Below are 57,201 nucleotides of genomic sequence, written 5' to 3'. Positions count from 1 at the left end.
AGGACCGGGGCTGGGCGTCGAGCACCGTCCGGCCCTCGCGCAGCACGGTGATCTCGTCGCACAGGTTCATGACCTCTTCGAGGATGTGCGACACGAACACCACCGCCACCTGCCGGTCGCGCAGCACGCGCAGGATGTCCAGCAGCCGCTCGGAGCTGTCCGGGTCCAGCGCGGACGTCGGCTCGTCCAGGATCAGCACCTTCGGCTCGACGACCAGCGCCTTGGCGATCTCCACCAGCTGCCGCTGCGCCAGCGACAGGCTGCCCACCCGCGCCCGCGGGTCCACGTCCAGCCCCAGTTGGCGCAGCACCGGCCGCGCCCGCTCCAGCATCGCCCGCCGGTCCAGCAGGGGGCCGCGCGTCGGCTCCCGCATCGGGTACAGGTTGGCCAGGACGTCCAGGTCCGGGAACAGGTTCAGCTCCTGCGACACCACGGCCACGCCGTGCGCGGCGGCGTGGGCGGTGCTGGCGAACGCCACCTCGGCGTCCGCCAGCCGCAGGCTGCCCGAGTCGGGCGCGACCGCCCCGGTGATCACCTTGATCAGCGTGGACTTGCCCGCGCCGTTCTCGCCGAGCAGGGCGTGCACCGAGCCGGGGCGCAGGGTCAGGTCCGCCCCGGCCAGCGCCGTGACGCCGCCGTAGGCCTTGGTGATCCCGCGAGCGGTCAACGCGTGCATCAGTTGGCCTCCCCGAGGGGGCGCAGGTGGGCGTTGGGGTCGGCGAGCTGCTTCTCGGTCTCGGCCTTGAACGCGGCCTTGCGGCTGTCCTCGTCCTTCTGCCGCGCCATGACCTGGTCGATGTTGGCCGCGTTGACCACCAGCGACCCGGTGTTCCACCAGCCCTTGGGCATCGGCTTGCCGCGCTTGTGGTCGATCAGCAACCGCAGCGCCACGTACCCCTTGAGCCAGTGCTCCGGCGAGGCCAGCGCGAACACGTACCCGTCCTTCACCGCTTGCAGCGCGGCGGCGTCCGGGTCGCACGACCCCGCGAGGAACCGGCGGCCGGTGTTCTTCTGGATCAACGCCAGCGACACCGCGTCCTGCGCGCCGACGCCGAGGTAGGCGATCGCGTTCGGGTTGGCCTTGACCAGGTCGTTCCACTTGGTGAAGTTCGACGTCGGCTCCGAGCCGGAGTCGAACGGGCCGAGCACCTTCAGCCCCGGCCGCTTGGCCTGGATGACCGACTTCATGCCGTCCAGGCGCTGCTGGAGCAGGGTCAGGCCGGGGATGGCGTTGCCCAGCACGACGTCACCGGTCGCGTTCTCCGGGACCTGCTTGACGAACTCCTCGCCCAGCGCCTTGCCCAGCTCGGTGTTGCTGTTGCCGATGTAGAGCTCGACCTTGGTGCCCGCGGGCGGCACGGTGTCCACCGCGACCACGGGAACGCCCAGGTCGGCGGCCTGGTTGAGCGGGCGCACGAACAGGTCCGGGGTCAGCGTCTCCAGCGCGACGCCGTCCTTGGAGTTGCGGATCGCCGACTGGAACAGCGCCACCTCCTGCGGACCGTCCACACCGGACGGCGCGCTGAGCGCCAGGTCCACGTTGCCGGCGTCGCCCGCGGCGGCCTTCGCGCCGTACGCCATCTCCTGGAACGGGTTCTGCGTCGACGTGGCGTAGACGAACGCCATCTTCAGCGGCGCGTTGGGGGACGACGCCGCGCCGCAGCCGGCCAGCAGACCGGCGGCGGCCAGCGCCGCGACGTACCGAGGGGCACGCATCTTGGACCTCATCTCCTCACTACAGCCCGAGCATCGATTCGCGCGCCCGCTGCCTGGAGCGCAGCGCGCTGTCCACCCCGACCGCCAGCAGGACGACGAGTCCGGTGGCGAAGGAACTCCAGTTCGCGGGGATGCTGAAGTACACGAGCCCGCTGGACACCACGCCCAGGAGGATCGCGCCGAACACCGCCCCCACCACGGTGGCCACCCCGCCCCGCAGCGGGGTCCCGCCGATCACCGCCGCCGCGATGGCCTGCAACTCGAACCCGATGCCGATGTTCGGGTCACCGGAGGTGAAGAACGCCAGCCCCAGCACGCCCGCCAGCCCCGCGACCGCCCCGACCAGCACCAGCACGTACAGGCGGGTGCGCGGGATCGAGATCCCGGAGAACGCGGCGGCGTCCGGGTTCGACCCGATCGAGCGAACCCGGTACCCGAACGGCGTCCACCGCAGCACCACGGTCAACCCGGCCGTGACCACGACCAGGATCCACACGCTGACCGGCAGCCCGAGCAGGTCCCCGCCCAGCACCGAGAAGAACGAGTGCTCCAGCGGCAGCCCGGTCACCTGCTGCCCGTCGCCCAAGGCGACCGCCAGCCCCCGGTAGAGCTGCATGGTGGCCAGCGTCGCGACGAACGCCGGGATCGCGATGTGCTGCACCACCAACGCGTTCGCCAGCCCGAGGACCGCCCCGAGCGCGATGCCCGCCAGGCACGCCAGCCACGGGTCGAACCCGTCGCGCATGAGCAGCGCCGAGGTGATCAGCGACAGGCCGAACATCGCCCCCACCGACAGGTCGATCTCGCGCATCGCGAGCAGGAACGCCATCCCGGCGGCGAGCAGCGCCACGTAGACGGAGTTGTTCAGCACGTCCTTGAGCTGCCCGACGGTCAGGAACGCGGGCCGCAGCACGCCGATCAGCAGCACCAGCACGATCGTCGCCACCAGCACGCTGCTCGACTCCGCCCGCAGCACCCTGGCGCCCCTGGGCACCACCCGCCGGTCCACCTCGGTCATGCCCGCCTCCGTCCGCCGGTCCCGCTGTGCGCACCAGGGTGCTTTCCGGGCGGTGGGAGCCGCTTGCCCCGAGGTGAACACCGGTTGACTGCCGGCGCACCGGCTGTGTCCGGGGCCACAGCGCGGCGGCGCGGTCCGCCTACCGTCTGCGGACATGGGCAACATCGAGGGCATGGTGGCGCTGGTGACCGGCGCGGGTTCGGGCATCGGCGAGGCGGTCGCGCGCCGCCTGGACGCGGAGGGCGCGCGGGTCGCGGTGCTGGACGTCGACTCGACCGGCGCGGAGATCACCGCGGGCCTGCTGACGCGGGGCATGGCGGTGGTCGCGGACGTCTCCGACTCGGGCCAGGTGGACGACGCCGTGCGGGCGGTCGTGGAGACCTACGGGCGGTTGGACATCCTGGTCAACAACGCGGGCATCCGCGGCGGGGTCGAGGCGGACGAGGCGTTCGCGCGGTTGACCTCACGGGTGGAGGAGTCGACGGCCGGCGAGGCCACCACGGTGCTGGACGCCACGGTGAACATCGACGACGAGGCGTGGCACCGGATGCTCGGGGTGCACTTGGACGGGACGTTCTACTGCACGCGTGCCGCGTTGCGGCACATGGGGCGTGGCGCTTCGATCGTGAACATCTCGTCGGTGTGCGGGTTGGCCGGGTGCGCGCACTTGCCGCACTACTCGGCGGCGAAGGGCGGGATCGAGGGGTTGACCAAGGCGGTGGCCCGCGATGTCGCGCCGTTGGGGATCCGGGTGAACTGCGTGGCGCCGGGGTATGTGGAGACGCCGTTGGGGGACGTGATCGCTCCGGTGTTGCGGCGGGACCTGGAGCGGCAGATCGCGTTGGGGCGGTTCGGGTTGCCGGCGGAGATCGCCTCGACGGTGGCGTTCCTGGTGGGGCCGGACGGGACGTACCTGACGGGGCAGACGCTGAGCCCGAACGGCGGTTCACTGATCAGCTAGCGGACGAGGCGCGGGTGGGGGGGAAACCCGACGCGACGAAGCCCGTGGAGGAAGGGCCCCGCGCCACCACCGGCACGGGGCCCTTCCTCACCTCAGGCGATCTCCATCGCGAACACGTGGATACCGGCCGTGGCCAACGGCCCGCCCACATCGGGCAACGTCACCGACGCCACCGTCTTGCCCGGGTCCAACGCCACCGACGTGGACCACAACCGCACGTCCTGCTCGTCCCGCCCCGTAGCGGCGTTGTTGTAAGTGGTGGGCGGCTTGTTGTGGTAGGTCATGAACGCGGCCTGGGTGTTCCCGGGGATCGCCGTGGCCGCCCAGAAGTCGCCGAACGACAACGTGAACCCGGACGAAGTCCCGTCCGTGTAGGTCACCACCCCGGTCCCGGTCTGCGTCCCGAACGTCGCCGCCCCCAGGAAGGCCAGCTTCGACCCGGACCCCGACACGGTGATCTTCTGCCCGGCGGCCTTCACGTTGTCCGGGAACCCGTAGTACCGCTGCGGCCAGTCGAAGACCACCCCGCCGACGGTCACGCCCGGGTACTTGACCCCCGCCGCCTCCAACGCCTGCCCGGAGAAGCTCCGGCCGCTCTTCGAGATACCACCGGCCTTCGGGTTCAGGTCGTTGCTGATCCCGACGTTGTTGAACGCCTCCCGCAGCGACCCGTAGACCTTCGCCGCGACCCCGGACCCGTTGTCCGCCCCGATGTTCACCTTGCCGTCGGCCCGGGGCACCACCGCGCCGAAGTAGTCCCGGCCACCGGCCTCGGCGGCCACGACCCCGGCCCCCAGCGCGGGCGACCCCGAAGTCAGCTTGTACCCGGCCACGCTGTTGAACCCGGCCCCGCTGCCACCGGCGTGGTTCAGCTTCGGATCGGCCGTCACGGCCCCCGGGTCACCCGAGGGCGCGGCGAACCCGCCCCAGTACAGGTTCGACTGGTAGCCCACCCCGGTCCCCACCGGCAGCGACCCGTGCTGCGACACGAAGATGTTGTTGGCGAACAACGAAGTGGCGGTCGCCCCGATCGGCACCTTCACGTCGAACGGCCGCGCCATGCAGTAGAACGTGTTGTTGTAGTACACCGAGTGCGAGTACTTGTCGCCGTCCGCCGCGATCCGGCAGTCGTCCTGCGACACGTTGTACCGGATCACCTGCTTGGCCTTGTAGTTCGGGTACTCGGTGCAGTGCTGGCACCCCAGGAAGAAGCCGCCGGCGTTGTTGCTGGAGAAGTTGTACTGGTACGTGCAGGTCCCGACGATGCCGCCGTCGCAGTCCCACGCCGTCGAGTCGTAGATCGACGGGTAGCTGCGGGTCACCTCGTTGAACTGGAACACCGGGTCGCGGGAGTTGATCGGCCACATGCCCGCGAAGTTCCCGGCGACGAACGGGTACGCGCCGCCACCGAGGTTGTCCGCCCGGTTGTGCTCGACCAGCGGGGCGTCGGAGCCGTGGACCACGATGCCGTCACCGCCGACGCTGATGATCTGGTTGCGCGCGATGTGCACGTTGGTGTGGTACTGCGCCGGCTTGATGGACAGCTTGATCCCGCCGCCGCCGGTGTCGTGGACGTGGTTGTCGGTGATGGAGATCCCGGCGATCGCGCCGGCCGTCGGCGTGCCGAGCACCGAGATGCCCGCGGACCGGGCGAACCAGCCCGCGTTGGTCCCGGTCTTGTCGCCCCACCCGGCGACGTTGTCCACCTCCAGCCCGGTGATGGTGATGCCGGCCTTCGCGGCGGCGGTCGTGGTCTGCACGCGCACGCCGGTCCGCTCCGCCCGCGACCCCGGGTTGGTGACCCGGAGGTCGCGCACGGTCCAGTGGCTGACGTCCTTGAGCAGCACGGCGTCCATCACCGCGCCGCCGCCGTTGACGACCGGGCGGGCGCCCGTCCCGTACGCGCCCAGCGTGATCGGGGACCCGGCCGCGCCCGACCCCGAGGCCACGAACTGGCCGGTGCACGACGTGCCGCGCTTGAGCAGCACCGAGTCACCCGCGCCGAACGTGCGCGCGTTCACCTGCGACAACGCGTTGAACGGCGCGGTCTGGGTGCCCAGCGGCGACCCGGTGAACGAGCAGTCGACGTAGTACGCGGTGGCGGCCGACGCGGCGGGGGCGACGGCGACCGCCCCTCCCGCCACGGCTATCGAGGTCAGACCGGCTTGCAGGGCGCGGCGCAGACGAGAACTCACGTTGGTCTCCTGTCATGCGGAAGGCGGTCGTGCGGGAAGCGGTCGTGCGGGAAGCGGTCGTGCGGGCGAGCGGTCGTGCGGGGGGAGCGGTCAGGCGGAGCGGTCGAGCACCTCCGGGAGGACCCGGTGGGACAGGGGGAGGCCGCGGCCGAGCCGGTCCAGCTCGTCCAGGGCCTGGGCGGTCATGCGGGTCAGCTCGTTGCCCAGCGAGCCCGCGATGTGCGGCGTGAGCACCAGGTTCGGCGCGGTGAACAGGGGCGAGTCGGCGGGCGGCACGTCCGGGTCGGTCACGTCCAGCACCGCGTGCAGCCGCTCGGCGAACAGTTCCCGCAGCAGCGCGGCGGTGTCCACCAGCGACCCGCGCGAGGTGTTGATCAGGGTCGCGCCGGTCGGCATCAGCGCCAGCCGCCGCGCGTCCATCAGGTGCCGGGTCTCGGGCAGCTCCGGCGCGTGCAGGCTCACCACGTGCGACGTGCGGACCAGGTCGTCCAGGCCGACCAGCGCCACTCCCAGGGACGCCGCCTCGGCCGCGGTCAGGTACGGGTCGGCCACCACCACGTCCAGGTCGAACGGCCGCAGCAGCTCCACCACCCGGCGACCGATCTTGGACGCGCCGACCACGCCCACCCGCCGCCGGTAGTTGCCCAGCCACGGGAACTGCGCCTGCCAGTCCCGCGGCTCGCGCGCCTCCCGGTAACGGGCCGCGATGGCCGGCACCCGCTTGTTGCTCATCAGGATCGCGGCCAGGGTGTACTCGGCGACGGGCAGCGCGTTGGCCGCCGCCGCCGAGGACACCGCGATGCCGCGCCGCCAGCACGCGTCGGTGACGTGGTGCTTGACCGAGCCCGCGGCGTGCACCACGGCCTTCAACCGGGGCGCGTCGCGCAGCACCTGCTCGTCCACCGGCGGGCAGCCCCAGCCCGTGAACAGCACCTCCACCTCCGCCAGCGCCGCCCGGGCCGAGGCGGTCGTGAAGTCCTCCACGACGAGGTCGGGATCGGTGTCGGCGACGGAGACCAGGCGCGCGCGGGCGTCCGCGTCCAGCAGCCACCGCGCCACGTGGCGGTGCATGGCCACCAGCGTCCGGGGACGAACGTGTGTCACGTGCTCTCCTACTTCACGGCGCCGGAGGTCATCCCGGCTTTCCAGTGGCGTTGCAGGGACAGGAAGGCGATCACCACCGGCACGACCGCCAGCAGCGCGCCGGTGATGGTCAGCGGGTAGTACTCCGGCTCGGCGGTCACGACGGTGTGCCACGAGTACAGGCCGAGGCTCAACGGGTACAGCTCGCGGTCGGACAGCATCACCAGGGGCAGGAAGAAGTTGTTCCAGATGCCGGTGAACTGGAACAGGAAGATCGTCACGAACCCGGGCATGAGCATCCGCAGCGAGATCGACCAGAACGTGGTCAGCTCGCCCGCGCCGTCCACCCGCGCGGCCTCCAGCACCTCGCCGGGCACGTAGCCCGCGCTGAAGATCCGCGCCAGGTACACGCCGAACGGGTTGACCAGCACCGGCACGAACACCGCCCAGAACGTGTTCACCACGCCCAGCTCGGAGGCCAGCAGGTACAGCGGCAGCGCCAACGCCGTCGTCGGCACCAGCACGCCCAGCAGCACCACCCCGAACAGCTTCTCCTTGCCCTTGAAGGAGAACTTGTCGAACGCGTACCCGCAGGCCACCGAGCAGAACGCGCCCAGACCCGCGCCGCCGACCGCGTACAACAGGCTGTTGAGGTACCAGCGCAGGTACACGCCGCCGTCCGCCGACGCCAGGTCGCCGAGGTTGTCGAAGAAGTGGAACTCGGTGAGCGTGAAGGCGTTGCCGGACAGGTCGCCCAGGCTCTTGGTCGAGGCCACCAGCAGCCACGTCAGCGGCAGCACGGTGTAGGCGGTGGCCAGCACCAACGCCGTGTTGACCGCGATCTTGGACGCCCACATCGGCTTGCGGCGCGGCGCGCGGGGGAGCGCCGGGGCCGGTCGGGTCGCGGAGGGCTTGGTCATGGTCGTGGTCACGCCGCCCCCTTGCGGTTGCCGACGCGTGTCACGACGAACGACAGCAGCGCCGCCACCGCGGCCAGCAGGATCGAGGCGGCGGCGGCCACCCCGTAGTCGCCGCGGCGGAACGCGGCGTCGTAGGCGTACATGTTGGGCGTCCAGGTGGTGTTGACCGCGGGGTTGGCCCCGTTGAGGATCATCGGCTCGGTGAACAGTTGCAGCGCCCCGATGACGGTGAACAGCACGGTCATCACGACCGCGGCCCGGATCATCGGCAGCTTGATGCTCAACGCGGTGCGCAGCTCGCCCGCGCCGTCGACCGACGCGGCCTCCACGACCTCGCGCGGGATGGCCTGCAAGGCGGCGTAGAAGATGACCACGTTGTAGCCGACCCACTCCCACAGCGAGATGTTGATGACCGAGCTGAGCGCGTGGTCGCTGGACAGGAAGTTCCAGGTCAGCCCGCCCTCGCGCATCGCCTCGACGACGGGGGACAGGCCCGGGGTGTAGAGGTAGAGCCAGATGATCGCGGCGATGATGCCCGGCACCGCGTGCGGCAGGTACAGCGTGAGCTGGAAGAACCGCTTGGCGCGGGCCAGCGTGGAGTCCAGGAGCAGCGCCAGCAGCAGCGCGCCGCCGACCATCACCGGGATGTAGCCCAGCACGTAGCCCGCGATCACGGCGAAGCCGTCGCGGAAGGCCGGGTCGCCCAGCGCGTGCAGGTAGTTGCCCAGGCCGGTGAACAGCGTCTCGGTGCCGCCGAACCCGAGCCCGGAGGACCGCTCGGTGAACAGGCTGAGGTAGGCCGCGTACCCGATCGGCACCACCAGGGTGCCCAGGAACAGGGCGAAGAACGGGGCCATCAGCAGCGTCGCCGCGCCGCGGTGGGACTTCTTGGCTGACATCGCCTTCTCGCTCGTGTCAGGGGTGCGGCCCCGGCCGGTGGCCGGCCGGGGCGCCGCGGTGGTCAGGAGACGTTCAGGCCGCGCTTCTTCAGCTCGTCCACAGTGGACTTCTGGGCCTTGCCCAGGGCGTCGGTGAGCGTGCCGCCGCTGGTGACGGTGCCGAAGTTGTCCTTGAGCGTGCCGTTCGTGGCGAACATGCTCGGGCCCCACGTCCAGCCGTTCTTGATCGTGCCGGCCGCGTCCTTGTAGACGCTGTAGGCGTCCTGGCCGCCGAAGAAGCTGTTGTCGAAGCTCTTGGCCGCCACCGGCACCATGTCGGCCGCCGCCGGGTACATCGTGGACTTGGCGATGCCGATGCGGGTGGTGATGGCCTGCTCGTTGGTGGTCATCCAGCCGATGAACTTCACCGCGGCCTCGACCTTCTTGCTGTCCTTGGTCACCGCGAACGTGCTGCCGCCGTACATGCCGCTGGCCGGCGTGCCCCAGTGCGGGATCGGCGCGACGGCCCACTTGCCGGCCTGGTCGGGCTGGTTGGCGCGCAGCGCGCTGCCCGCGCCCCACGACGCGCCGACGTAGGAGACGGTCTCACCGGCCTTGACGCTGGCGTTCCACTCCTGGGAGAACGCGGACTGCACGCGGACCAGGTCGTCGGAGACCAGGCCCTGCCAGTACTCGGCGACCTCCTTGGACTTCGGGTCGTCGATGGAGACGTTCCACGAGTCGCCGCTGGTGCCGAACCACTTGCCGCCCGCCTGCCAGGCCAGCGAGGCGAAGTGGCCGGGGTCGTCGGGGAAGAACGTGCCGATGCGGGCCTTCGGGTCGGCCTGCTTGACCTTCGCGGCGGCGGCCTTGTACTCGTCCCACGTCTTCGGCGGGGTGATGCCGTTGGCGTCGAAGAAGTCCTTGCGGTAGTACAGGACCATCGGGGAGGCGTCCAGCGGCACCGCCCACGTCTTGCCGCCCAGCTCGGTCAGCGCCCGGATCTGGTCGGGGAACTTCGCCTTCAGCTCACCCACGTGCGGGGTGAGGTCGGCGAGGCTGCCCTGGCTGACGTAGTCGGGCAGCACCGGGTACTCGATGTTGAGCACGTCCGGCGCGTTGCCCGCCTTGATGGCGTTGGTCATCTTGGTGTAGCCGCCCGCCGCGCCCGACGGGATCTGCTCGAACTTCACGGTCACGTCGGTGTGCAGCGCGTTGAACGCGTCGACCACCTCGGCGGAACCCTTGGTCCACGTCCAGAAGGTGATCTCGGTCGGACCGCTGCTCTGGGCGGCGCCCCCCGACGCGCCACCGCCTCCGCAGGCCGCCACCAGACCCAGGGCGGCCAGTGCCCCGATCGCGCCCAGTCTGGTTCGAATCTTGTGCCGCATCTCACGCTCCAGGGGGTCGTCTCGCAGTGGCGGCAAGTTTTCGTGGCACCCCCGGGCAAGTCAAGGTGAGTCCGATCAAACGAACACAACTGATCGTCACTCACCGTTTCACCTGTTCACGCTGTTGTGAGTGATCACCATCCGGTGGTGGCGGCGCGCCGGTGTTCGCATTTGACCGAGTTGGCCGATCGGGCTTGCCCCGCTCTGTGCCGCCGCCTACTTTCCCGCGAATGCACCCAGCACTGTCGCTGCCGGCGCCCGACGTCCCGCTCAACCCGCGCACCGGGTGGGGCCGGGCGCACTGGGAAGCGGTCGCCGACCACCTCGTGGCCGGCATCCTGCGCCACCGGTCGCCGGGCGGCGCGTTCCTGCGGCCACCGGGGCGGACGAGCTGGTCCGGGCCCGCGAGCGACGGGCTGGAGGGGTTCGCGCGCAGCTTCCTGCTCGCGTCGTTCCGGCTGGCCGGCGCGGGCGGCGCGGACCCGCACGGGTGGCTGGAGCGGTACGCGGAGGGGTTCGCCGCCGGCACGTCCGGCGAGCCGTGGCCCGCGATCGTGGACCGCGGGCAGCCGCTGGTGGAGGCGGCGTCGCTGGTCATCGGCCTGCGGTTGACCCGTGCGTGGCTGTGGGACCGGTTGGCCGACCCCGTGCGGCAGCGGGTCGTGGACTGGCTGCGGCCCGCGGCGCGCGTCGAGCCGGTGGACAACAACTGGTGGCTGTTCTCCGTGCTCGTGGCCGACTTCCTGGAGTCCGTGGGCGTGGCCGACGGGGTGGGGGTCCGGGAGCGCGGGTTGGCGCGGATCGAGTCGTTCCACGTGGGGCGCGGCTGGTACTCCGACGGCCCGAACCGGTCGTTCGACTACTACAACGGCTGGGCCATCCACTTCTACCTCGGCCTGCGGTCCCACCTGTTCGGGCACGCGTTCGACCCGGCCCGGCTGGTGTCGTTCCTGAACGACCACGTGCACTTCTTCGACCACGACGGCGGCATGGTCCACTTCGGGCGGTCGCTGACCTACCGCGTGGCGTCGGTGGCCCCGCTGTGGCTGGGCGCGCTGCTGGACGTCTCGCCGCTGCCGGCGGGGGAGACCCGGAGCATCGCCAGCGCGACCCTGAAGCACTTCGTGGACCGGGGCGCGATCCGCGACGGCGTGTGGACGGCCGGCTGGTACGGGCCGCACGAGCCGACCTTGCAGGCCTACTCCGGGTCGGCCTCGCCGTACTGGGCGGCCAAGGGGTTCCTCGGGCTGGTGCTGCCGCCGACGCACCCCGTGTGGACCGAGCCGGAGACCTTGACCGTGCACGTGGACCCGGTGCCGCTGCCCGAGCCCGGCTTCCTGCTGCACCGCGCGCCCGGCGAGGGCACCGCGCGGCTGGTCAACCACGGCAGCACCGACCACCCCGGCGACCCCCTCTACGACCGGATCGCCTACTCGTCGCGCACCGGGCCGACCGTCGACCCGGCGGACAACACGTTCGCCGTGCTGGTGGACGGGGTGTGGTGCGGTCGGCCGGCGCTGGAGCCGACCGGGATCGGGCCGGACTGGGCGGCGTCCCGGCACGTCGCCGCGCCCAGCGCCACCACGCCCGGTGCCGCCGCGCCCGGTGGTGCGGCCAGCGCGCCCGGCGTGCCGGTCACCGCGGTCAGCGTGGTGCGCGGGGGCAGCGAGGTGCGCGTGCACCGGACCCCGCCCGGGTCGGTCGTGCGGCACACCGGCTGGCCGCTGGCCGGTGCCGCCGCCACCACCGGCGACCTCGCGGTGCGCACGACGTCGGGCGGCATGTCCAGCGAACTCGTCGGCCTGCTCGGCTACGACTCCGCCGAAGCCCTCGACGCACCCGAGGGCACCGCTTTCGGCAGCCCTGCCGTGGTCCCCGCCCTGCACGGGACCGGCGACGTGTTCGTCTGCCGGGTCGCCCTGGGTGAGACCGCACCGCCGACCGCCACCGCCGAGCGCACCGACCGGGGCGTGCGGATCGCGTGGTCGGACGGCACCACCCACCACGTCGACCTCGACGACCTCTCCGTGAGGAGTGACGCATGACCCTGTCCCGCAGGCACTTCCTGCTCGCGAGCACCGTCACGGCCCTGTCCCTCTCCGGCGTCCCGGCCCTCGCCGAAGACGCCTACTCGACCCTGCGCGCCCGCTGGCGCGACCTGCTCACCGGCGTCGGCTACGACCCGGCCGCCGAACCGTTCGCGTCCGCCCTGCGACGGACCGGGCAGCAGGCGGGGGAGTACCTGGCGGCGATGAGCCCCGGCACGTCCTCGCTGTGGCCGGACCTGCCCATCGGGTCGGTGTCGGCCAACGTGACCACCTCGCACGCCCGGCTGCGCACGATGGCGTTGGCCCACGCCCAACCCGGCACCGGCCACACCGGGTCGGCCACGCTGCTCACCGCCATCACCACCGGCCTGAAGTGGTTGCGGGACAACGCCTACACCGCCGGTCGCGCGACCTACGGCAACTGGTGGGACTGGCAGATCGGCACCCCGCAGCGGCTGCTGGACATCTGCGTGCTCGTCGACGCCCCGCTGCTGGCCGACCACCTCGCCGCCGTGGACCACTACGTGCCCAGTTCGCGGGTCGCCAAGTACAGCGGCACCAGCACCGGCGCGAACCGGGTGGACCTGTGCCACGTCCTGGCGTTGCGCGGCGTGCTCGGCGCGTCCGACGCGAAGCTTTCCACCGCGCGCGACGCGTTGTCCCCGGTGTTCCCGCACGTCCTGACCGGTGACGGCATGTACGCCGACGGCTCGTTCGTGCAGCACACCTACGTCCCGTACGCGGGCAGCTACGGCGCGGTGCTGCTCGGCGGGCTCGGGCGGGTGCTGACGCTGCTGTCCGGCTCGACGTGGGAGGTGGTCGACCCGAACCGGCAGTTCCTGCTGGACGCCGTCACCACCACCTTCGCCCCGTGGATCATGAACGGCCTGGTCATGGACGGCGTGTCCGGGCGGGCGATCAGCCGGGGCGACCAGAACGACCACACGCGCGGGCACGCCATCATGGGCAGCATCCTGGTCGTGGCGTCCTCCGGTCTCGGGTCGGCGGCGGAGGTCGCGCAGTGGCGCGGGCTGGTGAAGGGGTGGATCGAGCGCGGCAAGTACAGCCCGTACTTCTCCGACACCACCGTGGCGGTGCCCGAGCTGGCGCGGGCCAAGGCAGTGGTCGACTCGTCGGTGGCGGCGCTGGCGCACCCGGTGGGGCACCAGCTGTTCGCCGCCATGGACCGGGCCGTGCACCGGCGTCCACAGTGGACGCTCTCCGTGAGCATGTCGTCGGCGCGCACCACGTACTACGAGGTCGGCAACGGCGAGAACCTGCGCGGCTGGCACACCGGCAGCGGCATGACCTACTGGTGGGGCGACACCTACGGCAACGGCCAGTACTCCGACGCGTTCTGGCCCACCGTGGACCCGTACCGGCTGCCCGGCACCACGGTGTCGCGCAAGGCGCTGGCCGACGGCGCGGGCGGTGACTGGAACGCGACCCGGCCGAACAACACGTGGGCGGGCGGCGCGAGCGACGGCACGTACGCCGTACTGGGCCAGGACGTGCGCGGCCTGCAAAGCACGCTGACCGGGCGCAAGTCGTGGTTCTGCCTGGACGACCAGGTGGTGTGCCTGGGCGCGGGCATCACGGCGACCGACGGCGTGGCCGTGGACTCCGTGGTGGACAACCGCAACCTCGGCGCCACCGGCACCCACCCGCTGGTGGTGGACGGCACGACGCAGTCGGCGGCGCTGGGCTGGTCGCAGCGGTTCACCGGCGCGAAGTGGATGGCGGTCGGCGGGTTCGGCGGGTACGTGTTCCCCGGCGGGGCGACCGTGGACGCGGCGCGGACCGCGCGGACCGGCGCGTGGCGCGACATCAACCGCGGCGGCGGCGCGGACCCGATCACCCGCCGCTACCTGACCCTGTGGTTCGACCACGGCACGGACCCGGCCGGCGCGAGCTACAGCTATATCCTGCTGCCCGGCGCGACCGCCACCGCCACGGCCGCCCGCGCCGCGAACCCCACCGCCGTGGTCCTGAAGAACACCGCCGACGTCCAGGGCGTCTCCGCGCCGAACACCCACGCGGCGAACTTCTTCGCGGCCGGCACGTGCGGCCCGATCACGGTGGACGCGCCGTGTTCCGTCTTGGTGCGCCGCACCGGCGGGCAGGTGTCGGTGACGGTCGCCGACCCGACCCGCAAGGCCACCACCGTGCTGGTCACCCTGACCGACAACGGCTTCACCACCGCCACCGGCGACCCCACGGTGACCGTGCTCGGCACGTCCGGCGCCACCAGGCTCCTGGTCGAGGTGGGCGGCTCGCTGGGCCGCAGCCACACCGTCACCCTCGGCACCGGCACGGCCCTGAGCCCCCGGACCGCGCGCACGGTCACCCCGTCCGCCGACGCCTACGTCCGGGACGGTTCGTACGCGGGCACGAGTTACGGCAGCGACCCGACGCTGGTGGTGAAGTCGGCGTCCGGCACCGGCTACACGCGCAACTCTTATCTGAAGTTCGACCTGTCGTCCCTGGCGACCGCGCCGACCCGCGCCGTGCTGTGGGTGCACGGCAAGGTGTCGGACGCGGACGGCACGCACACCACGTTGTCCGCCAACGGGGTCACGGCCGCCTGGTCGGAGTCGGTCACCTGGGACACCCGCCCCGCGCTGGGTTCCGTCGTCGCGACCGGCCAGGTCAGCACGGCAGCCGACTGGATCCCGTTGGACGTCACGGCGTTCGTCCGGTCGCGGTTCGCCGTGGACCGGAACGTGTCGCTGGGCCTGAGCGGCAGCGCGCTCGCCGTCGTCCTGAACAGCCGCGAGAACTCCGTCAACCGCCCGTTCCTGGAAGTACTCACGGATTGAACGTTTCTACGGATATGATCCCGGGACGATCGCTTTGATCGTTCGCTCACCGGAGGTGCGCATGGACGCGAGCCGCAGGCACCACGCGATCCTCATGGCCGTGCGCAGGGACGGCAGCGTCCGCGCCGCCGAACTGGCCGCCCAGCTGGGTGTCTCCGCCATCACCGTGCGCCGCGACCTGGCGGAGCTGGAGGCGCGGGGCGACGTCAGCCGGGTGCACGGCGGCGCGGTGCTGCCCAGCGCCATCCGCGACACCCTGGTCACCCCGTCGGTGCCCAGGGTCGCGGGCCGGCGTCCGACGATCGGCATGGTGATACCGGCCGCGAGCCAGTACTTCCGCGAGATCGTGGAGGGGGCGCGGCGGGCGGCGCAGGCGCGGGACATCAAGCTGGTGCTGGCGGTGTCGGACTACAACCTCGACGACGACCGGTCCCACGTGCAGCGCCTGCTGGAGGCGAAGGTGGACGGCCTGCTGCTGACCCCCAGCGAGCCGTTCTCCCGCCTGGCGCCGGCCCTGGACTGGATCGCCGACCTGCCGATCCCGGTGCTGTTCGTGGAACGCTCCCACGAGCCGACCGCGCACCTGCACCCGGTGGAGTACGTGTCGAGCGACCACCAGCACGGCGCGATCCAGGCCGTGCGCCACCTGGTGGAGCTGGGGCACCGGAACATCGCCCTGGTGACGTGCCAGTCCCCGACCAGCGGCTGGATCACCCGGGGCTACGACGCGGCGGTGGAGGCGATGGGCCTGGCCCCCGACATGCCCCGCCACGAGAACCACACACACGAGGAGATCACCCACGGCCTGGACGACATCCTCGACGGCTTCGAGCGCTCGGGTGTCACGGCGGTGCTCGCGCACCCGGACAGCATCGCCATCCAGGTGCTGCAACGGGCGCGGCAGCGGGGGCTGGTCGTGCCGGACGACCTGTCGGTGATCGCCTACGACGACGAGTTCGCGGGCCTGGCGGACATCCCGTTGACGGCGGTGGCCCCGCCCCGCGAGAACGTGGGCCGGCTCGCGGTCGAGTTCCTGCTCAGGAAGCTGCACAGCGGCCGGTCGGACCGGGCCGAACTGCACATCCACCTCCTGCCCCACGTGGTGGTCCGCGCCTCGACCGCCGCCCCGCGCACGGCGCCGGCCGACCGCTGACGCCGACCGCTGACGCCTTCCGGTGACGCCGACCGCTGACGCCGCGCGGTCAGCCCGCGGCGAGGATGGTGGTGACCAGGTTCGGGAAGCGGGCGTCGAGTTCGGCCAGGCGCAGGGTGTTCATCCGCCTGCGGCCCTCGTCCCACTGGCGGATCAGGCCCGCTTCCCGCAGCGTGCGGAAGTGGTGGCTCAGGGTGGACGCGGCCATCGGCAGGCCGAACGTCCCGCACGCCCGGTCGCCCTCGCTGACCAGCAACCGCACGATCCGGCGCCGCGTCGGGTCGGCCAGGGCCCGCAGCACGTCGTCCACCGTCACCTCGGCGATGTCCGGGTGGCTCAGCGGAGTCCAGCGGCCCAGCATGCTCCAGCAGCCTCTCAGGTCTTTTCGACACCTGCCGAAGACCGTACTCCTGCCGCGGACCATTCGAGAGGTCTCGAAAAGACGCTGGGCCACCGCGTCGCGAACCGGGTGGCCCGCCACGCCGCGATCCCGCCCGCCAGGCTCAGCACGACCACGACGGCGGGCGGGAAGAACTCCAGCAACGGCGGGAACAGCGCGTAGTGCGTCAGGTAGATGTAGAGCGACGCGCTCGCGACCAGGCTCACCACACCGACCAACGGCCTCGGCAGCGGCACCCGGCGCAACGCCAGCAGCAACGCCAGCCCGGCCAGCACGACGCCCTCCCGCGCCGGATCGTCGAACGACCCGGGCACCAGGACCATCGCCACCGACAGCACCGCGCACCGGCGCACGACCGAGTCGGCCCGGAACGCCAGCCATCCCAGGGCGAAGAACCACACCGCGCCCGACGTCGTCATGTTGCGGTCCGCGAAGGAGGCGTCCGCCCCGACCAGCAACCGCGGCAACGACAACAGCGCCAGGGCGGCGAAGGCGAACGCGAACCCCCGCTCGCGTTCCCACTCCCGCGCGCGGGGCACCGCGAACACCACGGCCAGCAGCACCAGCACGTGCACCAGCACCTCGACGAACCAGTACCCGACCGCGCCGGTGCGCGCGAAGTTGTTGACCAGCGCCACGTTCACCCACGTCACGTCGTCGGTGGTGAACACCCGGTAGGTCAGCCACAACGACGTCGGCACGGCCACCAGCGCCGCGCTGCGCAGGATGCGCCGGGGCGCGGCGGGCAGCAGGAACCGGGCGAAGTTCCAGCCGGCGATGACGAGCAGGAGGTGCGCGCCGCCGGTCACGTCGAACACCTTCACGTGCGAGCCGACGACCAGCACGATCGCCAACGCCCGCAGCACGATGTCCGTCTCCACCAGCGGCACCCGGCGCGGCGCGGCCCGCCGCCGCTCCAGCACGGACACCGGCAGCGTCTGCCAGTCCGCCGGCAACCGGCCCAGCAGCCGTTCCAGCTCGACCGACACGCGCACGTAGGTCAGGGAGTCACCGCCCAACGAGACGAACGTCGAGTCGTCGCGGACCTCCTCACCCAACACCGACGCGAACAACTCCCGCACCGACCCGGCCCCACCCGCACCGCCGCCCGCGCCCGCACCGGCACCGGCACCGGCACCGGCGACCGCACCGCTGCCCGCACCGCTGCCCGCACCGCTGCCCGCGCCGCTGCCCGCGCCGCCGCCGGCACCCGCACCGCCGCCCGCGCCCAGTCGTGCGACCGCCCGGTAGTCCACCTTCCCGTTGTCCAGCAAGGGGAACTCGTCCACCCGCACCACCCGGACCACCGCACCCGGCAGCCCGAACCGCGACCGCACCAGCCCGCCGGCCCGCCGCACACCGTTCGCCAACCCCCGGGCGCGCACGGCGACCACCAGCACGTCGTCGTCACCGGCGCACACCGCCGCCACCCCGGACTCGGCGAGCACCCGCTCCACCCGGTCCAGGTCCACCCGCAGCCCGAACGGCTTGACGAACCGGCTCCGCCGACCCACGACCTCGTACAGGCCGTCCGCGGTGCGCCGCCCCAGGTCGCCCGTGCGCAACTCCCAGGTGGTCCGGCCCAGCGCCAGGTCCGCCGGGCCGCACGCGTACCCGAGCATCACGTTCGGCCCGCGGTAAACCAGTTCGCCGTCCACCACGTCGAACGACCCGCCCGGCACCGGCACGCCGATCGCCGACGGGTGCGCGCGCGCCAGCTCCGGCGGCAGGTAGGCCATCCGCGCGGTCGCCTCGGTCTGCCCGTACATGACGAACAACCGCCAGCCGCGCGCCTCGCCCAGCGCCGCGTACGCCGCCACCCGCTCGGGCGCGAGCCGACCGCCGGCCTGGGTGACGTACCGCAGCGACGGCAGGTCCCGGTCCGCGAAACCGGTGCCGTCCAACAGGTCGAACGTGTGCGGCACCCCGTGCAGGCTGGTGACGCCGTTGCGCGCCACCAGGTCCCAGAACCGCGGGTCCACCACCGACCGGTCGGTCAGCACGAGCCCCGCGCCGCGCGACAGGTTGCTGTTGACCACCGAGAGCCCGTAGCAGTAGTGCATCGGCAGCGAGGTGACGGCCCGGTCGGTGGGCCGGATGTCCAGGTACTCCGCGATCGCCTCGGCATTGGCGCGCAGGCCCTCCGCCGACAGCCGCACCAGCTTCGGCGATCCCGTGGTGCCGGAGGTGGACAGCAGCAGCGCCAGTTCGGGGTGCAGGTCGTGGGCGGTGCCGGCGCGGCGTTCGACCAGGTCGCCGTCGACCACGACGTCCGGGTCGTAGGCCCGCGCCAACGCCTCGACCTGGCCGGGCGCGCACAGCAGCACCGGGTGCCCGCCGCGCAACGCCGCCAGGTACGCCACGAGCGAGTCCACGTCGTTGCGGGTGGCCAGCAGCACCAGCCGCCGCGTGGCGCCGAGCCGGTCGGCGGCGTCGGCCACCCGCCGGTCCAGGTCGGCGTAGGAGATCTCGTCGCGACCGCTGATGACGGCCACCCGCGAGCCGTGGGCGGCCAGGCCGGCGGCGAACCCGAGGTCGGCGGTGGCGGTCACCCGGCACCGCCCGGGAAGAACAGCGCCGGACCGGCCACGGCCACCGCGCACTCGTCACCCGGCCGCACCGGCAACGGGCCCTGCACGCGCGACCGCACCACGGCGCCGTCGGCCAGGCGCAGCAGCACGGTCGAGTCGTGGCCGTGGAACAGCACGTCGGCCACGGTCGCGGGCACGCCCTCGCCGCCCAGGTGCAGCTGCTCGGGCCGCACCAGCACGGTCCCGGGCCCCTCGCCCCCGACCGCCAGCCGGCCCAGCGGCGTCTCGGCCACCCCGTCGCGCGCCTCGCCGGCGAACGTCACCGCCTCGCCCACGAACAACGCCACCCCGAGGTCCGCCGGCGACGTGTAGACCTGGTGCGGCGCGCCGAGCTGCGCCACCACGCCGCCGCGCAGCACGGCCACCCGGTCGGCGACGCCCAGCGCCTCCTCCTGGTCGTGCGTCACCAGCAGCGCCGTGGCGCCGAACGCCCGCAGCGCCGCCCGCACGTCGGCCCGCAGCTCGTCGCGCAGCGCCGCGTCCAACGACGAGAACGGCTCGTCCATCAACACCACGCCGGGCCGGGGCGCGAGAGCACGCGCCAACGCCACCCGCTGCCGCTGCCCACCGGAGAGCTGCGCCGGCATCCGCGACTCGAACCCGGACAGCCCCACCAGGTCGAGCAGTTCCGCGACCCGCTCGCGCCGCCGCCCGCGCGCCAGGCCGAAGCCGACGTTGCCCGCGACGGTCAGGTGCGGGAACAACGCGCCCTCCTGCGGCACGATCCCGATGCCCCGGCGCTCCGGCGGCACGTCCACCGAGCCGTCCGCGAGGACCCGGTCACCCAACGAGATCGTGCCCGAGCGCACCGGGTGGAACCCGGCCAGCACGCGCAGCAACGTGGTCTTGCCGCAGCCCGAGGGCCCCAGCACGGCCAGCAGGCCGCCGTCGGGCACGTCGAGGTCCACGCCGCGCAGCACCGGTTCCGGGCCGTACCCGGCGACCAGCCCGTTGATCCGCAACCCGCTCATCGGGCACCTCCGCGCAGGAACCGGTCCAGCACCACCGCCGGGATCGCCGCCACCACCAGCAGCACCGCCGCGTAGGGCGCGGCGGCGGCGTAGGCGGCGACCTCGGTCTTCGTCCACAGCTCGGTGGCCAGGGTGTCCACGCCGGTCGGCCGCAGCAGCAGCGTGGCGGGCAACTCCTTGGCACAGGTCAGGAACACCAGGGCGGCGCCGGCGAGGATGCCCGGCGCGGCCAGCGGCACGGTCACCCGCAGCCGGGTCTCCGCGCGGCCCTTGCCCAACGACCGCGCCACGTCCTCCAGCACCGGCGGGGCGTGCGCGACGGCCGTGCGCACCGCGCCCACCGCCAGCGGCAGGAACAGCACCGCGTAGGCGAACGCCAGCATCGGCGTCGTCTGGTAGAGGCCGGGCGCGAACCGGATGCCGAAGAACACCAGCGCCAACCCGACCGTGATGCCCGGCAACGCGTGCCCGGCGAAGCTCGCCAGCTCCACCCCGCGCACCAGCGGCCCCCGGTGCCGCGCCGCCAGGACCCCCACCGGCAGCGCCAGGACGATCGTCAGCAGCGCGCCCAGCGCGGACACCGAGATCGTGTTCACCGTCGTGGCGGCCAGGTCACCGCTGAACACCGACCGCCCCGCCGCGAGCCACCACCCGAGGCTGAACACCGGCGTCCCCAACGACACCGCGACCAGCCCCAGCAGGCCCACGAACGCCGGAACCTCCAACCGCCCAAGCGGGACCGTGATCGCCGCGCGGTGCTCCCGCGTGGCCACCGCGCCCCGCGCCCGGCGTTCGCCGAGGGTCAGCGCGATCGCCAGCACCACCAGCACGCACCCCAGCACGGCGGCCGGCGTGCGGTCGAACGTGGCGCGGTAGCTGGTGTAGATGCCCAGCGTGAACGCCTCGTACCGCATCAGCGACACCGCCCCGAAGTCGCTGAGCACGTACAGCGCCACCAGCAGCCCGCCGGCCGTCGCGGCGGGCCGGACCTGGCGCAGCGTCACCGACAGGAACGTCCGCACCCGGCCGCGCCCCAACGACCGCGCGACCTCCTCCACGCCCGGGTCGGCCGTCCGCAACGCCGCCGCCACCGACAGGAAGACGTACGGGTAGGACACCAGCGTCAGCACCAGGAACGCGCCCGCGAACCCGGTGAGCCCGGGGAGCAACGCGATCCACGTGAACCCGGCGACGTAGGACGGCACGGCCAGCGGCAGCACCAGCAGCACGCCGAACACGCGGCGTCCGGGCAGGTCCGACCGCACCACCAGCCACGCGCCCAGCACGCCCAGCACCAGGCACGCGGCCGTCACCGCGCCGGCGAGGGCGAGGCTGCGCACCGCGAGGTCGAGGGTGCGGGTCCGCCACAGCACGCGCCACACCACCCCCGCGCCGTGGTCGAACGAGCGGACGGCGAGGTAGCCGAGGGGGGTCAGGGCGGCCCCGGCGACGACCAGGGCGAGTGCGGTGTTCGTCGGCGCGGCCCGCAGGGGGCCGTTCAGGACAGCCCCGCTTCTTGGAGCAGCGCGAGCGTCTGCTGGAGGGAGGAGAGCTTGGAGAGGTCGATGTCCGGGCCGTGCAGGTCGGTCAGCGGCGGCAGCTGGTGCTTGCCGGACTTCACGGTCGGGTTGGCGGGGTATTCGGCGGTCTCGTCGGCGAAGTACCGCTGCGCCTGCTCGGACAGCAGGAACCGGACCGCCTTCTGCGCGGCGTCGGCCTTGTCCGATCCGGCGATCACGCCCGCGCCGGCCACGTTGACCAGGCCCAGCGGGTCGCCGCCGGAGACGTGGTGCAGCTTGACCTTCACCGCGTCCGCGCCGTTCTCGGCGACCTTGGCGTACCAGTAGTAGTGGTTGATCAGGCCGATGGGGAGCTGGCCGTCGTTGAGGGCGTTGAGGATGGCGATGTTGTTGTCGTAGCGCTTCGGGTCGTTGGCGGCGAACTTCTTCAGCCAGTCCTTGGCGTACTCCTCGCCCTTGAGCACGCGCACGGAGGTGACGAAGGCCTGCCAGGACGCGTTGGTGGGCGCGTAGCCGACCTTGCCCTTCCACTTCGGGTCCACGACCTGGTCGAGGCTGTTCGGCACGTCCGCCTCGGCCACCACCCGCGGGTCGAACGCCACCACGCGCGCCCGGGCCGACGTCCCGACCCACCGCTTGTCGTCGGCCCGGTACGCGGCGGGCACGAGGTCGAGGACGTCGGCGGGCAGCTCGGCGAGCCGCCCCTGCTCGGCGACGGCCCCCAACGCGCCGGCGTCCTGCGAGAAGAACACGTCCGCCTGGGTCCGCTCGCCCTCTTCGAGCAGCTGGGCGGCCATCTCGCCGCTGCTGCCGTACCGGACCTCGACCTTGACCCCGGTGGCCTGCTGGAGCTGGTCGAGCACCCCGCCGACCAGCTCCTTGTTGCGGCCGGAGTAGATGACGAGGGCGTCCTCGCCACCACCCTCCGAGCCGCACCCGGCAACGGGGGCGACCAGCATTGCGAGCACCACGGCTGCGGTGCGTGCGCGACGGATCACTGCGCGTCCTCCTCGGACTCACCCCCCAGGCGGTCGAAGCGCAGCAAAGGTAAAGCTAGCCTAAGAAAGAGGCAAGGAGCCGTGGCCGTTACGTGATGCGGCGTCCACCACATCACCCGTTGGCGGTGCCCCGCGCAGGCCGCCCGCCTCGGCCCGGTCGCGGCCCCGGCCGCTGGCGCCGCGCCGGTGGCCGGGGCCGTCTGGCAGGTCGCCGGCGCGGCCGGGAAGCCGCCGGTTAACCGGGTCGGCACCCCGGTGTTCGAGTGCTCGACCGGGCTCGCGTCAGGGGATGAACACCTGCCCGGTCAGCGGGCCCTCGACCGAACGGACGTACGCCTGCGCCACCGCGGCCAGGTCGACCGGCGGCATGCCGGGGAAGAAGTCGCCGTAGGCGTCCAACGCCTCGGTGACCACTGTCGGGCTCACGGCGTTGACCCGGAGCGGCGCGATCTCGACCGCCGCCGCCCGCACGAACGCCTCCACCGCGCCGTTGGCCAGCGACGCCACCGAGCCCGAGACGATCGGCTCGCGCGCCAGCACGCCCGTGATCAGCGTGAACGAGCCCTTCACGTGCGCCAACCCCTGCCGCACCAGTTCGACCTGGCTGAGCACCTTGCCCGCGAACCCGGCGCGGAAGTCGTCGGCGGTCAGGTCGGCCAGCGGCTTGAACGGCACGTCGCCCGCCGCGCTGACGACCGCGTCCACCGGGCCCGCCGCCGCGTACAGCGCGCCGACCCGCTCGGGGTCGGTCACGTCGAACCGCAGCTCGCCCGACGAGCGGCCGACGGTCAGCACGTCGTGCCCGCGGTCGGTGAGGGTCTTGTGCACGGCCGCGCCGATCAGGCCGGCAGCGCCGATGAGGAGGATCTTCATACCGGGAACGCTAGGGACGCCGAGCTTCGGTGTGAAATGCTTCCCGCGGCGCATTTATGCTCCACAGTCATGAATGTCGAGCTGAGGCACCTGCGGGCGCTCGCCGCGATCGGTGACGAGGGCACCATCACCGACGCCGCCGCCGCGCTGCACGTCAGCCAGCCCGCGCTGTCGCGCACGCTCGACCAGCTCGAACAGCGCCTGGGCACCCGCCTGGTCGAGCGCACCACCCGCAGCCTCGCCCTCACCGACGCCGGGCGGCGGCTGTGGGAGCACGCCCACCGCATCCTCGCCCAGCTCGACGACGCCCTCGCCGAGGCCGCCGCCGGGCCGCGCCCGCTGCGCGTCGGCTTCGGCTGGGCGGCGCTGGGCCGGCACACCCTGCCGCTGCTGCGCGGCTGGCGCGCGGCCCGTCCCGATACGCCCGTGCGGGTGCGGCGGTGCGACGACCCCGAGCACTCCCTGCGCAAGGGCGAGGTGGACATCGCGTTCATGCGCGCGAAGCCGTCCGACACCGGCCTGGTGTCCAGACTGCTGTACCGGGAACGCCGGATCGCCGCGGTCCCGCACGGCAACCCGTTGGCGGACAAGGAAGTGCTGCACCTGGCCGACCTCGCCGGCGAGCCGGTGGCGCTGTGCTCGACGGCCGCGACCACGAGCGCTGACCTGTGGCCGGAGGGCCTGCGGCCGGACACGTTCGAGGTGCCCGGCGTGGACGAGTGGCTGACCACCATCGCGCTCGGCGAGGCCGTCGGCGTGACCACGGAGGCGACCGGGCACAGCCACCCGCACCCGGACATCCGCTACCTGCCGCTGGCCGACGCCACCACCGTGACCGTGCGCCTGGTGTGGCCGCGCCGGGCGACCCACGGCGCGACGGCGGCGTTCCGGGAGCACGCCGTTACCGCGTTGAGGTGACGTGCGTTGCGCTGACCGCGACCCGCCCGGTACTGCTCAGGCGTGAACCCCGACCTGCTGCGCAACCACCTGGCCCGCCGTGACCTGCTCAAGCTGGCCGGCGCCGCCGGCCTCGCCGCCACCGTCGTCCCGACCGCCTCCGCCACCGCCGCCCCGGACACCCCGACCGCGGGCAGGCTCGACGACACGCCGTTCGACTACGCCGACCCGGCCAACCTGGCCGACTGGGCGCCCAGCCGCTACGGCCCCGACGACCAGCGCGGCGCGCTCAACGAGGTCACGCCCGCCAAGACCGCCGCCGCGCTGGCCGTGCTCAAGTCGCGCCGCGAGGTCAAGACCTACAACCTCGGCGAGCTGATGTGGAACGGCTTCCCCGCCTTCCGCACCGACCCGCGCCGCACCTACGAGCAGCGGCTGACCATCTGGGGCTACCCGCCGCCGCCGGGGTTCGTGGAGCAGGGCGGCATCCTGGTCGCGCTGGAACCGCTGGGCGTCAACAAGATCAGCGTGCACGAGGAGCGGTTCGAGGCGGAGTTCTCGCCCAAGCACGCCAAGCCGCTGGCCGCGACCTACCAGATCGGCTCGCAGACCGACAACCTCAACCACGTCGGCGCGGCGGAGTTCTTCTACAACGGCCGGCGCGGCCCGGACATCGCCCGCCCGCACGGCACCACCGCGCTGGGCGCGGAGAACATGGGCCCGGTCGTGACGCGCGGCGTGCTGCTGGACGTGCTGGGCGTGAAGCTCGCCCGCGACCGCGTGGCGGACCTGGCGGAGCCCGCGAGCAACGGCAAGCCGTTGCTGCGCGAGAACTACCGCATCACCGTGGAGGACATCAAGGACGCCATGGAGTTCGGCGGGATCGACCGCATCGAACCCGGCGACGTGGTCCTGTTCCACACCGGCTGGAACCAGCTGCTGGCCCGCCGCGACCCGGCCGACATCGCCCGCTGGGAGGGCGCGCGCGGGCTGCCCGGCATCTACCTGCGCGAGGCGCGCTGGCTGGCCCGGTCGCGGCCGGCGATCGTCGGCGGCGACACGTGGGCGCTGGAGGTGCTGGGCAACCCGGTCAACGAGGACGGGACGGCGTTCCCGGTGCACCAGGAGTTCCTGATGCGGCACGGCATCCGCATCGGCGAGTCGTACGTCGTGGACGAGCTGGCGGCGGACCGGGTGCACGAGTTCGTGTTCATCGTGACGCCGCAGTACGCGGAGGGCGCGACGGCCGGCAACACCCCGCCGGCGGCGCTGGGCCAGCCCCGGCGGCGCTGAGAGTCACTCGTCGTCGTCGTCCTTCTTGCCGCCGCCGATCCGTTCGGAGGAGACGACCTCGATGCCGGTGACCCTGCCGTCGACCACGGTGACCCGGTGGGTGTCGCGGTGCTTGCCCTTGCGCTCGTACTCGATGCCGATGACGACGGTGGTGGGGCTGTCGGCCTTGGGCTGGGTGGTGATCTCGACCTTGTCCGCGTCCCGCCAGGACCTGTTGTTCTTCGGCAGGTCCTTGTAGTACTCGGCGACGGTGCGTTCGAGCGCGCGGCTGTCGACGGTCGGGGTTGTGGTCGTGGGCTTGGGCTTGGCGGAGGTCGTCGTCGTGGTGGGGGACGCGGCGGGGGACTCGTCGCCCCGGCTCGCCAGCACGGCCACCACGACGACGACCGCGACGGCCAGTGCCGCGCCGGCCAGCAGCAACGTGCGGTTGGTGCGCGGCGGGGCGGCGGGGTGCGGTTCGAGGCGGGTCCCGGCCGGGGGCGCGCCGAGGTCCATCCGGGTCGGCGGGGGAGCGGCAGGGCGGGCGCTCGGCTGCCCCGCCGGCAGCGCGCCGGGCAGGGCTGCGCCCGCTCCGGCCGGCGGCGTGGGGTGTGGCTGCGCGGCCGGCGCTGCGCCCACCGCCGCCTGGGCCTGCCCGGCTTGCGGCAGGCCCGTGGCCGCTCGGAGGCGGTCGGCGGCTTCGGCCATCGTGGGGCGGGTGGCGGGGTCCGTGCGCATCAGGTCCAGCAGCACCGGGGCCAGGGCTCCCGCCCGGGTCGGCGGTGGGAAGTGGCCCGCCGCGACCGCGTGCAGCAGGGCGATGGCGTTGTCGCCGTCCCCGAACGGCGGGCGGCCCTCCACCAGCGCGTACAGCGTCGCCCCGAGCGCGAAGACGTCCGAGGCCGTGCCCGGGGACCCGCCGCGCGCCACCTCCGGGGCCAGGAACGCGGGCGTGCCGGCCAGCACGCCGGTCCGCGTCACGGTCACGTCCCCGAACGCCCGCGCGATCCCGAAGTCGGTGATCTTCGCCGTCCCGTCCCCGGTCAGCAGGACGTTGCCCGGCTTGACGTCCCGGTGCACGACCCCGGCCGCGTGCGCTGCGGCCAGCGCCGACGCCACCTGCGCGCCGACCCGGGCCGCGTCGGCCACCGGCAGCACCACACCGGACAGCGACCGCCCCGCCACGTGCTCCATCACCAGCACGGGCACGCCGCCGTCGGTCACCACGTCGTGCACGGTCACCGCGTTCGGGTGGTGCAGGCGGGCGGCGATGCGGGCCTCGCGGGCGGCCCGGGCCACGGCCTCCCCGGCGTCCGCGCCCGGCGGCACGACGAGCAGCTTCACCGCCACCTCGCGGTGCAGCCGCTCGTCGAAGGCGCGCCACACGACGCCCATCGCGCCCGCGCCGAGCCGTTCCACCAGCCGGTAGCGCCCGGCGACGACCTCGGTCACAGCGTGCTACCCGCGCCCGGCTCGACGATCTCCAGGTCGATCTCGGGACCCGCCCACGCCGGTCGTCGCATCCCCGTCCTTCCCTCCGCACGGAACGCGCGACACGCTATCGCGGCGCGGTGTCGGCCGGCGCGGGGTCCTCCGGTCCCTTCAGCACCCACGTCCCGCGCCGCCGCACGACCAGCGCGTAGTACAGCGCCGCCACCACGCCGATGCCCGCGGTGATCGCCAGGCTGGGCCGCCCCACCACCGGGTCGAGGAAGTTCGTCCACACCACGTACGCCAGCGCGCCCAGCGCCAGCACCGGCGCGACGGGGAACCACGGCATCCGGTACGCGGCGTGCGCGGTGGTGCCGTTGCGGCGGCCCGCGAGCACCGCCAGGCACAGCGCCGCGTACACCGCGACGATGGACGTGGCCGTGACGACGAGCAGGAAGTCCTTGTCCGCGAAGCACAACGCGGTCGCGAACACGCCTGTCGCGACGGTCGCGACCCACGGCGTCCCGGTGCCGGGGTGGATCGCCGCCAGCGCCCGGCTGACCGTGCCCGGCCACGCGGTGTCCCGCCCGGTGCTGAACACCATCCGCGACGTGATCAGGATGATCGCCAGCACCGCGTTGAGGATCGCCAGCGCCACGGCCAGGCTCACCACCGTGTTGACCGCCGACCCGGCCCGCCCGGCGACGAAGTGGGACATCATGTTGTCGGCCGCGAACAGCTCCGGCAGCGACGGCGCGCCCAGCAGCACCGCCGTCACCGGGACCAGCTCGGCGCACACCGTGATCGCCAGCGCCCACAGGATCGCCCGCGCGATGCCGCGGTGCGCGTCGGTGGTCTCCTCGCCGAAGTAGACCGCCGAGCCGTAGCCGTTGTAGGAGAAGATCGCGACCGCCGCCGCGGCCGTGATCACGCCGAAGGACACCGGGCCGGCGGCGTTGACCGGTTCGGTCAGCAGCTCGCCCAGCGGCCGGGCCGGGTCGAGCAGGCCCAGCGCGCTGACCACCGCCAGCGCGGCCAGCTCGATCACCAGGAAGATCCCGGTGATCCACGCGTTGAGCTTGATGTCGAACACCGCGAGCACGGTCGCGCCCGCCGTCGCCACGGCCGCGACGACCGGCCCGTTCAGGCCCGGGAACAGCACTTCCAGGTAGGTGCCGACGCCCAGCGCGATGACGGCGATGATCAGCAGCTGGGTCACCAGCAGCAGGCCGAGGGTGACGAACCCGGGCAGCCGGCCCAGCGTGCGCGCGACGATGGCGTACTCGCCGCCGCTGAGCGGGTAGGCCGAGGCCAGCTCGGCGTAGACGAACGCCATGAACACGCCGACCACCGCGGCGACCACGAAGCTCCAGAACGCGCCGCTGCCCGCCTGCCCCACCACGCCCGGCGCGATGATGAACACCGAGGACGCGGGCGAGATGGCGGACAGCGTGATGAGCAGCGTGCCGAGCACCTTCAACCCGCGCCGCAGCGCGGGGGCCGACCGCTGGGACGACGGGGACGACTGGGACGACGACCGGTCCGGCATGGCGGTCTCCTTCGCCGAGTTCTTTGACTGGACATCAAAGAACTCGGCCGGACGTTCGTCAATAGTCGAGGCGAGATCGACTTGCGTTCTTTGAAGATCACTTGAAGAATCGGCCGCATGCCGAGACCGAGCCGCGCCCACGAGAAGCGCGAGGAGCTGGTGGCCGCCGCCCGGCGGGCCGTGCTGGAGCGGGGCGTGCTGGACCTGCGCCTGCGCGACGTCGCGGACCGGGCCGAGATGTCCACCGGGTCGGTCCTGTACTACTTCCCGAACCTGGGCGACCTGCTGTTCGAGGTGCAGCGCGAGGCGATCGACCGCTTCTGCGTCGCCCGCGAGCAGGCCGCCCGCCGCGAGCCGGACCCGCGCCGGCGACTGCTCACCACGATCCGCGCGGGCCTGCCGACCGGCCGCGACGACGAGCTGTGCGTGTTGATCTACGAACTGGGCGCCTACGCCCGCCGCGACCCGGCCTACGCCGCCCAGCACATCCGGCTGTGCGAGCGGCAGGTCGCGCTGTACGCGGCGATCCTGGAGGCCGGCGCCGCGACCGGCGTGTTCGACCTGACCCGCGACGCCACCACCATCGCGCGCGGCCTGGTCGCCCTGGAGGACGGCCTGGGCCTGCACCTGACCCACGCCGTGCCGACGTTCACCGTCGCGGAGGCCGAGGCGATGCTGGTCGCCCACGCCTGCGACGCCACCCGATGCGACCTGGAGGCTTGATGCGCGCGCGTGACCTCGGACTGCGGCTGCCCGGCCGGACCGGGCCGGACAACGCCATCACCGACGTGCCCGGTGTGCTGGTCGGGTACACGACGCTGGTGGCCGAGGACGTCCGGACGGGCGTCACCGCCGTCCTGCCGCGCGGGCACGACGGGGTGAACGACCCGTGCGCGGCGGGCTGGTTCTCCCTGAACGGCAACGGGGAGATGACCGGCACCGCGTTGCTGTCCGAGACCGGCGCCCTGCGGCTGCCGGTGCTGATCACGAACACGCACGCGGTCGGCCCGTGCCACCGGGGCGTGATCGACTGGATGGCCCGGGAGCACCCCGGTGTCGCCGACCAGTGGTTGCTGCCGGTGGTCGCCGAGACGTGGGACGGGTACCTCAACGACATCAACGGTCCGCACGTCCGGCCGGAGCACGCGGTCGCCGCCATCGAGGCCGCCGCGCCCGGCCCGGTGGCGGAGGGCAGCGTCGGTGGCGGCACCGGCATGAACTGCTACGCCTTCAAGGGCGGCAGCGGCACGTCGTCGCGGTTGGTGGGTTATGGACCGGACACCTACACGGTCGGGGTGTTCGTGCAGGCCAACTTCGGGTCGCGGCGCGAGTTGACCGTGTGCGGGGTGCCGGTGGGGCAGTGGCTGACCGACGACAACCCCATCGAGGACTCGGACTGGAAGTTCCCGCCGGGCGCGGGGTCGGTGATCGTCGTCGTCGCCACGGACGCGCCGCTGCTGCCCGGCCAGTGCACGGCGTTGGCCCGCCGCGTCCCGCTGGGCCTGGCCCGGACGGGAACGACGGGCTCGCACTTCTCCGGCGACATCTTCCTGGCCTTCTCCACCGGCAACGCGGGTTCGCTGACCCCGTCGGCCTTCCCGCAGGGCACGCCCGGGTACGACATGCTCAAGCACGTGCCGTGGAACCGCATGGACGACTTCTTTGCCGCCGTCGTGCACGCGGTGGAGGAGGCGGTGCTCAACGCCCTGGTGGCGGCGGAGACCACGGTTGGCCGGCTGGGTCGGCGTTCCCCCGCGCTGCCCGTCGACCGCTTGGCCGACTTGCTCTCGCCTTGTCGCCACGCCTTCGCGTAGCGGGTCAGGCGAAGGAGGCCAGGGGAGGGTCGATGGGTGCGTCGGTGAGGCGGTTGGCGAAGGTGGACAGGGTGTAGACGCCGATGCCCATCACGACCTCCAGTGCGTTCTGAGCGGTGAAACCCTGTGCCACGAACGCTTCCAGGGCCTCGGGGGACACCGCGCCGGCCGTGTCGAGGACCTCGGTGGTGAACGCCCGGACCGCCTCCAGGCGCTGGTCGTCCAACGGCTTGCCTTCGCGCAGCGCGGTGATGAGGGACCGGTCGGCGTTCAGGCCGGTCAGCTTGGCGGTGTGCATCGCGACGCACAGGTGGCAGCCGTTGCGGGTGGCCACGGTCATGATCAGGACTTCGCGGGCCAGCGGGTCGAGCGTGGTCTGTTCGAACATGGCGCTGGTCTTCAGGAACGCCTCCAGGGCGTGCGGGGAGTTGGCCATGCGGGCGACCGCCGCCGGCAGGTAGCCCAGCTTCGCGGTGGTGGCCTCCAGGAGGCGGCGGGCGGTGGTGGGAGCGGTTTCCGGGGTGTGCTCGGCGAACATGCGCGTCCTTCGCGGGGTAAACTCGACAACGTGGTTGACCAAAACGTAAACCAGGTTGTCGAGTTTGGCAAGGGCGATGCCGACGGGCACGGCTTCGAGCTGCCGTTGCTGCTGTTCGCGGGCTTCCGGACGATCGTGGACCGGCTGCACGCCGAGCTGGCCCGCCAGGGCCACCCGGACGCCCGGCCCGCGCACGGGTTCGCCCTGCAGGCCATCGGGGTGCGCGGCGCGTCGGCCAGCGAGGTCGGGCGGCGGCTGGGCGTGTCCAAGCAGGCGGCGGGCAAGACCGTGGACCGGCTGGAGGCGCTCGGGTACGTCCGGCGCGAGGACGACCCCGCCGACGCCCGCCGCAAGATCGTCCACCTGACGCCGCGCGGCCTGGACGTCCTCAACCGGTCCGCCGCGATCTTCGAGGAGATCCGCGCGGAGTGGGCGGCGGCCCTGGGCCCGCAACGGGTGCGGGACCTGGAGGGCGACCTGCGGACCATGGTCCCGGCGGCGTTCTTCCGGCTCGACGTGGCCGGGTGGTTCGGAGGGTGACCGGGGGGCGGCCCGGTCACCCCGGTTCGTCACAGCCGGACGGTCACGCCCTCCGCCGACGACTTCAGCGCCGCCTCGGCCACGGCCACGCCGCGCGCGCCGGAGTGCAGGTCGTGCGGGAACGGCTCGCCGTCCACCACGTGCCGCACGAAGCGTTCCCACTGCACCTTGAACCCGTTGTCCCACTCGCCGTTGTCGGGCACCTCGGTCCAGTCGTCGGTGAACCGCTCGGTCACCGGCAGGTCCGGGTTCCACACCGGCTTGGGCGTCGCGGACCGGTGCTGCGCCTTGCAGTTGCGCAGGCCGGCGACCGCGCTGCCGTGGGTGCCGTCGACCTGGAACTCCACCAGTTCGGTCCGGTCCACGCGCACGCACCACGACGAGTTGATCTGCGCGATCGTGCCGCCCTCCAGCGTGAACAGGCCGTAGGCGGCGTCGTCGGCCGTGGCGGCGTAAGGCGCGCCGGACTCGTCCCACCGGCGCGGGATGTGCGTGACGGCCTTGGCGGTGACGCTCTCGATGCGCCCGAACAGGTTCTCCAGCACGTACGCCCAGTGCGGGAACATGTCCATGACGATCCCGCCGCCGTCCTCGGCCCGGTAGTTCCACGACGGCCGCTGCGCGCCCTGCCAGTCGCCCTCGAACACCCAGTACCCGAACTCGCCGCGCACGCTGAGCACCCGTCCGAAGAACCCGCTGTCGAGCAGGCGCTTGAGCTTGAGCAGGCCGGGCAGGAACAGCTTGTCCTGCACGACGCCGTGCTTCACGCCCGCCTTGTCGGCCAGTTGCGCCAGCTCGACGGCGTCCGCCTGGGTTTCGGCGGTGGGCTTCTCGGTGTAGATGTGCTTGCCGGCCTCGATCGCGCGCCTGATGGCGTCGGCGCGGGCGGTGGTGACCTGGGCGTCGAAGTAGACGTCGGCGTCGGAGAGCGCGGAGTCCAGGTCGGTGGTCCAGCGCGCGATGCCGTGGCGGGCGGCCAGTTCCGCGAGTTTTTCAGCGCTGCGCCCGACCAGGATCGGCTCGACCTCGACGCGCCCGCCGCCGGTGAGCGGGACGCCGCCCTGGTCGCGGATGGCGAGGATCGACCGGGTGAGGTGCTGGCGGTAGCCCATGCGTCCGGTCACGCCGTTCATCGCTACGCGCAACGTCATCGTGGGTCTCCTTCGAGGATGGGGTGGGGGCTGACGGTGACCGACCGCGGGCTCGCGTCGGGGTGCAGTTCGAGGACGACGATCTCGTTGTCGCCCTGGTGCAGCAGGGGTTCGGGGAGGTAGAGGGTCCTTTGTGGACCGATGTGCCAGTAGCGGCCGAGGCAGGAGCCGTTGACCCAGACGACGCCCTTGGTGAAGCCGGTCATGTCGAGGTAGGCGTCCCGCGGTTCGTTGGTCGTGAGGGTGCCGCCGAGGAACAGCGGCCCGTAGGCGTGGTCGCTAGTGGCTCCGCCGCCAGTGGTTCCGGCGTCGGTGTTGTGGTCGTCGGTGTTCCAGGGGAGGTGGGGGAGTTCGTCCAGTGGGATCGGGGTGGTTTCCCAGCCGTGGAGGTGTTGGCGCTCGTGCAGGACGCCGCCGACGATCCCCTTGTGCTCGCCCAGGAGCGGCCCGTAGTTGATCCGGCCCATGGCTTCCACCAGCAGTTCGACGGTGACCCCGCCCGGGACTTCGGTGGTCTCGACGGCTTGGGGGTCGGCGGCTCGCGAGTAGGTCGCCTGGTGGGTGCCGTCGACGTAGAGCTGGGCGCGGTCGCGGAGGTCGCGCAGGCGGAGGGGGAGGGGCGGGCGTGGGCCGGGGATGGTGGTGCGGTGGAGCAGGAAGCCCTGGTGCTGGCCGACTTGTTCGAACGTGGGAATGTGCGGCGATTGGATCGTGGGATTGTTGAACACGTCGAACAGCCGCACGGACCGGGTGAGGGGGACGGCTTGCGCGGGCAGGGTGGGTGGCGCTGCTTCCGGCGCGGTGGAGGTGGGAGTGGTGGAGGTGGGCGCGGTGGAGGTGGGGGTGGCTGGCGCGGTGGAGGCGGGTGTGGCTGGCGCGGTGGAGGTGGGGGTGGCTGGCGCGGTGGAGGCGGGCGTGGTTGGCGTGGTGGGGGTGGGGGTGGCTGGCGTGGTGGGTGTGGTGGAGGTGGGTGTGGTCGGTGGGGGTGGGAGTGGGGCGTAGCGGCCGATCACCTCGCGGAAGGCCCAGTACTTCGGGGTCGGGTTGCCGGCCTCGTCCATCGGCGCGTCGTAGTCGTAGGACGTGACAGTCGGCCGGTACGCGCCGTCGTGCACCTCGCCACCCGCGTTCGCGCCCGCCCAGAAACCGAAGTTCGTCCCGCCGTGCGCCAGGTAGAGGTTCACCGACGCCCCCGCCGCCAGCACCTCGTCCAGCGCCGCGGCGGCGTCCTCGGGAGCGCGGACCACGTGCCGGTCACCCCAGTGGTCGAACCAGCCGTCCCAGAACTCCATGCAGAACAACGGGTCCCGCGGTCGGTGCCGGCGCAGCTCGCCGAACTGGGCCGCCGCGCCGCTGCCGAAGTTCACCGTCGCCAGCGCCCCGTCGACCGTCCCGCCGGTCAGGAACAGCGCCTCGCCGCCGTCCGACGTGAACAGCGGCACGTCGATCCCGCGTCGCACCAAGCCGTCGCGCAGGTGCGCCAAGTACGCCTGGTCCGAACCGTAGGAGCCGTACTCGTTCTCCACCTGCACCAGCACGACGTTCCCGCCGCGCGTCACCTGCCGCGCCGCCACCTCGGGGATCAGCACGTCGAACCAGGCGTCGACGTCGGCCAGGAAGTCCGGGTGCGCGCACCGCAGCGGCCCCGACAGCCACCACGGCAACCCGCCGTTCTCCCACTCCGCGCAGATGTACGGGCCGGGCCGCACGATCGCGTCCAACCCCTCCGCGGCGGCCAGGTCCAGGAACGCGCCCAGTGCGTCCAGGTCGCGGTGCCGGCCGCGCCGGGGCTCGTGCAGGTTCCACGGCACGTACGTCTCGACCGTGTTCAACCCCATCCCGCGCAACACCGACAGCCGTCGCGGCCACTGCGCCCGGTGGCTGCGGAAGTAGTGCAACGCGCCGGACAGCACGCGGTGCGGCCGTCCGTCGCGCACGAACTGCCCGTCCTCGACGGTGAACGCGGTCATGACCCCTGCCCTTGACAAAATGTGGAAAGCGCTTTCACGATGCGGCGCGTGGAACCCAGGCGCATGGCCCTCAGCACGCTAGGAACCCCCGACCGGTCGCTGGCCGACGCGGCCCGGCTCGCCGCCGACGCCGGCTGTCACGGCCTGGAGATCCGCGTGCACGGCGAGGTGCACCCCGACATGGACCACCGGGCGGCCCGCGCGGCCCTCGCGGACGCCGGGGTGGAGGCCGCCTGCCTCGCCGGCTACGCCAAGGTGTGCGCGCCCGGCCCGGACGAGCCGGTGGTGGCCGAACTGCGCGCCCTCATCGACCTCGCCTCCCGCTTGGGCGCGCCCAACCTCCGCGTCTTCCCCGGCGGCGACGCCCCGGCCGGTCCGCGCATCGCGGCCGTGCTCCCGGACCTGCGCGCGGCGGGCGTGCGACTGCTCGTGGAAACCCACGACACCCACCCGACCGGAACCGGAGCGGTCGGTCTGGTGCGGCCCTTCGAGGACCCCGACCGGGTGGCGGTGCTGTGGGACGCGCTGCACCCGTGGCGGCACGGCGAGACCCCGGCCGACACCCGCGCCGCACTCGGCCCGTACCTGGCGTACTTCCAGGTCAAGGACGCGGTGAGCGCGACCGACACCACCCCCGTGCCACCCGGCGAAGGAGCCGTCCCGCTTCGGGAGTGCGCCGAAGCGCTGGCCGACTGGGCGGGCTGGGTGTCCCTCGAATGGGAAAAGCCCTGGTACCCCGGACTCGGCCCGGTCGACGCGCCGCTGCGCGCGGCCGTCGAGTGGTTCCAGCAGTACGCGCACCGGTCCTCCGCCTGATCTCGACTGGGAGGATCGTTCGTTCGGGCGAAGGTCAAGTCAATCAGGAACCGATCAATCGATCAGAAGAGAACAGCCACGCGCCGGCGGTCCGCAGCCGGGTCGCCGCCCTCGAACCGGGAGCGGCCTGGCCCTGGACCCGTCACGCCGCTGGTCGTCGTCCCACCGGGCGCAGGTGCGGGCGTCGCGGCGGTCCCGAGCGCGCCGGGCCGCCCGGGAGGTCCGGCGCGTCCGGCAGGTCCGGTGAGTGCGGCGGGTCGCCGACGGCGCGTCCGCCGTCCGGGTCGCGCCGGCCCCGGTGCACCACCACCAGCAGCAGCAACCCGAGCAACACGATCGCGTGCGAGGTGACCCGCTCGACCGACACGACGCCACCCGCCAGGTCCCGGACCGAGTAGACGCCCACGACCGCGACGAACCCGGCCACGACCGGCAGCACCCCCGACGTGGCGCGCGGGCGCAGCGCCGTCCACAGCAGACCCAGGCCCAGGGCCAGGTTCCACGCGGTGCTCTCGTTGAACAGGTGTCCCGCGCCGTGCGCGGCGGCCGGGTTCGCGCCGAGCAGTTGCGACAGGCCCAGCGTCACCTGCGCGACGGCGACCCCGGCCAGGCCCAGCCTCGGGTACCAGCCGCGGGTCGTCGGCGCCTGCGCCAGCACGGCGTCGGTCAGGTCGGGCACGGCCACCACCGGGCGCAGCCGCAGCGCCCGGGTCAGCGTGGCGGCGTGCTCCGACCAGGCGCGGCACGCCGGGCAGCCGGACAGGTGCGCGTCGACGGCCGCGGCCTCCACCGGCTCCTCCTCGCCGTCCAGCCGCGCCGACAACGCCTCCCGGCAGGTTCCGCAGTCCACAACCACCTTTGTCGTCCGCGGGGACGCGGAAGTTCCCGGAAGTGGCCGTGGTCTAGCCTCGGTGCCGTGTCGATCAAACGCGACGACGACGCGGTGACGGCCCTGGCGATGGCGGCGGGCGGCGGTGACCGGGACGCGTTGGAGCGGTTCGTCCGGGCCACCCAGCGGGACGTGTGGCGCCTGGTCGCCCACCTGACCGACCCGGGCCGCGCCGACGACCTGACGCAGGAGGTCTACCTGCGGGCGCTGCGCACGCTGCCGGCCTTCGAGGGCCGTTCGTCGGCCCGGACGTGGCTGTTGTCGATCGCCCGCCGAACGGTCGTGGACCACCTGCGCGCGGCCGGCGCCCGACCGGCGATCGCGTGGGCGGTGGATGTGCGCGACGCCTCCGACGCCCGCCGCCCCACCACGGGCTTCGAGGACGTGGTGGAGCTGAACGTGCTGCTCGCGGGGCTGGCCCCGGAACGCCGGGAGGCGCTGCTGCTGACCCAGGTGCTGGGCCTGTCCTACGCGGAGGTCGCGGAGGTCTGCGGCTGCCCGGTCGGGACGATCCGCTCCCGGGTGGCGCGTGCGCGCGAGGACCTGATGCGCGCGGAGAACGCCGAACGCACCGGCTAGCGCCGCACCCGCCACAACACCGCGCGGCCGACCGCGACGCCGAAGTCGTTCAGCCCCACCGGGAAGCCCTCGCCCAGCCACACCACCCGGCCGGCGCGCCACAGGAACGCCCGGGACCCGCTCCACCCCACCACGTCCCCGGAATCGGACACGGCCCCCGCCCCGCCGGTCCAGCGGGTCACCGGTCCAGCCCGTTGCCCCGGACCCGGTCGGGCCACCCGCCGCGCATCAGCCCGGCGGCGGCGCACCCGGGCTTGCGCACGGCCTGGTCCTCGGCCCGTTCGAGGAACTTCTCGGCGAACCCCAGCCGCGGGTAGCGCCCCAGCAGTTCGGCGGTGAACTCGGGCGTGAACAGCTCCAACCGCCGCCCGGACACGTCCGCGCTGACGGCGACCTGCAACAGGTGGCTCTCGGGGTCCCGCTCGGCCGGCACGTCGTCGCGCATGTGCAGGACGATGACCTCGTCGAGCCGCTCCCGCCGCGCCGCGTCCCACCCGGCCCCGGCGGCGAACACCTTGGCCAGCCGCCCGCCGGCCTCCTCGAACGGCATCCGGTGGCTGTCGAAGAACGGCGTGAGGGCGAGGTCGTGCAGGAGCGCGGCGACGTAGAGCAGCTCGTCGTCGTACCCGGCGATCCCGGCGGAGGCCCCGTACGCGACCGCCCACGAGTACGCCCGCAGGGAGTGGTTGCGCAACCACGGCTCGGCGAACTCGGTGCACACCTCGACCGCCGCCTGAGCCGCCCTGGTGTCGGGCCCGGTGAAGAAGTCCACGAGCCGCAGCCTAAGCCGTCCCGATCGGCCGCCCCAGCCGGATCACGTCACGTCAGCCACAAGATCGCGCCGGCCACGAGCAGGAAACCCAGGCCCACCGGCAGCGCGCCGCCCAGGCGGGAGGTCACCTCGCCGCCGTGCGGGGACAGGTCGTGCAGGCGGCGGGCGATGGCGCCCAGTTCGGCCACGTCGCGGCTGCTCGGGGCCAGGGTGAAGCGGGTGCCCGACTCCAGTTCCAGGACCAGCCGGTCGTCCGCGCGGCGGATCGAGGTGATCTCCGACCACGGCACGCGGTAGGTCCGCAGCCAGGACCGGACCTGCGCGTGGTCGTGGTGGAAGACCGCCGACGGCCGGCCGCGCAGCCAGCCCACCACCGCGCACGTCCCCGCCGTCCACAGCACCGTGAGCACCGCCGGACCGTGCAGGAACGCCGCGCCCACCGTGGCCGCGACCGCCGCCAGGAACAGCCACCGCGCGGTCCGGACGTCGTGGTCGGAGGGCGGCACCGGCATCGGCAGCGGCGGCACCTCCAAGGCCACGCCCAGCAGTTCCTCGCCCGGGTCGTCGAAGTTGGGCAGCACCCGGTGGTACGGGCGCAGCGGACGGGTCGGCAGCAGCGCGCCGTCCGGCGTCACCAGCACCACCCACCCGCCGTGGCTCAGGTCGCCCACCGCGAGCATCCGGTCGTCCTCGAACCGCCCCGACACCGGCATCGACCCGAACGGCTTGCCGTCGACCGTGTGCAGGACGGCACGTCCGCGCAGGTCGGCCCGCACCAGCACCTCCACGGCCCGCGCCGGGCCGTGCAGCACCCGCTGCGCCGCCCGGCGCGCCGTCACGTCCCGCATCCGCAGGAAGACCGCCATGCCCAGCGCCACGGCCATCACGGTCAACGGGAAGGTCACGTCCTCCGGCTCGGACACCAGTTCCGCCCACGCCCCGTCGGTGCGCACCGGCACCGACCGGCCCACCCCGTACGCCTCGGGCGTGAGCACCGGGAACGTCCGCTCACCCGACGGCAGCGCCACCTTCACCGCGTAGTCCTCGACCGACAGCACCCGCGCGCGCACCTCGACCGCGGCCGTCTCGTGGTCGGCCAGCGCCGTGGCCACCACCCCGTAGCGCACGAACGCGAGCACCCCGACGACCAGCATCACCCCGGCCACCAGCGACCGCCCGGTGAACCGCGGCGGCAGCGGCCGGGACACCGTCACCACCGAGCTGACCTCGCCGAACACCCGGTGCTGCGCCCGCCGCGCCTCCACCAGCCACAACGCCACCACCGCGCACGCCAGGCCGTGCAGCAGGAACGCCAGCCGGATGCCGTCGTGCTCCTCGAACACCACTTCCAACAGCCCGAACAGCACCCCGGCGCAACACCCGAGCACGGGTTCGCGCCACAGCAGCACGGGCGTCGCCAGCACCAGCGCCACGGCCACCGAGAACCCCGGGTCGGGCAGGCACGGGGAGGCGGGCGTGCAGGTCACCGGGATGGACACGGCGTACCCGAACGCCACGCACCACCCCACGACCAGCACGCCCCGGTACACCCAGACCGGCACGGTGGGCGCCTCCCACCGTCGCAGGTGCTCGGCGGTGAAGGGTCGGCTCATACCCCAAATCCTGCGTCACGACACGACCCCGTCCGCCACCAGCCCCGCGTAGATGGCCTCGCCGACGGTCGTCAACGCCGACAGCGGCCGGATCATCACGGTGAACGTGCCGATCCGGCCGTCGGCGTCGAGCTGGATCAGGTCGATCCCGTCGACCTGCTTGCCGTTGACCACGGTCCGGAACCGCAGCACGTGCCCGTCCGGCCCGCCGTCGTACTGGCCGACGTACTCGAAGTCCTGGAAGGTCCGCTGGAGCACCCCGAACAGGGCGCGGACCACCTCGACGCCCTCGAACGGCCGGAACTTCACCGGGCTGTGGAAGGTGATGTCGTCGGCGAACAACGCGGTGGCCCCCGCGAAGTCGCCGGCCTCGATCGCCCTGCGGAACCGCTCTGCCGCGTTCATCCGGTTCTCCCGTCTCAGATCGTCGCCGCGAGGCGCGTGCCCTGGTCGATGGCGCGCTTGGCGTCCAGCTCGGCGGCGACGTCGGCGCCGCCGATCACGTGCGTCACCACGCCGCGCTCGGCCAGGCCGTCCACCAGGTCGCGCACGGACTCCTGCCCCGCGCACACCACGACCGTGTCGACCTCCAGCACGCGCGGCCGTTCCCGCTTCGGCCCGAACGAGACGTGCAGCGCGCCCGGCTCGATGCGCTCGTAGTTCACGCCGGTCAGCTGCTTCACCCGCTTGGCCTTCAACGCCGCCCGGTGCACCCACCCGGTCGTCTTGCCCAGCCCCTTGCCGATGCCGGACTCCTTGCGCTGCAACAGGTACACCTGCCGCGCCGGCTCGGCGGGCCTGGGCGCGACCACCCCGCCGCGGGTCCGCGCCGGGTCGCCGACACCCCACTCGGCCCGCCACTCGGCCAGGTCCAGCGCGGGGGAGGTGGCGTGGGTGAGGAACTCGCTGACGTCCACCCCGATGCCGCCCGCGCCGATCACGGCCACCCTCGCGCCGACCGGCGCGCCGTCCCGCACCACGTCCACGTACGAAAGGGCGTGCTCGACGCCGGGGATCTCCGGCACCCGCGGCGTGACGCCGGTGGCCACCACGACCTCGTCGAACCCGGTCAGGTCCTCGACGCCGGCCCGGCGACCCAGGTGCAGCTTGACGCCGGTCAGCTCGACGCGGCGGCGGTAGTAGCGGATCGTCTCGGCGAACTCCTCCTTGCCGGGGATGCGGCGCGCGATGGCGAACTGGCCGCCGATGTCGTCCTCGGCCTCGAACAGCTCCACGTCGTGCCCGCGTTCGGCCAGCGCGACGGAGGTCGCGAGCCCCGCCGGCCCCGCGCCGACCACGGCGACCCGCTTCGCGCGGCGGGTGGGCAGGAGCTTGAGCGTGGTCTCGCGGCCGGCGCGCGGGTTGACCATGCAGGAGGCCTTCTTCAGGGAGAACGTGTGGTCCAGGCACGCCTGGTTGCACGCGATGCACGTGTTGATCTCGTCCACGCGGCCGGACTCGGCCTTGCGCACCCACTGCGCGTCGGCGAGGAAGGGGCGCGCCATGGACACCATGTCCGCGTCGCCGCGTTCGAGGATCTCCTCGGCGACCTGCGGCATGTTGATCCGGTTGGAGGTCACGACGGGGATCGACACGTGCGGCTTGAGCCGCGCGGTGACGCCCGCGAACGCCGCGCGCGGCACCGAGGTGACGATGGTCGGGACGCGGGCCTCGTGCCAGCCGATGCCGGTGTTGATGATCGTCGCGCCGGCCCGCTCGACCTCCTGGCCGAGGGCGACGACCTCGTCCCAGGTCTGGCCGTCCTCGACCAGGTCGAGCATGGAGAGCCGGTAGATGATGATGAAGTCGTCGCCGGCGGCCTCGCGGCAGCGGCGGACGATCTCGACGGCGATGCGGCGGCGGTTCTCCGGGGTGCCGCCCCACCGGTCGGTGCGCTTGTTGGTGCGCGGGGCGAGGAACTGGTTGATGAAGTAGCCCTCGGAACCCATGATCTCGATGCCGTCGTAACCGGCTTCACGGGCCAGCGCGGTGCTGCGGGCGAAGGCGTCGATCTGGCTCCGGATGCCCCGTTCGGACAGCGCGCGGGGGCGGAACTTGGAGATCGGCGCCTTGATCGCGGACGCCGAGACCGACAGCGGGTGGTAGGAGTAGCGGCCCGCGTGCAGGAGTTGGACGGCGATCTTGCCGCCGGCCTCGTGCACCTTGTCGGTGATCACCCGGTGGCTGCGCGCTTCCCCGCTCGTGGAGAGCTTGGAGGAGAACGGGTAGAACCAGCCGGCGCGGTTGGGGGAGAAGCCGCCGGTGACCATGAGCCCGACGCCGCCGCGGGCGCGTTCGGCGAAGTACTCGGCCAGGGCGGGGAAGTCCTTGGCGCGGTCCTCCATGCCGGTGTGCATGGAGCCCATCAGGACCCGGTTGGGCAGGGTGGTGAAGCCCAGGTCCAGGGGCCGGAGCAGGTGGGGGTAGTCGGTCATCGGGGGTCGTCCTCTCGCATGGCCGCGAGCACCTCGTCACACCATTCGAGCAGCGCCTCTTCGGCTTTGATGCCGCCGCGCAGGACGAGGTGCTGGTGCAGGCGCCGTCCGTGCAGGGCGGACGGGTCGGGGAAGTCCTTCTTCTCGATGGCGCGGTACACGTCGAGCCGCTCGGCGTGGTGCCGCCGGTGCCGGGCCACTTCCTCGGCGACGGCGCGGGGGTCTCCCAGTGACGCGCCCCGGATCTTGACGGCGAGGTCGTGCCGGACGGTGGCCGGCTCGCCCGTCTCTCGCAGCCACCGCTGGAGTTCTTGGCGGCCCTCGGGGCTGACCCGGTAGACCTTCTTGTCGGGGCGGCCGTCCTGGGCGACTTCTTCGGCGGTGACCCAGCGCAGGTCGTCCATGCGCTTGAGGGTGCGGTAGATCTGCTGGTGGGTGGCGGCCCAGAAGAAGCCGATGGACTTGTCGAACCGGCGGGCCAGCTCGTAGCCGGTGCCGGGCCGTTCGTCCAGGGACACGAGGATCGCGTGCTCCAACGCCATGCTACCGAACGGTAATGTGCAACAGGTCGCTGTGCAACTAGTTGCATAGCCGCCCCGCTCGACCCGACTGTCGAGCCGCGCGCAAGCCGCGCCCGTCCGAGCGGTCAGGCGTCGTCGCTGGGTGGCTGGTCGCGGGAGTCGATCAGCGTGGCCAGGCCGTCGAGGATGCGGGTCAGGCCGAAGGTCCAACCGTTGTCGTTCGGCGTCGTGCCAGGGGAGGTCGCGGCTTCGAACAGGGCCGGGAAGCGGCCGCGGTGGCGGTGCAGGACCTCGCGCAGGGACTTGTCCGTCGTCCACGGTTGGGTGCCGGCCGTCGCGGACGACTGGGTGTTGCGGATGTGGCCGCTGATCAGGAAGACCGCGTCCATCCGCTCCCCGCCGGACAGCGGGGTGTCCGCCAGGGCCGCCACGGCCGACTCGGTCCAGCCCACCTCGCGCGGGCCGGTGGGGCGTTCGCCGGTGGTCGCGGCCGGGAGCCACGGGTGGCGGCGCCACGTCTCGCGCATCAGGTCCGCCCAGCGCACCAGCCTCGGCCGCCAGCCGCCGGGCACGCTGCCCAGGTCCGGCGGCTCGCCCACCGCCGACTCGATCATCACCGCCACCAGCTCCGCCTTGCTCGTCACGTGCCGGTACAGCGCCATCTTGGTGACGTCCAGGCGCGCCGCGACGTGCTGCATCGACACCGCCGCCATGCCCTCGGCGTCGGCGACCTCGATCGCGGCGTCGGCGATGCGGTCCACCGTGAGCGCCTGGCGTTGCGGCCGGGCGCCCCTCCCGCGCGGCTCCCACAGCAGGTCCACGTGCTCGGCCAACTCCGCCACCAACTTTCCGAAAGCGGGACTTGCGCCCGTTGTCGATCTGTGTCTACCGTACACCCAGTGTCCGCCGGACACACAAGTTTCCCGAGGACACGCCAGTGTCCCGTGGTACCGATGGGGGTGGCACCGATGTCCGTCAAGATCTTCGTGAACCTGCCGATCGCCGACCAGGCCAAGTCGATCGCGTTCTTCGAGGCCCTGGGCTTCCGACACAACCCGAAGTTCACCAGCGAGGACTCGACCTGCATCGTCTTCGGCGACGACGTCTACGCGATGCTGATCAGCCACGAGTTCTTCAAGGCCACCAGCAAGCGCGAGGTCGCCGACACCGCCACCACCGCCGAAGCCGTCCTCGCCCTCGGCGTCGACCGCCGCGACGAGGTGGACGCCCTGGTGGACAAGGCCGTCGCCGCCGGCGGCCGGGACGGGGAGACCCAGGACCACGGCTTCATGTACGGCCGCGGCTTCACCGACCTGGACGGCCACCAGTGGGAGGTCTTCTGGATGGACCCCGCCGCTGCCGCCTGAGCACGACGACGGCGGGTGGTCCCGATCGGGGACCACCCGCCGAAAAGGCCGCGGGGTCAGGCGTCTTCGCGGTTCGGGTTCTCCAACTGGAAGAAGTTGCTCGGCTTCCCGTCGGACGTCTCCTCCTGGTAGATGAAGTTCAGCCCGCGCTGGTCGAACGTGTCGAACCACTCGTCCCAGCTCACGTGCTTGAGCGACGCGCCGCCATAGCCGGGGAAGTCCAGCCGCAGCACGCCCAGGTGGTCACCGTGCTCGGTGCCCTCCACGGTGGCGGGTTTGGCGTCGCGCCGCTCGGCCCACTGCTTGATCACGTCGTGGCTGGTCGTCGCGAGCGACCGGCCGGGGCGCTCGGGCCGGTCGGAGGTCGACTTCACCTCCTGCGCGTACTTCAAGCTCTTCGACGACTCCTTGCCGGTCCGGATGCCGCCGTCGTCCTTCTTGGTCATGGGAAAGCTCCCAACGTCGTGAAGTGGTTCATCGGCCGAAGAGGCCGACCAGGGTCCCCTTGGCGAGCACGTGACCGCGCACCGCCGCGTGGACGTCCTCCGCCGTCGGCTCCGGACCGAGGTCCAGCGGCCGGTCCACGGCGTACACGCGGAAGAAGTACCGGTGCGGCTCGTCGCCGACCGGGGGCCGCGGCCCGCCCCACCCGCGCTCGCCGAACCCGTTGCGCCCCTCCACGGCGCCCGGGGGCAGCGACCCCTCGGCGATGGAGTTCACGTCGGCGGGGATGCCGGTGACCACCCAGTGCGTGAACGTGCCACCGGGCGCGTCCGGGTCCTCGCACACCAGGGCCACCTCGCGGGTGCCCGGCGGGACCTCGTCCCACTGAACCGGCGGGGACGTGTTGTCGCCGTCGAGGGAGAACCGCGCCGGCATCAGCGTGTGACCGCTGAACGCGGCGCTGCGGGCGTGCAGCCCGCCGTCGTCCTCGACACCACCACCGCCGCCGCGCGGCCCGGCCGCCCGTTCACCCACCGCGTTGGGCGGGTAGGCGCGCCGGAGTTCGTCGTTGGCCGCCTGGTCGGCGGCGGCGTCGGGCACCCCCTGGTCCTCGTACTCGGCCCGCGACCGGGTCCGCTTGACGTCGTAGGCGTGGCTGCCTGGGTTGGGCATGGGTCGTCACTCCTCCCATTCGTCCACACCCCAGGGCCTACCCAGCGCGCCCGGCCCTACACCCCTTGCTGCTCACGACCGGGGTACTGGCCGCGCCGGCGCTCGAACGCCGTGGTCGCGACACCGAGCAGCACCATGCCCGCGCCCAGCGCGAAGTGCAGCCAGTTGTCGGCGGGGTTGACCGGCAGCGGCCCGCCCTCGTGCACGACCGACCCCCACACCCACAGCAGCAGGTAGACGAACCCGCCCGCGACCAGGAACGTCCGCGCCGCGCCCGCCCACCGCGACGCCACCACGCCCAGCACGCCGAACAGCAGGTGCACCAGGTTGTGCAGCACGGACACGGCGAACACGCCGAACAGCAACGCCCCGGTGTGCGGCCCGGCGAACGCGAGGTCCCCCTGCCGCACCCCCGGCACGAACCCCAGCACCCCCACGACCAGGAACACCACACCCACCACCAGGGCCGCCGTCCGCACCGGACGCCGAACGCCCCGAGTCGCCGTCGTCATCGCCCCTCCTCCGCCGGGTACGAAGATCGGGTAGCCGCACGGGGGCACCCGAAACGCGGGGGAGGGGCGGAACCTGTCCGAGTCGATCACCGGCAATCACTCGTGTGAGTGACGGAGATCCCTCGATCCGGTGAGGAACCGGCTCAGGAAGTCGGCTGGTGGCGTGCCGCCAGGCGGGTCGCGGCTTCCTCCAGGGTCTCCCGGCGCTTGCAGACCGCGAACCGCACCACCCGGTCCACCTCCGGCACCGGCGCGGAGTAGAACACCGACAGCGGCAGGGCCGCCACGCCGCCGTCGAGCACCATCCGGTCGCACCAGTCCGACGCCGCCTCGCCGACGTCGGCCACCAGGTAGAACGGCGACGCCGCCGGCTTGGTCGCGATCCCGATCCCGTTCAGCGCGTCCGCGAACCACCCGGCCCGCTCGTGCAGCCCGGCCGCCACCGCCCCCGTCACACCGTCCACAGAGGACGAACCCAGCACCGAAGCCGCCGCCACCTGCAACGGCACGGCCGGACAGAACGTCACGTACTGGTGCACCGCCCGGATGCGGCGCGTCAACCCCGGCCCCGCGATCGCCCACCCGACGCGCCACCCGGTGGCGGCCAACGACTTCGACACCGACGAGATCTTCACCCGCAGCTCGGGATCGGTCACCACGTCCAACACCCCGCGCGGACGCGACGTCACCAGGTGCTCGTAGGTCTCATCCGACACCACGACGATCCCGCGCGAGGAAGCCAGTTCCGCCAACGCGTCCCACTCGTCATCGGTCAACACCCGCCCCAACGGGTTCCACGGGCTGTTCACCACCACGACCCGGGTCCGCGCGGTGACCGCCCCCGCCAGCAGCGACGCGAAAGAACCGTCCAACGACGTCAACCGCACCGGCACCGGCACCCCGCCGGCCGCGACGATCGCGGGCGCGTACTGCTCGTAGGCGGGCTCCACCACCAGCGCCTCGTCGCCCGCCGACAACAACGCCGCCATGGTGCAGTGCAACGCTTCCGTCGCCCCGGCCGTGACCGTCACCTCGGTCTCCGGCGAGGACCCCGACGCCACCGCCTCCCGCAACGCGGGCACCCCCGCGCTCGGCATGTACTGGTGCACGCCGGGATCCGCCGACACGGCGGCCAACGCCGCCAACAGCTCGGCGGGCGGGCCGTGGTCGAAGACGCCCTGCGCCAGGTTGATCGCGCCGTGCCGGGCGGCCAGCGCCGGGATGCGCACGAACACCGACTCCACGGCCGTACACCTACCTCTCCGTCCGGGAACCCCTCCGGCTCCGCACCACCTGCACGGTCAACGCGACCGCCAGCACCACCACCGCGTACAGCGACCGCCACCCCGACTGCACCAGGCTCGCGGCCAGCACCAGCAGCAGCGCCAGGTTCAGCACCGACCGCACGGTCAACCCGCGCACCCGCGCGTAGGACACGATCGACAGCAGGTACAGCACGATGAAGATCGCCGAAGCGGTCGCCACCGCGTCCACCACCACCCCGGGCCAGATCGTCAGCACCGCGCCGACGAGGAGGAACAGCCCGGACAGCAGGGCGATCGCCCGCCGGGGCACCCCCGACGACGTGGTCACGGCCAGCGACCGCGGCAGGATCCCGGACTCACCGGCGCCCTGCACCAGCCGCGACACGCCCCACACCCACGCCACCGCGTTGAGCACCATCGCGCCGAACGCGATCACCGTCACCGCCAGCACCACCAGCGACCGGGGCTCGATGGTCCGCGCCAACTGCAACAGCCCGGTCACCTCGTCGACCTCCGAGCGCGGGATGCGCACGGCGATCGCCACCGTCAACAGGATCGTGAAGACCCCGTAGACGCCCAGCGCGGCGGCCGACACCGGCAGGAAGTCCTTGCGCGGGTCGCGGAACTCCTTGGACAGGAACGTCAGGTTCTCGAACCCCGCGAACGCCCAGAACGCCAGCACCACCCCGGGCAGCAGCACGCCCAGCGACGACATGTCCGGCGTGACCGCGGGCAACCCCGACGACACGTCCGGGATCGCCGCGACGATCAGCACCGCCGCCATCGCCACCAACGCCCAGGTGCCCGCGTTCTGCACCCGCGCCGAGGTCTTCACCCCGGCGAGGTTCGACGCCACCGCCGCCACCAGCACGGCCGCGGCGGCGACCACCGCCACCACCGCGCCCGAGCCCAACGCCTGCGCCACGTACCGCCCGGCCACCATCGCCCCCGACGGCAGGCCGACCACGACCAGCGCCAGGAACATCAGCGGCACGCACCGCCCGAACACGCCCCCCAGGCCGTCCCGGATGAACGCCTCGATCCCGTCGCCGTCGGGGTTGGCGCGCACCATGTCCTCGAACATCAACAACATGGGCAGGCACACCACCGTGGACAACAGCCACACCAACAGGCTGTTCCCGCCCGCCTCGGCGTAGACGGCGGAGGGGAGGAACAGGATCCCCGACCCCGCCACCGACCCGATCGCCAGCGGGATCGCCTGCCGCCTGGTTAACCCTGCCGACTGGCTGACGCCTCGTTCTGCCATGTGCCTCGTTCACCCCACGGGATCATGCGATCTCGGTTGAGCACCCCGCGGGGGTCGAAGAGCTGTTTGAGCCGCCCCATCAGGGCGATCTCCTCCGCGGACCTCGTGTACCCCAGGTAGGAACGCTTCTCGAACCCCACGCCGTGCTCAGCCGAAATCGAACCACCACTTTCGGTGACGAGACGATACACAATGTGTTCGACTTCGGGTTTCCGCTCCCGGGTCGTTTCGCCCGTGATGACCGCGATGTGCACGTTGTCGTCACCGAGGTGGCCGAACACCAGCAGCTTCACCGCGGGCCACGACAGCCGCAACTCGGCCCGCATGTCGTCCAGGCACTTCTCCAACGACCCCGCCGGCACGCTCACGTCGAACCCGAACAGCGGTTGCATGCGCAGGATCTCCGCCGGTATGCGCTCCCGCGCCGCCCAGAACGCCTCCAGCTCCTTGGCGTTGGTCGCCACGGCCGCGTCCAGCAGCACGTCCGCGCAGCCCTCCACGGCCGACGCCAGCCGCTCGGCGTCCCCGTCGGGGTCCGCGCCCCGGCACTCCACCAGCACGTACAGCGGGTGCCCGAACGGCAGCGGCAGCCGGATGCCCGACGGTTCGATGGTGCGGTAGGCGTCCTCCCACATCACCTCGAACGCCGTCACCGCGCCGGGCAGCTTGCGCTGCAACGTGTTGAGCAGCGTCAGCGCCGCGTCCACGTCGGCCACCGCGCAGAACGCGCCGGTTCGGGTCAACGAACCCGGTTTCAGGCCCAGCGTGGCGGAGGTGACCACGCCCAACAGGCCCTCGCTGCCGATGAACAGCTGCTTGAGGTCCATGCCCGCGTTGTCCTTGACCAGCGGGGTGGACAGGGTGAGCACCCGCCCGTCGACCAGCGCGACCTCCAGCGACCGCACGTGCTGGCGGGTCATGCCGAACCCGACCACGTTCACGCCGCCCGCGTTGGTCGCCACGCACCCGCCGATGGTGGCGCTGCCCTTGGAAGCCAGGTCGATGGGCAGCAGCAACCCGTGCCGCGCCACCAGGTCCTGCACGTCCGCGAGGGTCGCGCCCGCGCCGGCGGTGACGGTCCGCCCCGCCAGGTCCACCGGGGACACGGCGGTCAGCCGCTCGGTGGACAGCACGACCTCCTCCGGCCCCGGCACCGCGCCGCTGACCAGGCCGGTCATCCCGCCCTGCACCACCACCGGCTGGTCGTGGTCGTCGCACAGCTTCAACACCGCCGCCACTTCCGCCGCCGTGCCGGGCTTGACCACGACGGACGCGTGCCCGACCCGGTCGCTGCCCCACAGGTCCTGGGTGTAGCGGGCGGGCACGTCCCCGGTGAGCACGTGCTCCGCGCCGACCAGGGCCGCCAGGTCCTCGACCCCAACCCGTAGTTCCATCGCGTTCTACTCCTTGTTCGCGTGCCCCGCGCGCAGGCTGGTGCGCACGTGCAGCAGGTAGCCACCGGGTCCGGCCGCCAGCGCCCGCCGCACCGCGCCGGGCACCTCGCGCGGGCTGCGCACGGTCTCGCCGGGCATGCCGAACGCCTCCGCCCACGTGACCAGGTTCGGGGTGTGCAGGCTGGTGCCGCAGTAGGTGCCGGGGAACTGGCGGCGGGCGTGCTGGTCGATGGTGCCGTAACCGCCGTTGTCGGCGACCACGACGATCGGGCACCGGCCCTGCGCCCGCCCGGTGGCCAGCTCGTCGCCGGTCATCAGCAGGCCGCCGTCGCCGACCACGGCCACCACGGTCCGCTGCGGGTGCCGGTGCGCCGCCGCGACCGCCGCCGGCACGCCGAACCCCATCGCCCCGTTGCCCAGCGCCAGCATCAGCCGCTTGGGCCCGGCGTGGACGTAGCGGTGGATCCAGCTGGAGAAGTTGCCCGCGTCGAAGGTGATCACCGCGTCGTCGGGCAGGTCCGCGTCCAGCGCGGCGGCCACGTGGGTGAAGTCGATGCCGTCCTCGAACGGCTTCGGGTTCGGCGCGGCCAGGTCCTCGGCCAGCTCGTGCCAGCCGCGCACCCACGCCGACCGCTCCGGCTCCGGCGCGGGCCAGTCGGCGTCGGCCAGGGCCTTCAGCACGTCCCGCGGCGCCTGCCGGTCCACCACGTGCACGCGCGGCCCGGTCCAGCCGGACATGTGGACCTCGTCGGCGAACTCGCCCAGCAGCACCACGACGTCCGCCCGCGCCAAACGCTCGCGCACGGCCTTGGGCGTGCCCAGGTGCAGGTGGCCCGCGTAGTTCGGGTGCAGGTTGTCCAGCAGGTCCTGTTGCTTGTTGCCGACCAGCACCGGCAGCCCGGCCTTCTGCGCCAGCACCGACAGCAGGTCGTTCGCGGTCGGGTCGGTGTGCCGGTCGCGCAGCAGCCGGCCCGCCAGCAGCACCGGCCGCCGCGCGTCGGTCAGCACCGGCAGCAGTTCGCCCAGGTCCGGCTCGGCCAGCGCGGGCGCCGGCGGCGGCACCTCCACCTCCGCCTCGGCGGTCCACAGGTCCTCGGGCACCAGCAGCACCACCGGCTGCGGCACCGGACCGGCCAGCACCTCCGCCGCCTTGGCCAACTGCTCGCCCAACCCGTCCACGGTCAGGGTGAACGTCGTGGCCAGCGCGCCGAACATGCCCGCCAGGTCCGCGCCCTGGAACGCGGTGCGCCGGTCCGCGCCGGTGGGGATGTCGCCCACCAGCACCACCAGCGGCGTCGGGTCGGCCGCCGCCGCGTCCACCGCGATGGACACGTTGGTCGAGCCGGGGGACCGGTTCACCGCCACCACGCCGGGCTTGCCGGTCAGCCGCGCCGACGCGACCGCCATGAACCCGGCCCCGCCCTCGTGCCGCGTGGTCACCGTGTGCAGGCCATGCGCGCGGGCGCGTGCCAGCAGCGGCAGGAAAGCCTCGCCGGGCACGGTGCACACCTCATCCGCGCCGAGGCCCGCGAGCCACCGGCACAGCACGTCCACGACCATCAGCGCTTCACCGAGGGGTGCTTGAACTCGCCGGTCGCCTGGTCGGCCGGCCACACCACGACCGCCTTGTCGGCCGCGTCGCCGACCTCCTGGTAGTGCATCAGCACGATCTCCGGCGGCTGGTGGTGGTCGTGGGTGAACCGCACCGGGCCGCGCCACGTGCGGAAGCTGCCGGTCTCCAGCGCCAGCCGCAGCGCGTCGCGGTCGTGCGCGCCGGCCAGCGCCGCCGCCTGCCCGATCACCACCACGTCGGTGAACGCGTTGAGCGCGTTGTCCGGCGGGTAGCTGCCGAACTCGGCGTAGTAGGCGTCCACGAACCAGCGGCCGGTCCAGGTCAGGCCGGGCCACTCCGGGCTGAACCGCGTCGCGGGCCACACCACGCCCGCGCCCGCCTGCCCGGCGAAGCCCCAGTAGTCCGCCGACCGCATCGGGAACGGGAAGCACACCATCATCGGCACCTTCGGCAGCAGCCCGGTCTCCGCGCCCGCCTCGATGATCATGTAGTTGGTGCGCACCACACCCGCGTTGACGAGCAGGTCCGGCCCGAAGTCGGTGGCCCGCTGGAGTTGTTCCTTCAGGTCCTGCACGCCGTCTTGCGCGAAGTCCTCGCGGAACAGCTCCAGTTCCGGGATCGCCTCGGCCAGCGCCTCGCAGATCGTGTCGGCCAGCATCTGCCCGAACACGGTGTCCGCCGCGACCACCGCGACCCGCTTGAACCCCTGCGCCGCCGCGAAGCTCGCCATCAGCGGCGCGCGGTCGGCGATGGAGAAGTAGGTGCGGAACAGGTTCCGGCGGCCCTCGGTGATGGTGTTGTGGCCGTTCTCGATGAACGTCGGCACGCCGAACTTCTCCGCCAGGTCCGCCACCACCGGGCTGGTCCGCAGGTGCCACTGGCCGACCACCGCGCTGACCTGGTCCAGCATCACCAGCTTGGCCAGCCCGCCCGCCGCCGAGCGGGACATGTGCTCGACGTCGGCGGTGCGCTGGTCGTTCTCCAGGAACAACCGGATCTGGCGCATGGAGAAGTCACCGGGGTGCTCGGCCACGAACCGCGCCCCCAGCACCGCGCCCCGCACCACGAGTTCGCCGGCGGTCGGGTCGCCCGGCAGGCTCAACGGGGTGAGGATGCCGACCGGCACCGCCGAACCGGTCACCGTCTGGTTGTGCGCGTCGACCAGGGCGCGCGCCCGGGTCTCGTTCTCACTCGACATGTCGCAGACTCCCTGTCTAGACGCCGAAGCGCGTGCGGTAGGCGGAGGTGGCGGCGCGCAGGTCGTCCGCGTCCAGGCCGAACTCGTCGGTGGTGTAGCGGTGCACGCCCTTGCTGCGCTGGCCGTTGGCGGCGAGGTAGTTCTCGACGTTCGCGACGAACTCGGAGCTGTGGGGCAGCCCGAGGAAGTCGGTGACCCGGTGGAGGGTGCCCTTGGTGTCGGCGACCAGTTCGCGGTACCGCAGGTCCAGGACGGGCTGGTCGTTCACGAGGTCGTCGCGGGCGTCGGCGAGCTTCTCCGTCAACGGCACGATCCGCTGCCGCCAGAACGCCCCGATCTCCGGCAGGTCGAGGTCGTCACTGCGCGCCCCGCGCACCGCGCGGCACAGGCTGGCGGTGGACGAGATCGCCTCGGCCGGGTCGCGGTGCAGGTGCACGAACCGGGCGTTCGGGTAGGCCGCGACCAGCTCCGGCAGGTACCACGTGTGGAACGGGCACTTCAGGACCGGGGTGAGCGGCTCGCCGTCCTGGTCGAGACGCCGGCTCATGAGGACTTCGAGCTGGTGCCGGTGCCACTGGTAGGGGACGGTCAGGTCCTGGCGGTGCAGCCACTCGCCGAAGGACGGGACCCGGTAGCGCATCTCCAGCACCATGCTGTGGAACGTGTTCACCACCAGCCGCAGGCACTCGTCCGGCCGGTCGGCGTGCAGGTAGTGGATGCTCGCCAGGTCGGGGGCCTTGCGGTTGTAGTCGTCCACGTAAGCCTGCGCCGCCTGCCGCACGGCCGGGTACGTCTCCGGGTCGCCGGCCGCCGCCACCGGGTCGGACAGCTCCCACAGCCTCGGGCCGTGGAGGGAGGGGTGCAGGGAGAGCAGGTTGTGCAGGAGGGTCGTCCCGGTGCGCAACATGCCGATGACGACCACGGGCGCGTCGATCGGCGCGGGCTTGAGGTCGTTGTGCGCTTTGGCGACGTCGGCGATGACCTGCCGACTGCGCTCCAACGACCCGAGGACGACCGGCACGTCCTCCTCCCGCAGCCGCCCTTCGGCGAGCACGGAAGCGCGGAACTCCTCCTCGCCGACGTCGAACATCGGCTCCGGACGCAGGGTCACTGTTCCTCTCCCAGGTTGACGGCGTCACGGGGCGTTCGCCCGGCGCGCAGGTCGGCGAGGTTGTCCAGGAAGGTGCGGGCGACTTCGGCGGGTTCGCCGGGGAAGGCGAAGGCGCGGTGGGGGGAGATGACGAGGTTGGGGACGGTCCAGGCGGGGTCGTCGTCGGGCAGCGGTTCGACGTGGTGGACGTCCAGGAACGCACCCCTGATTTGCTGTGACCGCAGTGCTTCGTACAGCGCTTCTTCATCCACTGTGGACGCTCGCCCGACATTGACGAACGCTGCGTGGGTCGGCAACGCCGCCAACACCGCTTTGTCCACGAGTGGCTGATCGGTGGCCGGCAAACACCCCACGACATGATCGACTTCAGCGGCGACATCGAGCACTTGGCTCACACCCACCGTCTTGACCGCCAACGGCACAGGCGTGCGCCCACTCCGCGTCACAGCGATGCACCGCGCCCCCAGCGCGGAGAGTCGGCGCACCACGGCCCGCCCGATCCGCCCACCACCGAGCACCAACACGGTCGCGCCATCCAGCATCACCGCGCGTCCCGTGTACCAGGCGGGCCGAGCGCCGATGGCCCGCGCCGCGCCGCCACCTGGTGCCGCGCCGCCGGTCTCGCTCGTGGTCCCGGCGGCTCGGCTTCCGTTCGCAGCCGTGTCGCCGGCCTGGCCGGTAGTCCCGGCATGGCCCGTGGTCCCGGCGGCAAGACCTGCTTCTCCGGCAGTGTCGTCCCCGCCGGCTTGGCCCGTGGTCCCTGCGGCCCAGCTTGTGACCTCGCCAGGGTCGGCGTTGCCTCGGAGGGCGTGGTTCGCGCCCGTGCCCACCACGGAGAAATTTTCAGTTAACTGAGCTAAATCTTTCAGCAGCATGAAGAGTCCGGCTACCGCGTACTCGGCGACGGCCTCGACCGGGACGCGGGCCGCGTTGGTCACCAGGGTGCCCGGTCGCAGGCCGGCCGCCGCCAGGTGGTCCGTGCCGGTGCCGGTCAGGTGCAGCCAGCGCAGGTTGGGCAGCAGGTCCAGGCAGCCCGGCGGGAACTGGTAGCCGACCAGGACCTCGACGCCGGCGCGGGCAGCCGGGTCGAGGTCGGCGATCGTGTCGGACTGGCGCACCTCGATCTCCGCCGCGATCCGGGGCACCAGCTCCGGCCACATCTTGGAGTGCGCGACCAGGACCTCCGGGCGGTCCCAGGTCACCACGCGATGTTCCGCTGGGCCAGCAGTTCGGCCACCGGCTCGGCGCTGCCCGACGCGCTCAGCTCCGCGATCAGCTCGCAGTTCTTGTTGATCTTGCCCGCGATCCAGTCGCGCAACCACGCCGACATCTGCGGCACGTTCAACCCGTTCGGCGCGACGCCCGCGATGATGCACCCCGTGACCGCCGCGCCGCCGACGTTCACCACCACGTCCGGCAGCACGGTCAGCCCCGCCTCGCCGAGCATCCGGCGCGCGGGCTTGGTGCAGCTCATGTTGCCGCCCTCGACGACGATCTTCGCCCGCACCGACGACACCACCGACTCGTCGATCGCGTCCGCGCCCGCCGCCAGCACCAGCACGTCCGAGTCGACCTTCAGCCACGCCCGGTCGCCGTCGTGCACGCGCACCGACGTCGGCAGGCCCGACCGGTCGATCGTGCCGTCGGTGCTGGTGCACTCGATCAGCTTGTCCACCGGCAGCCCGGCCGGGTCCTCCACCGTCCCGAGGACGTCGGCCACCGCGACGATCTGGTGACCGTGCGCGGCCAGGTGCTGCGCCACCCCGCGCCCGACCGTGCCGAACCCTTGCAGCACAACGCGTTGCGGCGTGCGAGCGCCGGACGCGCGGATCGCGCCCAACGCCGCCGTGGCGACGCCGAAGCCGGTGATGTCCACCATCGACCGCCAGAACTCCGCCCAGTCCACGTCCAGGCGGGTCGCGCCGGGGCGGGTGGCGATGTCGTAGCCGGCGGCGGCGAAGAACATGTCCCGGTCGGGGTGGGTCGTGCCCTGGTCGCAGCCCAGGTACACGCCGCCGTGCAGCAGCGGGCGGGTCACCCGGCCGAACGTGCGCATCAGGTGTTCACGGTCGCGCACCGGGCCGTTGGGGCGGATGCCCGCCTTCGCGCCGCCGATGGGCAGGTCTACCAGCGCCAACTTGTGCGTCATGGCGCGGGCGAGGGCGGCCAGCTCCACGGCGTCCACGGTCCGGGTCATCCGCGTGCCGCCCATGGCCAGGCCGTCCACCATGCTGTCGACCACCACCCAGCCGGTGGCGTCGCAGTCCGGCAGCGACAGCGTGGTGGAGAACAGCGGCGACGACGCGTGCGTGGCGTCGGCGTGCAACAGGCTCATGTGGCGTTCCCCCAAGTTTATGGGTGCTGCAAATGGGCAGGGCGTGCTTTCGCGCCGTCGCGACAGCGTTGTTCGCGGCGGTTTATGAATGGATTCGGGGCCCCCAGGCGCCGCGCCCATCAGAGCATCGGGATCCGATCATCCTCTACCGCCGAAAGGGTGACGTGCCCAGCAGGTGGACACCCCTTGACAGGCTGCTCTAGCCTCGGGTCGCCGTTTACCGAGACCACTGCCTGCGCTTTGCGGCCGATGTTCTCGGCAGGTTTTCCGGCTGTGCTTCGGGAATACGAAGGGGGACTTTGTGGGCGCGACGATCTGGTTGACCGGACTGCCCAGCTCCGGTAAGTCGACGCTGGCCCGGGCGCTGGCCGCGCGGTTGGCGGGCACGCGGCCGGTGGAGGTGCTGGACGGGGACGTCGTGCGCCGCCAACTCTTCCCCGAGCTGGGCTTCAGCAAGGACGACCGGGCCGAGAACGTCCGCCGCACGGGCCTGGTGGCGCGCCTGCTGGCCGGTCACGGGGCCATTGTGATCACGCCCGTGATCGCGCCTTACCGGGCCGCCCGGGAGGCCGTTCGAAAGGATCACGAGGAGCACGGTCTGCGGTATCTCGAAGTATTTGTCGACGCGACCCCGGAGGTGTGTGCGACACGCGACGTGAAGGGCTTGTATGCGCGTGCAAAAAAGGGTGAGATCACCGGCTTGACCGGTTTCGACGACCCGTACGAGACGCCCATCCAGCCGGAGTTGCACCTCCGTACGGATGAGTTGACCGTCGACACCTGCGTGGACCGCATGGTCGCCCTGCTCGACGGCACCGCGCGATGAAAGCCGCCGACCGTCTCGAATCGGAGGCGATCCACGTCTTCCGCGAGGTCGCGGGCGAGTTCGACCGGCCGGTGATCCTGTTCTCCGGCGGCAAGGACTCGACGCTGCTGCTGCACCTGGCGGTGAAGGCGTTCTGGCCCGCCCCGGTGCCGTTCCCGCTGCTGCACGTGGACACCGGCCACAACTTCGACGAGGTCATCGACTTCCGCGACCGCATGGTGGACCGCTACGGCCTGCGCCTGGAAGTCGCGAGCGTCCAGGACTACATCGACGACGGAAGGCTTTCCGAGCGCCCGGACGGCACCCGGAACCCCTTGCAGACCGTGCCCCTGCTGGACGCGATCACCACTCACAGGTTCGACGCCGTGTTCGGCGGCGGACGCCGTGACGAGGAGCGCGCCCGCGCGAAGGAGCGCATCTTCAGCCTGCGCAACGCCTTCGGCCAGTGGGAGCCGCGCCGGCAGCGCCCGGAGCTGTGGAACCTCTACAACGGGAGACACAAGCCGGGCGAGCACGTCCGCGTCTTCCCGCTCTCCAACTGGACCGAGCTGGACGTCTGGCGCTACATCGAGCGCGAGAAGGTCGAACTGCCGTCGATCTACTACGCCCACGAGCGCAAGGTCTTCCTGCGCGACGGGATGTGGTTGACCGAAGGCCCCTGGGGCGGCCCGCGCGAAGGCGAGCAGCTGGTGACCAAGACCGTGCGGTACCGGACGGTCGGGGACGGGTCGTGCACGGGTGCGGTGGAGTCGGACGCGGCGGACATCGAGGCGGTCATCGCGGAGGTGGCCGCGTCGCGGTTGACCGAGCGCGGCGCGACCCGGGCCGACGACCGGTTGTCGGAGGCCGCGATGGAGGACCGCAAGCGGGAGGGCTACTTCTAACCATGAGCGACCTGTTGAGGCTGGCCACCGC

52 protein-coding genes (1 of these 52 only partly in view) are annotated in these 57,201 nt (G+C 72.5%); 14 read left to right on the top strand and 38 right to left on the bottom strand.

The window, feature by feature from the left end; genetic code table 11:
• The 3 genes in view from ABD126_RS16375 to ABD126_RS16365 are tightly spaced (at most 19 nt apart) and all read right to left on the bottom strand, a layout consistent with a single transcriptional unit that may run on beyond the window.
• Positions 1–676, bottom strand: partial view of a sugar ABC transporter ATP-binding protein gene (locus ABD126_RS16375; protein WP_343934703.1) — the beginning only. It extends 800 nt beyond the left edge of the window; the window shows 676 of its 1,476 coding nt (coding positions 1–676); it begins with the start codon at positions 674–676; its stop codon lies beyond the left edge, outside the window.
• The gene (locus tag ABD126_RS16370) at positions 676–1,716 is read right to left on the bottom strand and encodes a sugar ABC transporter substrate-binding protein (protein ID WP_343934702.1); all 1,041 of its coding nucleotides are present in this window, start codon (positions 1,714–1,716) and stop codon (positions 676–678) included. The genes ABD126_RS16375 and ABD126_RS16370 overlap by 1 nt, the downstream gene beginning before the upstream one ends.
• Before the next feature lie 19 nt (positions 1,717–1,735).
• Positions 1,736–2,734, bottom strand: a complete 999-nt coding sequence (locus tag ABD126_RS16365) for an ABC transporter permease (RefSeq protein WP_343934701.1) — start codon at positions 2,732–2,734, stop codon at positions 1,736–1,738.
• 154 nt (positions 2,735–2,888) lie between these two features.
• On the opposite strand from ABD126_RS16365, the gene ABD126_RS16360 reads away from it, so the two are divergent.
• Positions 2,889–3,695 (top strand): SDR family NAD(P)-dependent oxidoreductase, encoded by an 807-nt coding sequence (locus ABD126_RS16360; RefSeq protein ID WP_343934700.1) that lies wholly within the window; start codon positions 2,889–2,891, stop codon positions 3,693–3,695.
• A gap of 92 nt (positions 3,696–3,787) precedes the next feature.
• Here the strand turns inward: ABD126_RS16360 and ABD126_RS16355 are convergent, their stop codons facing one another.
• The 5 genes from ABD126_RS16355 to ABD126_RS16335 form a co-directional block, all read right to left on the bottom strand.
• Complete coding sequence (locus ABD126_RS16355; protein WP_343934699.1) at positions 3,788–5,890, bottom strand: right-handed parallel beta-helix repeat-containing protein; 2,103 nt, start codon at positions 5,888–5,890, stop codon at positions 3,788–3,790.
• A 90-nt stretch (positions 5,891–5,980) separates the two neighbouring features.
• Positions 5,981–6,994, bottom strand: coding sequence for a hydroxyacid dehydrogenase (locus ABD126_RS16350; protein ID WP_343934698.1), 1,014 nt, complete (start codon positions 6,992–6,994; stop codon positions 5,981–5,983).
• 8 nt (positions 6,995–7,002) lie between these two features.
• Positions 7,003–7,905: a carbohydrate ABC transporter permease gene (locus ABD126_RS16345; protein ID WP_343934697.1), complete on the bottom strand. Its 903-nt coding sequence runs from the start codon at positions 7,903–7,905 to the stop codon at positions 7,003–7,005.
• Positions 7,902–8,792 (bottom strand): carbohydrate ABC transporter permease, encoded by an 891-nt coding sequence (locus ABD126_RS16340; protein WP_343934696.1) that lies wholly within the window; start codon positions 8,790–8,792, stop codon positions 7,902–7,904. The genes ABD126_RS16345 and ABD126_RS16340 overlap by 4 nt, the downstream gene beginning before the upstream one ends.
• 62 nt (positions 8,793–8,854) lie before the next feature.
• A complete protein-coding gene (locus ABD126_RS16335) occupies positions 8,855–10,162 on the bottom strand; it encodes an ABC transporter substrate-binding protein (protein WP_343934695.1) in 1,308 nt (435 codons plus the stop codon).
• 230 nt (positions 10,163–10,392) lie between these two features.
• Between ABD126_RS16335 and ABD126_RS16330 the strand changes: the two genes are divergently transcribed.
• The 3 genes from ABD126_RS16330 (at position 10,393) to ABD126_RS16320 (ending at position 16,182) form a co-directional block, all read left to right on the top strand.
• Positions 10,393–12,207 carry a DUF2264 domain-containing protein gene (locus ABD126_RS16330; RefSeq protein WP_343934694.1) on the top strand — a complete coding sequence of 605 codons (1,815 nt, stop codon included), beginning with the start codon at positions 10,393–10,395 and terminating at the stop codon, positions 12,205–12,207.
• The gene (locus ABD126_RS16325) at positions 12,204–15,029 is read left to right on the top strand and encodes a polysaccharide lyase family 8 super-sandwich domain-containing protein (RefSeq protein ID WP_343934693.1); all 2,826 of its coding nucleotides are present in this window, start codon (positions 12,204–12,206) and stop codon (positions 15,027–15,029) included. Before ABD126_RS16330 ends, ABD126_RS16325 begins: the two co-directional genes overlap by 4 nt.
• A gap of 61 nt (positions 15,030–15,090) precedes the next feature.
• The gene (locus tag ABD126_RS16320) at positions 15,091–16,182 is read left to right on the top strand and encodes a LacI family DNA-binding transcriptional regulator (RefSeq protein WP_343934692.1); all 1,092 of its coding nucleotides are present in this window, start codon (positions 15,091–15,093) and stop codon (positions 16,180–16,182) included.
• Positions 16,183–16,231: 49 nt separating this feature from the next.
• Here ABD126_RS16320 and ABD126_RS16315 read toward each other — a convergent pair whose 3' ends face one another.
• From ABD126_RS16315 to ABD126_RS16290, 6 genes are all read right to left on the bottom strand, one after another.
• On the bottom strand, positions 16,232–16,543 hold the full coding sequence (locus ABD126_RS16315) for an ArsR/SmtB family transcription factor (RefSeq protein ID WP_343934691.1): 312 nt from the start codon (positions 16,541–16,543) through the stop codon (positions 16,232–16,234).
• 14 nt (positions 16,544–16,557) lie between these two features.
• Positions 16,558–19,134: a non-ribosomal peptide synthetase gene (locus tag ABD126_RS16310; RefSeq protein ID WP_343934690.1), complete on the bottom strand. Its 2,577-nt coding sequence runs from the start codon at positions 19,132–19,134 to the stop codon at positions 16,558–16,560.
• The gene (locus tag ABD126_RS16305) at positions 19,131–20,144 is read right to left on the bottom strand and encodes an ABC transporter ATP-binding protein (RefSeq protein WP_343934689.1); all 1,014 of its coding nucleotides are present in this window, start codon (positions 20,142–20,144) and stop codon (positions 19,131–19,133) included. The genes ABD126_RS16310 and ABD126_RS16305 overlap by 4 nt, the downstream gene beginning before the upstream one ends.
• Positions 20,141–21,517 carry an ABC transporter permease gene (locus ABD126_RS16300; protein WP_343934688.1) on the bottom strand — a complete coding sequence of 459 codons (1,377 nt, stop codon included), beginning with the start codon at positions 21,515–21,517 and terminating at the stop codon, positions 20,141–20,143. Before ABD126_RS16300 ends, ABD126_RS16305 begins: the two co-directional genes overlap by 4 nt.
• A 125-nt stretch (positions 21,518–21,642) precedes the next feature.
• Positions 21,643–22,662 (bottom strand): iron ABC transporter substrate-binding protein, encoded by a 1,020-nt coding sequence (locus tag ABD126_RS16295; protein WP_343934687.1) that lies wholly within the window; start codon positions 22,660–22,662, stop codon positions 21,643–21,645.
• 282 nt (positions 22,663–22,944) lie between these two features.
• Positions 22,945–23,535 carry a short chain dehydrogenase gene (locus ABD126_RS16290; protein WP_343934686.1) on the bottom strand — a complete coding sequence of 197 codons (591 nt, stop codon included), beginning with the start codon at positions 23,533–23,535 and terminating at the stop codon, positions 22,945–22,947.
• Between the two features lie 69 nt (positions 23,536–23,604).
• On the opposite strand from ABD126_RS16290, the gene ABD126_RS16285 reads away from it, so the two are divergent.
• Together ABD126_RS16285 and ABD126_RS16280 are read left to right on the top strand one after the other, a co-directional pair.
• A complete protein-coding gene (locus tag ABD126_RS16285; protein WP_343934685.1) occupies positions 23,605–24,453 on the top strand; it encodes a LysR family transcriptional regulator in 849 nt (282 codons plus the stop codon).
• A 42-nt stretch (positions 24,454–24,495) separates the two neighbouring features.
• Positions 24,496–25,725, top strand: coding sequence for a cyclase family protein (locus tag ABD126_RS16280; protein ID WP_343934684.1), 1,230 nt, complete (start codon positions 24,496–24,498; stop codon positions 25,723–25,725).
• Between the two features lie 3 nt (positions 25,726–25,728).
• Here ABD126_RS16280 and ABD126_RS16275 read toward each other — a convergent pair whose 3' ends face one another.
• Together ABD126_RS16275 and ABD126_RS16270 are read right to left on the bottom strand one after the other, a co-directional pair.
• On the bottom strand, positions 25,729–27,156 hold the full coding sequence (locus ABD126_RS16275) for a serine/threonine-protein kinase (protein ID WP_343934683.1): 1,428 nt from the start codon (positions 27,154–27,156) through the stop codon (positions 25,729–25,731).
• Positions 27,157–27,262: 106 nt separating this feature from the next.
• Complete coding sequence (locus ABD126_RS16270; protein ID WP_343934682.1) at positions 27,263–28,684, bottom strand: APC family permease; 1,422 nt, start codon at positions 28,682–28,684, stop codon at positions 27,263–27,265.
• 117 nt (positions 28,685–28,801) lie between these two features.
• Here ABD126_RS16270 and ABD126_RS16265 point away from each other — a divergent pair, with 117 nt between their 5' ends.
• Together ABD126_RS16265 and ABD126_RS16260 are read left to right on the top strand one after the other, a co-directional pair.
• Positions 28,802–29,407: a TetR/AcrR family transcriptional regulator gene (locus ABD126_RS16265; protein ID WP_343934681.1), complete on the top strand. Its 606-nt coding sequence runs from the start codon at positions 28,802–28,804 to the stop codon at positions 29,405–29,407.
• Entirely contained in the window at positions 29,407–30,498 is a 1,092-nt protein-coding gene (locus ABD126_RS16260; RefSeq protein WP_343934680.1) for a DmpA family aminopeptidase, read from the top strand. The genes ABD126_RS16265 and ABD126_RS16260 overlap by 1 nt, the downstream gene beginning before the upstream one ends.
• Before the next feature lie 4 nt (positions 30,499–30,502).
• On the opposite strand, the gene ABD126_RS16255 is transcribed toward ABD126_RS16260, so the two are convergent.
• Positions 30,503–31,036 carry a carboxymuconolactone decarboxylase family protein gene (locus ABD126_RS16255; protein ID WP_343934679.1) on the bottom strand — a complete coding sequence of 178 codons (534 nt, stop codon included), beginning with the start codon at positions 31,034–31,036 and terminating at the stop codon, positions 30,503–30,505.
• A 30-nt stretch (positions 31,037–31,066) separates the two neighbouring features.
• Here ABD126_RS16255 and ABD126_RS16250 point away from each other — a divergent pair, with 30 nt between their 5' ends.
• The gene (locus ABD126_RS16250; protein WP_343934678.1) at positions 31,067–31,576 is read left to right on the top strand and encodes a MarR family winged helix-turn-helix transcriptional regulator; all 510 of its coding nucleotides are present in this window, start codon (positions 31,067–31,069) and stop codon (positions 31,574–31,576) included.
• A 29-nt stretch (positions 31,577–31,605) separates the two neighbouring features.
• Here the strand turns inward: ABD126_RS16250 and ABD126_RS16245 are convergent, their stop codons facing one another.
• The gene (locus ABD126_RS16245; protein ID WP_343934677.1) at positions 31,606–32,727 is read right to left on the bottom strand and encodes a Gfo/Idh/MocA family protein; all 1,122 of its coding nucleotides are present in this window, start codon (positions 32,725–32,727) and stop codon (positions 31,606–31,608) included.
• Positions 32,724–34,697: a glycoside hydrolase family 35 protein gene (locus ABD126_RS16240; RefSeq protein ID WP_343934676.1), complete on the bottom strand. Its 1,974-nt coding sequence runs from the start codon at positions 34,695–34,697 to the stop codon at positions 32,724–32,726. Before ABD126_RS16240 ends, ABD126_RS16245 begins: the two co-directional genes overlap by 4 nt.
• A 48-nt stretch (positions 34,698–34,745) precedes the next feature.
• Here ABD126_RS16240 and ABD126_RS16235 point away from each other — a divergent pair, with 48 nt between their 5' ends.
• A complete protein-coding gene (locus ABD126_RS16235) occupies positions 34,746–35,513 on the top strand; it encodes a sugar phosphate isomerase/epimerase family protein (protein ID WP_343934675.1) in 768 nt (255 codons plus the stop codon).
• A 142-nt stretch (positions 35,514–35,655) separates the two neighbouring features.
• Here the strand turns inward: ABD126_RS16235 and ABD126_RS16230 are convergent, their stop codons facing one another.
• Positions 35,656–36,363: a zf-HC2 domain-containing protein gene (locus ABD126_RS16230; RefSeq protein ID WP_343934674.1), complete on the bottom strand. Its 708-nt coding sequence runs from the start codon at positions 36,361–36,363 to the stop codon at positions 35,656–35,658.
• A 66-nt stretch (positions 36,364–36,429) separates the two neighbouring features.
• On the opposite strand from ABD126_RS16230, the gene sigC reads away from it, so the two are divergent.
• Positions 36,430–36,981: an RNA polymerase sigma factor SigC gene (sigC, locus tag ABD126_RS16225; RefSeq protein ID WP_343934673.1), complete on the top strand. Its 552-nt coding sequence runs from the start codon at positions 36,430–36,432 to the stop codon at positions 36,979–36,981.
• Here sigC and ABD126_RS16220 read toward each other — a convergent pair.
• The 7 genes from ABD126_RS16220 to ABD126_RS16190 all read right to left on the bottom strand — a co-directional run bounded on the left by ABD126_RS16220 (position 36,978) and on the right by ABD126_RS16190 (position 43,164).
• Positions 36,978–37,163: a hypothetical protein gene (locus ABD126_RS16220; RefSeq protein ID WP_343934672.1), complete on the bottom strand. Its 186-nt coding sequence runs from the start codon at positions 37,161–37,163 to the stop codon at positions 36,978–36,980. The genes sigC and ABD126_RS16220 overlap by 4 nt on opposite strands.
• The gene (locus ABD126_RS16215) at positions 37,160–37,753 is read right to left on the bottom strand and encodes an HD domain-containing protein (protein ID WP_343934671.1); all 594 of its coding nucleotides are present in this window, start codon (positions 37,751–37,753) and stop codon (positions 37,160–37,162) included. The genes ABD126_RS16220 and ABD126_RS16215 overlap by 4 nt, the downstream gene beginning before the upstream one ends.
• Positions 37,754–37,800: 47 nt before the next feature.
• A complete protein-coding gene (locus tag ABD126_RS16210) occupies positions 37,801–39,366 on the bottom strand; it encodes a PH domain-containing protein (RefSeq protein WP_343934670.1) in 1,566 nt (521 codons plus the stop codon).
• 15 nt (positions 39,367–39,381) lie between these two features.
• Positions 39,382–39,771, bottom strand: a complete 390-nt coding sequence (locus ABD126_RS16205; protein WP_343934669.1) for a nuclear transport factor 2 family protein — start codon at positions 39,769–39,771, stop codon at positions 39,382–39,384.
• A gap of 14 nt (positions 39,772–39,785) precedes the next feature.
• Positions 39,786–41,801, bottom strand: coding sequence for an oxidoreductase (locus ABD126_RS16200; RefSeq protein ID WP_343934667.1), 2,016 nt, complete (start codon positions 41,799–41,801; stop codon positions 39,786–39,788).
• A complete protein-coding gene (locus tag ABD126_RS16195) occupies positions 41,798–42,343 on the bottom strand; it encodes a PadR family transcriptional regulator (protein WP_343934666.1) in 546 nt (181 codons plus the stop codon). Before ABD126_RS16195 ends, ABD126_RS16200 begins: the two co-directional genes overlap by 4 nt.
• Before the next feature lie 104 nt (positions 42,344–42,447).
• Positions 42,448–43,164 carry a TetR/AcrR family transcriptional regulator gene (locus ABD126_RS16190; RefSeq protein WP_343934665.1) on the bottom strand — a complete coding sequence of 239 codons (717 nt, stop codon included), beginning with the start codon at positions 43,162–43,164 and terminating at the stop codon, positions 42,448–42,450.
• Positions 43,165–43,290: 126 nt separating this feature from the next.
• On the opposite strand from ABD126_RS16190, the gene ABD126_RS16185 reads away from it, so the two are divergent.
• Positions 43,291–43,689, top strand: coding sequence for a VOC family protein (locus ABD126_RS16185; protein ID WP_343934664.1), 399 nt, complete (start codon positions 43,291–43,293; stop codon positions 43,687–43,689).
• A gap of 56 nt (positions 43,690–43,745) precedes the next feature.
• Here ABD126_RS16185 and ABD126_RS16180 read toward each other — a convergent pair whose 3' ends face one another.
• From ABD126_RS16180 to ABD126_RS16130, 11 genes are all read right to left on the bottom strand, one after another.
• Positions 43,746–44,135: a hypothetical protein gene (locus ABD126_RS16180; RefSeq protein ID WP_343934663.1), complete on the bottom strand. Its 390-nt coding sequence runs from the start codon at positions 44,133–44,135 to the stop codon at positions 43,746–43,748.
• Between the two features lie 28 nt (positions 44,136–44,163).
• Positions 44,164–44,667, bottom strand: coding sequence for a YbhB/YbcL family Raf kinase inhibitor-like protein (locus tag ABD126_RS16175; RefSeq protein ID WP_425542839.1), 504 nt, complete (start codon positions 44,665–44,667; stop codon positions 44,164–44,166).
• Positions 44,668–44,861: 194 nt separating this feature from the next.
• A complete protein-coding gene (locus tag ABD126_RS16170; protein ID WP_343934661.1) occupies positions 44,862–45,317 on the bottom strand; it encodes a DUF4383 domain-containing protein in 456 nt (151 codons plus the stop codon).
• 143 nt (positions 45,318–45,460) lie between these two features.
• Positions 45,461–46,561: a pyridoxal phosphate-dependent aminotransferase gene (locus ABD126_RS16165; RefSeq protein WP_343934660.1), complete on the bottom strand. Its 1,101-nt coding sequence runs from the start codon at positions 46,559–46,561 to the stop codon at positions 45,461–45,463.
• Positions 46,562–46,571: 10 nt separating this feature from the next.
• Positions 46,572–47,849, bottom strand: coding sequence for an APC family permease (locus ABD126_RS16160; protein WP_343934659.1), 1,278 nt, complete (start codon positions 47,847–47,849; stop codon positions 46,572–46,574).
• The gene (locus ABD126_RS16155; RefSeq protein WP_343934658.1) at positions 47,813–49,243 is read right to left on the bottom strand and encodes an FAD-binding oxidoreductase; all 1,431 of its coding nucleotides are present in this window, start codon (positions 49,241–49,243) and stop codon (positions 47,813–47,815) included. Before ABD126_RS16155 ends, ABD126_RS16160 begins: the two co-directional genes overlap by 37 nt.
• 6 nt (positions 49,244–49,249) lie before the next feature.
• Entirely contained in the window at positions 49,250–50,803 is a 1,554-nt protein-coding gene (locus ABD126_RS16150) for a thiamine pyrophosphate-dependent enzyme (RefSeq protein WP_343934657.1), read from the bottom strand.
• Positions 50,803–52,014 (bottom strand): ABC transporter substrate-binding protein, encoded by a 1,212-nt coding sequence (locus tag ABD126_RS16145; protein WP_343934656.1) that lies wholly within the window; start codon positions 52,012–52,014, stop codon positions 50,803–50,805. Before ABD126_RS16145 ends, ABD126_RS16150 begins: the two co-directional genes overlap by 1 nt.
• A 16-nt stretch (positions 52,015–52,030) precedes the next feature.
• Positions 52,031–53,125 carry a sulfotransferase family protein gene (locus ABD126_RS16140; protein WP_343934655.1) on the bottom strand — a complete coding sequence of 365 codons (1,095 nt, stop codon included), beginning with the start codon at positions 53,123–53,125 and terminating at the stop codon, positions 52,031–52,033.
• Positions 53,122–54,270 (bottom strand): NAD(P)-dependent oxidoreductase, encoded by a 1,149-nt coding sequence (locus ABD126_RS16135; RefSeq protein ID WP_425542830.1) that lies wholly within the window; start codon positions 54,268–54,270, stop codon positions 53,122–53,124. The genes ABD126_RS16140 and ABD126_RS16135 overlap by 4 nt, the downstream gene beginning before the upstream one ends.
• 53 nt (positions 54,271–54,323) lie before the next feature.
• Complete coding sequence (locus tag ABD126_RS16130) at positions 54,324–55,460, bottom strand: Glu/Leu/Phe/Val dehydrogenase dimerization domain-containing protein (protein WP_343934653.1); 1,137 nt, start codon at positions 55,458–55,460, stop codon at positions 54,324–54,326.
• A gap of 301 nt (positions 55,461–55,761) precedes the next feature.
• On the opposite strand from ABD126_RS16130, the gene cysC reads away from it, so the two are divergent.
• On the top strand, positions 55,762–56,286 hold the full coding sequence (cysC, locus tag ABD126_RS16125) for an adenylyl-sulfate kinase (RefSeq protein ID WP_343934652.1): 525 nt from the start codon (positions 55,762–55,764) through the stop codon (positions 56,284–56,286).
• Entirely contained in the window at positions 56,283–57,170 is an 888-nt protein-coding gene (gene cysD, locus ABD126_RS16120) for a sulfate adenylyltransferase subunit CysD (protein WP_343934651.1), read from the top strand. Before cysC ends, cysD begins: the two co-directional genes overlap by 4 nt.
• Positions 57,171–57,201: the final 31 nt, after the last annotated feature.

Source organism: Saccharothrix mutabilis subsp. mutabilis, assembly GCF_039521145.1.
Classification (GTDB): domain Bacteria; phylum Actinomycetota; class Actinomycetes; order Mycobacteriales; family Pseudonocardiaceae; genus Actinosynnema; species Actinosynnema mutabilis.
The sequence above is the reverse complement of the archived record's forward strand: the minus strand, read 5'-3'. Positions and strand labels throughout refer to the sequence as shown.

Bases quoted from the DNA above. Each gene is read 5' to 3' on its own strand.
- ABD126_RS16370 (WP_343934702.1), bottom strand. From the start codon at position 1,716: ATGCGTGCCCCTCGGTACGTCGCGGCGCTGGCCGCCGCCGGTCTGCTG.
- ABD126_RS16365 (WP_343934701.1), bottom strand. From the start codon at position 2,734: ATGACCGAGGTGGACCGGCGGGTGGTGCCCAGGGGCGCCAGGGTGCTG.
- ABD126_RS16360 (WP_343934700.1), top strand. From the start codon at position 2,889: ATGGGCAACATCGAGGGCATGGTGGCGCTGGTGACCGGCGCGGGTTCG.
- ABD126_RS16340 (WP_343934696.1), bottom strand. From the start codon at position 8,792: ATGTCAGCCAAGAAGTCCCACCGCGGCGCGGCGACGCTGCTGATGGCC.
- ABD126_RS16335 (WP_343934695.1), bottom strand. From the start codon at position 10,162: ATGCGGCACAAGATTCGAACCAGACTGGGCGCGATCGGGGCACTGGCC.
- ABD126_RS16330 (WP_343934694.1), top strand. From the start codon at position 10,393: ATGCACCCAGCACTGTCGCTGCCGGCGCCCGACGTCCCGCTCAACCCG.
- ABD126_RS16325 (WP_343934693.1), top strand. From the start codon at position 12,204: ATGACCCTGTCCCGCAGGCACTTCCTGCTCGCGAGCACCGTCACGGCC.
- ABD126_RS16320 (WP_343934692.1), top strand. From the start codon at position 15,091: ATGGACGCGAGCCGCAGGCACCACGCGATCCTCATGGCCGTGCGCAGG.
- ABD126_RS16315 (WP_343934691.1), bottom strand. From the start codon at position 16,543: ATGCTGGGCCGCTGGACTCCGCTGAGCCACCCGGACATCGCCGAGGTG.
- ABD126_RS16305 (WP_343934689.1), bottom strand. From the start codon at position 20,144: ATGAGCGGGTTGCGGATCAACGGGCTGGTCGCCGGGTACGGCCCGGAA.
- ABD126_RS16290 (WP_343934686.1), bottom strand. From the start codon at position 23,535: ATGAAGATCCTCCTCATCGGCGCTGCCGGCCTGATCGGCGCGGCCGTG.
- ABD126_RS16285 (WP_343934685.1), top strand. From the start codon at position 23,605: ATGAATGTCGAGCTGAGGCACCTGCGGGCGCTCGCCGCGATCGGTGAC.
- ABD126_RS16270 (WP_343934682.1), bottom strand. From the start codon at position 28,684: ATGCCGGACCGGTCGTCGTCCCAGTCGTCCCCGTCGTCCCAGCGGTCG.
- ABD126_RS16265 (WP_343934681.1), top strand. From the start codon at position 28,802: ATGCCGAGACCGAGCCGCGCCCACGAGAAGCGCGAGGAGCTGGTGGCC.
- ABD126_RS16260 (WP_343934680.1), top strand. From the start codon at position 29,407: ATGCGCGCGCGTGACCTCGGACTGCGGCTGCCCGGCCGGACCGGGCCG.
- ABD126_RS16255 (WP_343934679.1), bottom strand. From the start codon at position 31,036: ATGTTCGCCGAGCACACCCCGGAAACCGCTCCCACCACCGCCCGCCGC.
- ABD126_RS16245 (WP_343934677.1), bottom strand. From the start codon at position 32,727: ATGACGTTGCGCGTAGCGATGAACGGCGTGACCGGACGCATGGGCTAC.
- ABD126_RS16240 (WP_343934676.1), bottom strand. From the start codon at position 34,697: ATGACCGCGTTCACCGTCGAGGACGGGCAGTTCGTGCGCGACGGACGG.
- ABD126_RS16210 (WP_343934670.1), bottom strand. From the start codon at position 39,366: ATGAGCCGACCCTTCACCGCCGAGCACCTGCGACGGTGGGAGGCGCCC.
- ABD126_RS16205 (WP_343934669.1), bottom strand. From the start codon at position 39,771: ATGAACGCGGCAGAGCGGTTCCGCAGGGCGATCGAGGCCGGCGACTTC.
- ABD126_RS16200 (WP_343934667.1), bottom strand. From the start codon at position 41,801: ATGACCGACTACCCCCACCTGCTCCGGCCCCTGGACCTGGGCTTCACC.
- ABD126_RS16195 (WP_343934666.1), bottom strand. From the start codon at position 42,343: ATGGCGTTGGAGCACGCGATCCTCGTGTCCCTGGACGAACGGCCCGGC.
- ABD126_RS16185 (WP_343934664.1), top strand. From the start codon at position 43,291: ATGTCCGTCAAGATCTTCGTGAACCTGCCGATCGCCGACCAGGCCAAG.
- ABD126_RS16180 (WP_343934663.1), bottom strand. From the start codon at position 44,135: ATGACCAAGAAGGACGACGGCGGCATCCGGACCGGCAAGGAGTCGTCG.
- ABD126_RS16170 (WP_343934661.1), bottom strand. From the start codon at position 45,317: ATGACGACGGCGACTCGGGGCGTTCGGCGTCCGGTGCGGACGGCGGCC.
- ABD126_RS16160 (WP_343934659.1), bottom strand. From the start codon at position 47,849: ATGGCAGAACGAGGCGTCAGCCAGTCGGCAGGGTTAACCAGGCGGCAG.
- ABD126_RS16155 (WP_343934658.1), bottom strand. From the start codon at position 49,243: ATGGAACTACGGGTTGGGGTCGAGGACCTGGCGGCCCTGGTCGGCGCG.
- ABD126_RS16150 (WP_343934657.1), bottom strand. From the start codon at position 50,803: ATGGTCGTGGACGTGCTGTGCCGGTGGCTCGCGGGCCTCGGCGCGGAT.
- ABD126_RS16145 (WP_343934656.1), bottom strand. From the start codon at position 52,014: ATGTCGAGTGAGAACGAGACCCGGGCGCGCGCCCTGGTCGACGCGCAC.
- ABD126_RS16130 (WP_343934653.1), bottom strand. From the start codon at position 55,460: ATGAGCCTGTTGCACGCCGACGCCACGCACGCGTCGTCGCCGCTGTTC.
- cysD (WP_343934651.1), top strand. From the start codon at position 56,283: ATGAAAGCCGCCGACCGTCTCGAATCGGAGGCGATCCACGTCTTCCGC.